Raw genomic sequence first — 56,047 nt, forward strand, 5'->3', positions numbered from 1 at the left:
TGCCACCGAAAATCTGGTGATTTTTGCGCCAGCTGTGCTGGCGGTGCAGGCTAGCGGCCGAGCCGATTCGGTGACGGCCGCCGCCTGCGCCGTCTACTTTTTTGCGCGGCTCATTCACTACGTGGTTTACACGCTCGGTGTTCCCGGCGCACGCACGCTTGCCTGGGCAGCGGGCTGGGCGGCCACGCTGGTGCTGATCGGGCGCCTGCTGGGGGTGCTGTGAGCCGGCCCTTCGCACTCATCGCGGGTAGCGGTGGTGTGCTCGGCGAATGGCTTGCGCGGCAGTTCAACGAGGCGGGGTACGAAGTGGCGGGCCTGCGGCGTGCAGATTGCGATCTGGTCGACGGTGAGGCAGTGACGCAGGCCATCGCGGCCCTGATCGAGCGCCACGGCCCCGTCGACACGCTGCTGTACAACGCGGGTCATCTGGCAATTGCTCCTTTTCTTGAACTGGAGGCGAGTGCGCTGCGCAAGTGCCTTGAAGCCGGCCCTGTCGGGGCAGCGCACTGCGCCCGGGCCGTGCTGCCGGGCATGCTGGCCGTGGGGCGCGGCAACCTGCTTTTCACCGGCGCCACGGCTTCGCTGCGCGGGTCGGCCCGTTTCGCGGCCATGGCCGCGGGCAAATTTGCCCTTCGCGGGCTTGTGCAGTCACTGGCAAGAGAGTTCCAGCCGCAGGGCATCCACGTGGCCCACGTCGTGCTGGACGGCTTGCTTCGCGGCTCCGCTGCCGCATCTCGCCACGCGGCAGCAGAAGCCTCGGTGATGGCGCCCGACGGCGTGGCTGCCAATTTCCTGTGGCTTGCGCAACAGGCGCGCACCGCATGGACACAGGAGCTGGACCTGCGGACCGCGTCGGAGAAGTTCTGATGGAGCTGATGCACGTGAACGTCGACCGCACGGCGCCGGTCCTGGTACGGGCCGGGTCGCTGCCGTGGCTGCCGTCGCCGCAGCCCGGGGTTGAGCGGCGCATGCTCGAGCGTACCGGTGCAGAGGTGGCCGTGGCAACGTCGCTCGTGCGTTATGCAGCTGGCAGCCGGTTTGACGCGCATTCGCATGCGCTGGGCGAAGAATTCCTTGTGCTCTGCGGCGTGTTTGCCGACGAGCACGGCTCGTACGGCCCCGGTACCTATGTGCGCAATCCGCCGGGCTCCAGCCACAGGCCCTTCAGCGACGAGGGCTGCACCCTCTTCGTCAAACTGCGGCAGATGGACCTGCTCGAACAGCGCCGCGTTGTCATCAGTGCTGCAGACAGGCCCTGGGTGGATGCCGGAATCGCCCGGCATAGGCGCGCATTGCTGTACGAGGGCCCCAGGGAAACCGTATTCCTCGTACGGCTGGAACCGGGGTGTACCATGGCCGCGCAGTACGTGCGTGGCGGCCAGGAAATGCTGGTCGTCGAGGGTTCGGTCCGTGTCGAAGCCGGCGACGACGCGAGCGCGCGCGCTGCGGGTGCGCAAGACCTCGGCCCTCTGTGCTGGCTGCGAAATCCACACACCAGGCAGCCCGCCCTGGCCAGTTCTGAAGGTGCCTTGTTGTGGATCAAGCGTGGCCACGTGGCACCGCTGGTTTGACGGTGCGGCAGGTCGCCGCGAATGGAGCAATATGCAGGTCTTACGTGAACTTGCCCTTTTCGAGCCTTTCAGCCGCCTGAGTGCGGACGGCCGTAACCTGTTGACCCAGGGTGCTGTTCCGATGAGTGCGCTGGCAGGAACCGGCATCATTCACAAGGGCCAGCCTGCCTCTGGCGCCTATGTCGTGCTGTCGGGCCGGCTGCGCGTCTACACCATCACGCCTGCGGGCACCGAGGCCACGCTGTATCTGGTGGAGCCCGGGGAGACCTGCGTACTCTCGCTCAACTGCCTGTTCAACGATCTTCTTTATCCTGCCTGGGTTCAGGCCGACAAGGCGACGCGTGTCGCTGTCATCCCCGGTCCGTTGTACCGGCAGCTCTTCAAGCAGGAAACGTGCATCCAGGACCTGACGCTGCACGCGCTCTCGACACTTGTTTTCAGGTTGATGGCAGAACTCGATGCCGTTCATTCCTTCAACCACCGGCAGCGCCTTGTGCATTTTGTGTTGCTGCACGCCTCGTCCGATGGAGTATTGAAAACGACGCAGCAGCAGCTGGCCGGGCATCTGGGCACGTCGCGTGAAGTGGTGGCGCGGCTGATGCAGGGGCTGGTCGCCGAAGGTTTCCTGAAAAGCCAGCGCGGCCAGATCATCATCAAGGACCTGTTCGGGTTGCGCCGCCTGCAAAGCCTGCCGCAGTCCGGCGCCTGACAGGCCTTTCACTTTTTGCCGGTGATGGCTTTCCAGTGCTGCGGCTCGACGGGCGTGATGGAAAGGCGGTTGCCCTTGCGCAGCACCTGCAGGTCTGCCAGTTCTGGCCGTGCACGCAAGGCGGGCAGGGTGACGTTGGGTATTTTGCGCAACACCTGCACATCCACCAGCATCCATCGCGGTTCTTCAGGTTTTGACTTGGGGTCGTAGTAGGGCGACTTCGGATCAAACTGCGTGGGATCAGGGTAGGCCGTAGACGCCACCCGGCCGATGCCGACAATGCCCGGCTCGGCACAGCTCGAGTGGTAGAACAGCACGCCATCGCCGACTTGCATCCCGTCACGCATGAAGTTGCGCGCCTGGTAGTTGCGTACGCCGACCCAGGGGACTGTCGAATTTTCGGCTGCTAGCGCGTCGTCGACCGAGCATTCTTCGGGTTCGGATTTCATGAGCCAGTAGCTTGTCATGGGAGAGGCCTTGATGCCTGAGGTTGGGACGGAGCAAAGCTTAGCGGATCGACGGGGCAAAGAAAAGCGCCGACCTCAAACCAGAAGCCCAGAAGCCGCTTGACAGTACGGAATATCTTGAATAAAGTTATTAACAAATAAGTTAATACATCAATGCCTGCATCCCTTGACAAAATATTTGAAGCGCTCGCCTCGGGGCCCAGGCGCCAAATTCTGGCCTACCTCACCGAGAAAGAACTCAGCACCACCGAGCTGGCCGAGCGCTTTGCCATGAGCACGCCGGCCATTTCTCGCCACCTGTCGGTGCTTGAAAACGCCGGCCTGGTGACCAGCGAGCGCAGCGGCCAGTTTGTGCTCTACAAGCTCAACGGTGACAGCCTCGTCAACAGCCTCACGGGTTATGCATTCGAACTATGCCCGGTGGCGCGTCCCCTGAAGCGGGAACGTGCCCCGGCCAGAACACAAAAAGCAAGGTAGAAAGAAGGAGGGACTCATGCTGAATCTCACACAAGTGATTGAAACGTTTCCATCGGTTCGTATTCCATCCGAATCGGGCGGCCTAGCCGTCGAGGTTTCCTTGATTGCCCAGATCGGCCATGGCGCCGGCAATCATCTGTTTGCCAGCGTGGCATCCAGGCAGCGGCAGCACGGCGCGTTTGTCGATGAGCTGGACGAGCCATCAGCCAAACTGGGCGGGACCAATTTTGCCAAAGGTGACGCTACCTCGCTGTATTCATTTGTCGTGGGGCCGAAGGGCCATCCGTTTCACCGCCATGCAGGGCACCGCATCTTCACGGCGGTGTCGGGCAGCGGTGGAGCCCAGTTGCGCTTTTCCAGCGCGTCGGAACAACAAATCCAGGAAGACCCGCAGAACTTCATCCGCGCCCTGCGTTTTGTGAACATACCGCCTGACTGCATGTTCACTGTGCGTTTTGGCGGTGAAACCTGGCACCAGTTTTCTCCGCTCTCGCGCAATTCTTTGCACCCTGTATTTTTTGCGTTGTCTTGCCATACCAATGAACTGGGCGGCAATTTGTCGGAGTCCTTGAAACAGGAGGTGCTGACCAATAAGGCGAGCATCCCATCATTGACGGAGTTGCTGCCGGACGAGGTGAAGGCGTTGCTTCAGGCCAAGGACTTCAAGGCTGATACCGTGCCGACCACGACTTTGTCGCTGGATGCTCCGCCCGGAACATTCCACCGGGTGGTATGCAACACTGTGCGTAGCGGCGCAGGTGTGATGCGAGGTTTGTGGGGTTCGTGGAAAGGGGCGTCGGGCTTTCTGTCACATGGCGGATCCGCCCGAAGCGTGAAGGAGCTCAGCAGCCCGCCACTGGATTCGCTGCTGCTTCAGCAACTGACCGAACTGCGCGTCCATCATGAAGACACTTTTCGCTTGCGCGTGACCGGTACCAACTTTGGGCACACCAGCGCCACAAATCTGCTCGCCACGGTCCTGGAGGGCTTTTTGCTTAACGCGCCCAGCGGTGTGTCCAATCTGATGGCGCTGCGCAATGTTCTGGTTAAACCCCTGGGCCTGCGTACATCGCCATTGGGCTGCCCGGTGTCTTCGCTGTTGTCGCCGGACACCAGCAACCTGTTTGCCAACCGTTACCCGGTGCTTGACCAAAGCATTAATGCAACCGATACCAAGGCACAGGTCATTCTGGGCGCCAATGACAAACATCTGCTGTTCAGGTCCTGTGTCAGCGTGGAAATCGTCGACAAGCATCATGTGGATGTGATGCTGGGTACGCGGGTTCATTGCAAGAATGCCTTTGGCCGCTTTTACATGGCGGCCATTGACTATGTGCATCGCCACTACGTCACACCCACGATGCTGCGGCTGGCTGTGGAATATGCGGTGGTTCAGGAAAAAGAGTCGGTTGTACCCGCCAAACTGGTAACGGCCTGAGAGATCAAGTCAGGAACGTTGTTTTGGCCGTCGCAACTTTGTCACCACCTCGCAGCAACTCACGCCAGCATAAGCAACAGCAGGCATATCAGCATCACCCCCATCTCGAGCCATTCCTGACTCGTCATGCTGAGCATGCGGCGGACCGTCAGCGTCACCACGGGAACCAGCAAGACGAGGCCTATCCAGCGGTCTAGCGGCATGAGGCAGACGCGCGCCAGCGCCCAAAGCCAGGCAGCATGCGCCAGGAAACCCCAGAACTCAGCCCGGCTTGTTTTTGCGGTGACATTCAGCGTAAGGCGCCAGCCGGTGGCCACGGCCTGCCACCATTCCATCTCCTCGTCGTCCAGCACCTTGTGCAGGGCATGCAGGGCCACCACGCCCAGCACCACCGGCCCGACGAAGCCCGCCCCCAAGGCAAGGCCGAGATACAGGGGATGGTCGTAACCCGTGCCGCCACCGCCCAGTTTCACAGTGGCCAGCACCCACGCGCCGCCTACCAGCAGCACCGAGACAACGGCAACCACGCCCTCCGGCACGCCCGCGCTACGCGCCGCGCGGCCGCCGGCAAACAGGCCGAGCGCCAACACGGTGGCGCCGAGGAAGGTCGCCAGCAATGTGGCGGTCGCCTTCCATCCGTGATGCGGCGCAGCCGTCAAACTGCCCGACTCGGGTGGCTCCAGTGCGGTTTTGGCAGGAGACCACTGGCGGTACTTCTCATGCCGGGCCTTCATCAGGCGCTGGCTCCAGCTGACAGCTTGCGGCGCCGCATGCGAGAACGCCAATTCCATGTGGTACAGCCGCTGGTTGCTGTCCAGCTCGTGCGGAACGACCACGGTTTGCAGACCCGCCTTGCCGTTGGCGGCTAGCAGCGCGGGCACCTGCTCGCGCCAATACCCGGGCACTGGAGGTGCTTCGCACGCCAGGGGATCTGATTCGGCGCCGGGTTGCAGCAAGGTGACTTCATTGGCCTGCATTTCGCTCTGCCTTATCCGTGTCCTGTCCCAGTTACAGGTAAAGCGCAGCGTGCCTTGCAGGACGATGTCGGGGCGGTACAGGGGCAGTGTCACCGAACTGGTGTTGGCCAGACGCAGCGACAGCATCAGGCGCACCTGACCCTCGGCAGAGGGTGCAGCCCAGATGCCGGGCGCGATAGGCTGCATGTCGCGCAGCTCCAGCGTGAAAACCGGCGCGCCTGAGGTGCCGGGTCCCCAACGCGGTGTCATCGCCTGGTTGATCGCCGTCTGCCAGGTGGCGCGGAACGCGGGGCTCATCACGTCGCCGTGCTGCCGGCCGCGCGCGATGACTGCGGCCACATTGTCTGTTGGCGGTTTCGCCCGGCCCGGCAACCGCCGCATGAGTGACTCCCAAAGGCCTGGCGCGGGTTTGGGCGCGGCGGTCGGTGGCGCTGCGCTGGTCATTTGGGCTACATAGCCATGCAGCAGTTCGGCGCGGAAGGCTTCAAGGTCCGCCTTGGGAGCTTCAGCCCGGCGCAATACGTTCACCAGGAAGTAGGCCTGCGCGGGATTGCTGCCCACACTCGTTTCGTAAAGCGCGGTGGTGTAGGCGGTCGGGACGGACGAAGGATTGGCTGCGAAGGCCCAGCTCTGGAAGAGCAGCACGCCGCAGAGAATTTGGCGCAGGGTTCGTGCCATGGTTTTATGCTGCCGCGCGGTACGAGTGAACATGGTTCTCGTCGGCAGCAAGGCCAGGGCACAAAAAACCAGAACCCGCCCGTCTGGTTTTTAAGGCCACGCTCTCTTTTGCGTGGGTATTTGCTGTTTTCACGTATCGGTCTCCCTCCGATGAAAGGCGGCTTGCGCAGCAAGCTTGTTTTTTGGTGATCACGCCGATCTTATATTCAAGCCAACTATCGGCAGAAATAGGTGGCAATGCAGGATTTATACCCGCGAAATCCTGACGCACTCGGCCTCGATAACAACAAACATCTGTTGCTCAGGTCTTGCGTGGGTGTTGAGATCGTGAAGGAGCTGCCTGCCCTGCGGCGGTTTGCGGTTAGGTGCGCGACTGTTCAGGAAGGCAGGGGTGAAGGCGCTTGCCAGGCTGGCAAGTGCATAGCGCGTCAGCATGAGCCGGCACGTCATCGGCCGGGTTGCTCACGGCCTGGCGTCGCGCCAGACAAGATAAGGATTCAGCGGGGCGCCGCGCCACCACTGGCGCTCCGGCCCCAGCTTGAAGATCGCGAAGTGCAGGTGCGGTGCGTCGGGTGATGCATTGCCGGTGCTGCCGACATAGCCGATGACCTGGCCTTTGCGCAGGCTGGCGCCTTCGGTGAGGCCTTCGGCATAGCGGTCCAGGTGGGCGTAGTAGTACGCGTACTGGCTGGCCGGGTCGAACTGGTAAATCGTGATGCCACCGGGTTTGCTCAGGAACAGCTTGGCCACTTTGCCGTCCTCGACGGCGAGCACTGGCGTGCCGCGTGCGCTCATGATGTCTATGGCTTCATGCGGGGCGCCTGCTGCGCGCGCCTGGGTGTAGGTGTCGCTGAGCTGGGCGGGCATGACGCCTTGCACCGGAAGTGTCAGGACGCGTAGTCGTAACTGCGAAATTTCCGGGTCATCGGCGACAGATGCGGGTGGGGGCGGCTGGGCCGGTGAGGGCGCGGCTGCCTCTATGGTCTGAACCACAAGGGGTGGCTTGTCGGCCTCTCTTGCCGGGACGGCGGGCGCCAGCGCCTGGCTGGCTGGCGGCGTGGCGGGCTGTATGACTTGTGTAACTGCCTCTTCCTTGCGCGTGCCCAGTATCACGCCTGCCGCCACGGCCAGCAGCGCACAGATGGCAAACGCCGTTCTCTTGAGGCGGGCGGGTGTGGATGCCATCAAGCCTTGACGCTCACTTTGAAGCCGGCTTTCGCCAGGGTCGAGAGGCGCTCTGCGTCCCAGTTGGTCATGTGAATGCAGCCATTGGTTTCGGAATGGCCCACATTGGAAGGGTTGGGTGTGCCGTGAATGCCCCAGTGCGGTTTGGTCAGGCCCAGCCAGATGGTGCCGACGGGGTTGTTGGGACCGGCTGCGATGTCGACCTTTTGCGCATCCTTGGGTGCGTTTTTCAGCAACGCAGGGTTGTAGGTGAAGCCAGGATTTTTGACCTCGTTCTTGATGGCCATCATGCCCAGCGGCAGCGGGTCGTTCTTTTCATTGCCTATGCTGATGGGAAAACCCGCCACCAGGCGCTTGGCGGTGTCCAGCACGTAGAGCACACGCTCGGACTTGTCGATTTCGATGGAAGCCGCGTTGACCGGCGTGGCGCTGACCGCGATATATGGCACGGTGATCTGCTTGCCGGCCTCGATGTTGATGCCGCCGTTGAGCTGCTTGAGGTAGCCGGTGCTGGTGTGGAATTTTTCCGCCAGCGCTTCTTCCACCGATTCATACACCAGCGCTTTCATCTTCGCGCGCTCGTCCATCGCCACAGGCGTCTTTTCAAAAGGGCCGGCGGCGTCCTTCTCTGTCACGGTATAGCTTGTCAGAAGCGGAGCGCCGTCCTTGCGCAGCGAAACCCAGGTTTCCGCAGTGACGGTACCCGTGGGTTTGAGGTCGTTCGCGGTCTGGTAGGCCTTGACCATGCGCTGCATGTTGGTGGCAAAGCGCCCGTCGATCTCGCCGCAGGAGAACCAGGCCCGGTCCAGCATGATCTGTGCGCGGGCTACCGCTGCGCCTTTGCTGCCACTGCGCAGCAAGGGACTGTCGGTGGCGTTGTTGAAGGCTTCTGTGTCAAAGGGCTGGTTGCTTGCCGCCGTCTTTTTGGGCTTGGCCGCCCATGCACCGTTGCTGGCCAGGCCCAGCCCCGTCAGGCACAAGGCAGCGACGAGGGTGCGACGGGAGAGCCGGGAAAGCTGTGGGGTTACAAGGCGAAGAGAGGAAGGGGTATCGAGCGGCATGACGGGCTTTCGTAGTCAGGCCAGTCTGGGGGCCGTTGGGCGCATCACCTGTCAGCAGCCATGCCTAGCGGTGGTCAGGTTTAAGCGGGTATTTGTCCTGGCTCACACGCCATACAGAGTGCCAAGCGGCTCTCCTGGTACATCAGGGAACTGACGATCACGCTGCACGCTGGTGCTTCGTCATCCACGCGGCCATGGTGTCCAGCAATTCCTCGCGCACCTGCGCATCGGTGCGGCCTGAACGCACCAGCACGTGAAAGGCGTGGTCGGCGCCATCCACGATGTGCAGGCTTGCCTTTTTACCGAGGCCCGCCGTGGTCTGGGTGATCAAGTCCAGATCAGCGAGGCCGTCGCGCGTGCCTTGCAGAAAAAGCATCGGCAGCTTGACGCCGCCTAGGTGCGCGGCGCGTTCGGTTGAGGGCTTGCCGGCTGGGTGCAGTGGAAAGCCCACCAGCACAAGGCCCTTCAGTCCGGGCAATGGCTCAGCCGCCTGCGCCTGCGTGGTCATGCGCCCACCGTAGGACTTGCCACCGGCAAACAACGGCACATCAGGCATTTGCCACGCCGCTTCAGCAACTGCCGCCCGGATTGCCGCATGCGCAACGGCTGGGGAGTCTGGTCGTTTCGAGCCTTGTTGCATGAACGGAAAATTGAAGCGCAAGCTGGCAATGTCGCGTTCCGCGAGACCTTGGGCAATCGCCTCCATGAAGGTGTGGTTCATGCCCGCGCCCGCGCCGTGGGCGAACACATAACACGCCTTGGCGCTGGCAGGTTTTTGCAGCAGGCCGGAGATGGTACCGCCCGAAGGGAGCGGAACGGTCAGTGAAACGGGGCGTGTGGGCATCAATAGAAGGGCGAGCTGAAATGGCGAACTGGCTTGGGATGCCCATTACAGCATCGCCGGTGCTCAGGCCGAACGCTTCGGCGCAGGATCGGCGATCCCGGGCGGCAGGCGATTCAACAGCCAGCGGATCGCCAGCGGAACCAGTACCAAATCGTCAGCGATGCCAATGACCGGCAGGATGTCGGGGATCAAGTCAATGGGCGAGCACAGGTAGAGCGCAATCGCCGCGGTGCCCCATTTCAGCCAGGCGGGCGCTTCCGGGTGGCGCAGTGCTGTCCACAGCCGCCGCGCGTCGCCGCGTACCAGAACCCAGAGCAAAGTCAGGCGTTTGAACATGAAAACTCCTTGGGTGAAGGTGCAGGCCCGGCGGGCCGCTGGCATCCATATGGAGCTGCTTGCGTACGCTGCAAGGACCATGACCAAGCGTTACATTCGCGCCGGTCAGTGCGCCAGATCGGCAACCAGCTTGTCTGCCGCCTGAACAGCCTCAGCGCGCGTGAGCCAGGTCCTGTCGCTGTCGTGCAAGGGCGGCAGCGATTCAACATGCACCACATCGATGTACCAGGGACCGTCAGGCAGATGGCACAGCCTGGCCATGTAGTTGCGGCCGTTTGCGACGCCGGGGACGTATTCCTCGATCGGCTCCGGTTCGTCGTCGGGTGCTTCGTCCAGTGCGTCTTCTGGTGCGTCTGTTTGCATCGGGTTTCTCTCCAAATCCCGATTATCCGCAACCAACCCTTGTCCTTCGCGGGGAGGGCACCGGATATTGCTCAGACCTTGAGTTGCACCCCTAGCGCCGCGAGCTTTTTTGCGTACGCATCCCKGCGTTTTGCYGCCTTGTCTGCTGTCTCGACGGCCATCTGGATCGCCTTGGGGCCTTTGGCTGCAGCCGCCTTGATTAATCCGGACTTGTGCGCAGCCTCTGCCTCCGCCCTCCTGTAAGTGGCGATGAGCCCGGCATGGTCAACAGATGAATTCACAGGGTCCCCTTGATCGGAAGTGTCATTTTCCGGATGGCTCTTCAAGTCATAAAACGGGTAGTGGGCAGGCGTTTCGGCAACTGCAATGTCGCCGCGACCTCTGGGGTTTCAGCTAGCAGTACACCCTTCTTCCACACCTTCAACCGGTTCGCCCGCAATCGGATCGCCTCGACCGGGTCCCGGGCCTGCAACAACACAAAGCTTGCATCACACCCCACCTCCAGCCCATAACCTTTGAGGTGCATCACCTTCGCAGCATTGAGGGTCACCGCATCAAAGCACTGGCGTATGCCTTTCTGGCTGGTCATCTGCGCCACGTGCAGGCCCATGTGAGCGACTTCCAGCATGTCGCCGCTGCCCATGCCGTACCAGGGGTCCATCACGCAGTCGTGGCCGAAGGCGACAGTCACACCAGCGGCCATCAGTTCGGGCACGCGGGTCATGCCGCGGCGCTTGGGGTAGGTGTCGTGGCGGCCTTGCAGGGTGATATTGATCAGCGGGTTGGCGATGACGCTGACGCCACTCTCGGCGATCAGGGGCAGCAGCTTGCTGACATAGTAGTTGTCCATGCTGTGCATGGAAGTGCAATGGCTGCCGTTGACGCGGCCCTGCAGGCCCAGGCGCTGGGCCTCGTAAGCCAGGGTTTCGATGTGGCGTGAAAGCGGGTCGTCGGACTCGTCGCAATGCATGTCGACCAGCAGGCCGCGTTCGGCCGCAATTTCGCAGAGCCGCTTCACGCTGGCGGTGCCGTCGGCCATGGTGCGTTCAAAGTGCGGGATGCCGCCGACCACGTCTACGCCCTTGTCGAGTGCGCGCTCAAGGTTGTTGATGCCACCTTTTGTTCGCAACACGCCGTCTTGCGGGAAGGCGACCAGCTGCAGGTCGATGTAGGGGGCGACCTGCTTTTTGACTTCAAGCAACGCGTCTACCGCCAGCAGGCTGGGGTCGCTGGTGTCTACATGGCTGCGAATAGCGAGCAGGCCTTTGGCCACGGCCCAGTCGCAGTAGGTGAGGGCGCGTTCGATAAGCGCTTCGGCTGTGAGCAGCGGCTTCAGCTCGCCCCACAGTGCGATGCCTTCGAGCAGTGTGCCGCTTTCATTGACGCGCGGCAGGCCGTAGCTCAGCGTGGCGTCCATGTGGAAGTGGGGGTCGACGAAGGGCGGGCTGAGCAGGTAGCCCTCGGCGTCTACCGTCTCGCGGGCTTGCGCGCCAGTGATGGGGCCTTCGCTGACCTCGGTGATCTTCCCGTTTTGCACGGCAATGGAGATGTTGTTGCGGCCATCGGGCAGGCTGGCGTGGGTGATGAGGAGGTCGAGCATGGCAGTGAAGATGTATTGGGTTTCAGTGTGCGCGTTGCGCGCGGTAGCGGTACTGGCCATTGGCCGGACCGACCTCGATAGTGACGCGGCGCAACTTGTCGTCATGGCCTGAGGCGGCGCGCGCCGTGAGCGTGATGCCGCGCGGCGTTATGCGGCATGTTAGGCCGCTGAGCATGATCTCCGAGTGGTCGTTGTTCAGTTCGGCGATCCCCACGGTGTGCCCGGCATGCAGGCTGCCGTTGGCGTCGCGTGTCATCCACTGGATGTAGAGGAATGATTGTGCGTACTGGTCGGCGTGCACGACGCGGTAGGTGCCCTGGTGGTCCTTGCCCCATGTGCCGCACATCTGCACCCAGCTTACAGCGTCGGGTGTCTTGAAGCTGTCGTAGCTGTAGTCACTGCCCAGCGCCTGCGCGTTGGCGCAGCCCAGTACCAGCAAGGCGGCCAGCAGCGTGCCGCGTGGGGCAAGGGGTGTCGTCGTCATCAGCGCTCGCCTTTTCGATAAGGTTTCATCAACGCCTGAGGATACGCCGCCTTGCGCGCCACCAGCACCAGCGCCAGGATGGAGAGGGCGTAGGGCAGCATCAAGTACACCTGATAGGGCACATTCACGATGCCCGAGGTTTGCAGGCGCAGCTGCAGTGCGTCGAAGAAGGCGAACAGCAGCGCGCCCAGCAGTGCCTTGCCGGGCCGCCACGAGGCAAACACCACCAGTGCCACGCACACCCAGCCGCGGCCATTGACCATGTTGAAGAAAAAGGCGTTAAACGCCGACAGCGTGAGGAAGGAGCCTGCCACGCCCATGAGTGCCGAGCCGGCCACGATGGCGGCGGTGCGGGTAGCGGCGACGGAGACACCCTGGCCTTCGGCGGCCTGGGGGTTCTCGCCGACCATGCGGATGGCCAGGCCGGCCGGTGTGCGGTAGACCAGCCAGGCGATCAACGGCACCAGCAGCAGCGCCAGCAGCGTGAGCGAGGTTTGCGCGGCCAGCACGTTCAGCCCGCCGCCGGGAAAGCCGTCTAGCCAATGCATGGGAGCAAAGGGTGTGATGGTGGGTGGCGTGTCGACTTTGGGAAAGCTGACGCGGTAGCCGTAGTAACTGAGCGAGGTGGCCAGCAGGGTGATGCCAAGCCCGGACACGTGCTGCGACAGCGCCAGGCCGACGGTGAGAAAGGCGTGCAGCAAGCCGAACATCGCACCGGTAAGCGCCGCCACACCCACGCCAACCCACAGCGGCGCGCCGCCGTACACGGCCAGCCAGCCGCTGAAGGCGCCGGCAACCATGATGCCCTCGATGCCCAGGTTGAGCACGCCGGCACGCTCACACAGCAGTACACCCAGGGTGCCCAGGATGAGCGGCGTGGCGATGCGCAGGACGGCGATCCAGAAGGGCGCGGCGGCGAGGATATCGAGCATTTCAGCCATGCAGGAAGCCTTTTCCCTGTGGTGTGCAGGCAGCTGTCGCTATGAATTTAATAGCTGGTTGCGCCCGTCTGTATTGGCTTGTGGCTATTATTTTCTTAAGAACTGTGCGTGCAGGTTCAGCCCGGGCGTCAGTGGCCTGATGGGTTGGCAGGGCGCGTGAGCCGAAGAATTTCATGCGGCCCGGCCTTTTTCTTTGACTACCAGCCGGTATTGCGTCATCAACGTGGCCACCAGCACCGAGATCAGCGACGCCGCCACGATGACGTCGGCGATATAGGTCGGCACACCCACGGCCCGGCTCATGGTGTCGGCGCCGACCAGCACGCCCGCCACAAACACGGCTGCCGCCAGAACGCCCATGGGGTTGAGCGCGGCCAGCATGGCGATCACGATGCCGGTGTAGCCATAGCCGGGTGACATGTCGAGCGTGACGTAGCTGGTGCGGCCGGCCACCTCGATGGCGCCGGCCAGTCCGGCCAGCGCGCCCGAGAGCAGGGCAACCAGCACCACCGTGCGGGTGACGGGCACGCCGGCGAACGCCGCGGCTTTGGCGTTGGCGCCCACAGCGCGTATGTCAAAGCCCAGCACGGTGTACTTCAGCAAGGCCCACAGCGCCACAGCCAGCGCAGCGGCCCACAGCAGGCCGGCGTGGATGCGTGTCTGCGCGACGAGCCTGGAAAGCTCCAGATCGCCCTGCAGCGCCACGCTTTGCGGCCAGCCCATGGCGGTGGGGTCTTTCATGGGGCCGTCGAGCATGGCCGACACAAACAGCAGCATGATGAAGTTGAGCAGCAGGGTGGTGACGACTTCATCGACGCCCAGCCGGGCCTTCAGCAGGGCCGGGCCCAGCAACAGCAGCGCACCGGCAACGGCGGCGGCCAGCATCATCAGCCCGAACAGCAGCCAGGTGGGGAGCTCAAAACCGGTACCCCCATGCATGCCGCCCACAGCCACGGCGGCCAGCGCGCCGGCATAAAGCTGGCCTTCGGCGCCAATGTTGAAAAGCCGCGCCTTGAAGGCCACCGTGGCGGCCAGGCCGGTCAGGATGAGGGGCACTGCACGGGTGAAGGTTTCGCTGAGGGCAAAGACGGAACCAAAGCCGCCCTTGAACAGCAGCACATAGGTTTGGCCCAACGGTGCACCGGCCCACAGCACCAGCAGTGCGCTGATCAGCAAGGTGAAGACGATGGCGCCTATGGGCGCGAGCACCAGGGCCAGCTTTGAGGTTTGTGTTCTTTTCTCCAGCCTCATAACTGGTTGGCCCCCACGCTTTTCACTTCGTGTAATGCGCTGCCCCCCGAGGGGGCCCTCGCTCCTTGGGGCGGCCCGGCGGCGCTCGAGTCACCCCCATTGGCTCCAGCCATGGCCAGCCCAATGGCCTCGCGTGTCCAGGCTTCGGCGGGCAGAGCCTCCGTCAGCTGGCCCGCGTGCATCACCGCCACGCGGTCGCCGAGCGCCACCACTTCGTCCAGGTCATCAGAAATGACCAGCACGGCCGCGCCGGCGTCTCGTGCTGCGATCAGTTGCTGCTGCACATAGGCAACGGCGCCGATGTCCAGGCCCCAGGTGGGCTGGTGGGCGATGATCAGTTTGGCCGGCTGGGGTGCGGTTTCGGAAGAGGGGAAACATTTTTCCGACGGGCCGCCCCTAGGAAAAATAGCCCCCTCGGGGGGCAGCGCAGTACGCGAAGCGACAAGCGTGGGGGCCACGAGCGCCCGCCCGAGGATGAGCTTTTGCATATTGCCGCCCGACAGCGAGCGCGCCGCGGTGTCCGGTCCGCCGCCGCGCACGTCAAACTCGCGCATGATGCGGGCTGCATGGGCCTGCGCGGCCTTGCGCTTGACCCACAGCACTTTGGAAAACACCGGGCTGCGCAAGCGCTCTGACACGGCGTTTTCCCAGACGCTGAGGTCGCCAACCACGCCCACGCCATGCCGGTCTTCGGGGATGCGCGCCACGCCCTGGGTGACCAGCCAGGCTGGCGAGGCCTTCATGGGTTGGCCCAGAAATGTCACGGAGCCCTGGCTGGCGGCGCGGGTGCCACACAGCAGGTCGGCCAGGGCGAGCTGGCCGTTGCCTGAGACACCCGCAATGGCGACGATTTCACCGGCCTTGAGCTGAAGCGAAACGCCATCCAGGCGGTCTTGCCCCGCATCGGCCGTGCTGACGCCTTCCAGCGTGCAGACCGGCAGGCCGGTTGACGGCGCGGGGCGGCGTTGTGTGGTGGTGACGGCGTGGCCGACCATCCATTGCGCCAACTGCGCCTGGCTGGTACCGGCGGCAGGTGCTTCGGCCACCAGCTTGCCACCGCGCAGCACAGCCACCCGGTTCGACACGCGCAGCACCTCGCCGAGCTTGTGGCTGATGAAAATGATGGACAGGCCTTGCGCCACCATCTGGCCCAGCGTATCGAAAAGCGCCTCGCTTTCCTGCGGCGTCAGCACGGCGGTGGGTTCGTCCAGGATCAGGATGCGTGCACCGCGGTACAGCGCTTTCAGGATCTCGACACGCTGGCGTTCACCGACCGAGAGGCTGCCCACCCTGGCATCGGGCGCCACGGGCAGGCCAAAGCGCCGGGCCACGTCCAGCAGCCTGGCACGGGCTGCTCTGCGACGTGAAAACAGTTGCCACAGCGGCTCGCTGCCCAGCATCACGTTGTCGAGCACACTGAGGTTGTCGGCCAGCGTGAAATGCTGGTGCACCATGCCGACACCCGCCGCCAGCGCGGCCTTGGGGTTACCCGGTGGCAGCGACTGGCCAAAGATTTCGATGTGGCCTTCGTCGGCGGTGTAGTGGCCAAAGAGGATGGACACCAGCGTGGACTTGCCGGCGCCGTTTTCACCCAACAGCGCGAGGATTTCACCGCTGTGCAGTTGAAGCGAAATCGCGTCGTTGGCAACCAGCGGGCCGAAGCGTTTGGTGATGCCGTTCAGCCGCAGCGCCGGCGGTTGTGCGTTCTCAGCCGAGGGATGCCCAGTGGTCATGCCGGTCGCGCCGCTCCTGGCGGTAGTTGGTGATCTCCAGACGAAGGCCGTCGGGGTCGGTGAAAAAAGTGGCCCAGTAGTCGGGTGCGTATTCGCCGTGGTTGTGCGGCTCGCTGGCGTTGATGCCGGAGGCCTGCAGCAGCCGTGCGCATTCGGCCACGTCTTCGATGGTGTCTACGCGCAGGCAGAAGTGATGAAGGCCGGGCGAGTATGAGTCGTGCGCGGCTTGCGAGCGGGCTGGCCGCAGCACATAACCAAAGTGGCGGTTGTAGTACTGGATGTGCGGGTCGCCGCCGATGGTGAAGGTGTTTTTGCGGCAGCTGAGTGCCTTGAGCATGAGCTTGTCGTAGAACGCTTCCGACTCGGCCATGTTGCTCACGGCAATGTAGATGTGGTCGATGCCGGTGAGCTCGGGCATGTTATTTCCAGGCCGCGAGAAACGCCAATAGAACCTTGGCCGAGTTGTCGGCAGCGATGTTCATGAAAGTGACCATTTCATTGGCGGCTTCACCGCCGCCGGCCAGGTCGCTGAGCGACCGGAAGGCGATGTAAGGCACGCTGTTGCTGTAGGCCACCATGCCCACGGCGGCGGTTTCCATGTCGAGTACGTTGGCCTGGAAGGTCTTGAAGGCGTATTCGCGGAAGGCAGCATTGTCGACAAAGGCCTGGCCCGACACGCCGTTGCCGCCCACCATCAGCTGCGGTTTGTGCGTGAGGCATACCCCCGCGTTGCAGGCGCCGAGTTCGATGTTGCCCATGCCCCTGGCAACCGCGAGCATCCGGGGGTCGACTTCAAACCAAAACTTGCGTACGGGCGCCGGGTTGGCGGCGGTGCGCGTTTCAACCGGGCGCGGGTGCAGCATGCCGAAGGGCGCCAGGGTCTGCGCCTCCATGCGCGGCGGGATAGTGAAGCGGCCCGGCGAAGTTTCGCGTGCCATCAGCACTTCAAGGTATTGGCTCCATTGGGTGGGTACGCTGACGTCGCCGATGTGCAGGGCCGGGTTGACGCCACCGGCGATGCCGCTAAAGACGATGTGGGTGATGTTGAAACGGTCCAGCACCAGCTGCGTGTTCATGGACGCATTGACCATGCTGATGCCGGAAAGGAACAGCACAACCGGCTTGCCCTGCAGGGTGCCGGTGGTGAAATCGACGCCGTTGATGCGGTGCCTGGCGGGGCCTTGCAAGCGGTTGAGCAACAGGGTCAGTTCGGGCTGAAAAGCCGACATCACCGCGATGCGGGGCGTGGCGTCAAGCCGGACAGGAATGCCCGCAGCTGCGCCTGATGGATTGGATGGGACAGACGCCGGACCCGCACATCCCAACAGGCCAAATGACAGAAAGGCCAGGAAGGCCAGCGGCGCCGCGGCCCGCCAGGCAACAGGCTGACTGAAAAGAAAACGCCGCAAGCAAAACAGGGAATGCATACGGCGCTTTCAGGTGGGGCGGTGAAACGCCGGCTTATTTGGCGGTGGACTTGGGCTGGCCGTCGTCGACCTTGACGGTGAACTTGCCGGCCAGGATGTCGGCTTCTTTGGCCTTGACCTTGGCAACGATGTCGGCGGGCACCTTTTTCTCGAAGGTGCCCAGCGGGGCGAGTTCGGAGCCCTTGTACTTCATCATGGAATACGGGCCGTAGTCTTCGGCCTTGAATTTGCCTTCCTTGACGGCCTTGATCGCGCGGTCGATGCTGGGCTCCATGTTCCACAGGGCCGACGCCACCACGGTGTCGGGGTATTTGTCTTGCGTGTTGATGACGTTGCCGATGGCCAGCTTGCCCTTTTCCTTGGCGGCGTCGCTCACACCGAAGCGCTCGGCGTACATCACGTCGGCGCCCTTGTCGATCATGGCGAAGGCGGCTTCCTTGGCTTTGGGCGGGTCAAACCAGCTGTTGATGAAACTCACGCTGAACTCGACCTTGGGGTTGGTTTCTTTGGCGCCTGCCATGAAGGCGTTCATCAGGCGGTTGACTTCGGGAATCGGAAAACCGCCGACCATGCCGATCTTGTTGCTCTTGGTCACGCCGCCGGCGATCATGCCGCTTAGGTAGGCCGGCTCCTGAATGTAGTTGTCGAACACCGAGAAGTTGGGCTCCTGCACCTTGCCGGACGAGCCCATGAGGAAGGACACTTTCGGGAAGTCCTTGGCGACCTTGCGGGCCGCGGCCTCCACCGCAAAAGCTTCGCCGACGATGAGCGCGTTGCCGGCCGTGGCGTATTCGCGCATGACACGTTCGTAGTCGGCATTGGAGACGTTTTCAGTGGCCTTGTATTCGATCTCCCCGCGCGCTTCGGCGGCTTTGAGCGCCTTGTGCAGGCGGCTGACCCATTGCTGCTCAAACGGCACGGTGTAGATGGCCGCAACCTTGGTTTTGGCTGCCTGGGCAAGGGCCAGGCCGGGCAGGGCGGTTGCGAGGGCGGTTGCCAATAGAACGAGCTGGCGGCGCTTGAAAATCTGAGGCATGGGACTCTCCGGTTGGGTTTTCAGGTGGGTTGGCGGTGTCTGGAAACTGCTATCAATTCAGGAGCTGCTTGCGCACGTCCATAAAGGGCGGAGGCCTTATTTGGTTCCGAAGATCCGGTCGCCCGCGTCGCCCAGGCCCGGCAGGATGTAGCCATGGCTGTTGAGTTCGCGGTCAATGGCGGCGGTGTAGATGGGCACGTCCGGGTGGGCGGTCTGCAGGGCCTTGATGCCTTCGGGGCAGGTCAGCAGGCAGACGAACTTGATGGACTTGGGGTTGAGCTCCTTGAGCCGCTCGACCGCCGCGATGGCCGAGTTGCCGGTGGCGAGCATTGGGTCGACCACGACAATGTCGCGCTCTTCCATGTCGTGCGGCATCTTGAAGTAGTACTCGACCGCCGTCAGGGTTTTCGGGTCGCGGTACAGGCCGACGTGGCCGACGCGGGCGCCGGGCACCACGCTGAGCATGCCTTCAAGAATGCCGTTGCCGGCGCGCAGGATAGAGACAAACACCAGCTTCTTGCCGTCGATGACTTTGGAGGTGGTGATTTCGAGCGGGGTCTCGATCTCGATGTCCTGCATCGGCATGTCACGCGTGACCTCGTAGGCCATCAGCATGCTGAGCTCGTTGAGCAGGGTGCGGAAGGTGTTGGTGGAGGCGTCCTTACGGCGCATCAGGGTGAGCTTGTGCTGTACCAGCGGGTGGTCGATCAGGTGGACTTTGTTGCTCTGGATGGTCATTTTCTTGTGTGCCTCTGTGTTCTGTCTTTGTTTTGTTCGGTTGTTATTTTTATTCTGCTTTTACCTGTGCCTGTGCCCGTCGGGTCCGCGCATCTTTCGGGATCGATGTTCAGAATACGGTGCCGTCGCTTTCGATGTTCAGGGGCGGCAAACCTTGATGCAATTGCTGTGCCAGTGCACGCCCTGCGGCCCAGGTGCCGCCTTCGAGCACGCAGGCCAGCGGCATCTGCTCGGCGGTCAATCCCAGCTGCTCACGCACCAGTGGCGCGAGCTCGTCGAGAAGGGCCACGGTAAGCGCGCGCCACTCCACGATGAGTTCGTCGCCGGCGGCATGCAGGCGCCCAGCCTGGGCCGGGTCTTTCAGCACCAGCACACCGGCGTCGAGGAACAGGCCGCCGTTGCGGTATTCGGGCAGGCCGGTCAGCGCGTCTAGCCCTTTGACCTGCACACCGGCCCACTCGAAAGGCTCCAGCAGTGAATAGGTGAGCCACTGCGACAGCTTGTGGAAAGGCATCCAGCCATGGCTGGGCCCAGCTTTTTCGGATTCATCGTCGCCTGCCGCGCTGTGCTGCCAGCAGTCGCCCAGGGGAATGTTGCCCATGACATTTTGGGCTGGCCAAATAGACGAGAGGCTGGTGAGCAGCACCGACAGCAGCTCGTGCGCCTCGATAGCACTTTGCCCGGGTTGCGCCAGCGCTTCAAACAAATGGCCGGGACGGCCGCGCTGGCCAAAGAGCGCAGGCTGGTCCTGAAGTGCCTGGCCGAGGCGCCGCAGCAGCGCGGCGCGGCCTTCGAGGCCGATCAGCGGGTTTTCGGGCGTGACCTGAAAAGCCAGGGCAAGCTGGTCTGCGGTAATGGTTTTGAGCTTGAGGGCATCGGCCTGCAGCGGTTGCTGTGGATCGCTGGAAAAGAGCCCAGCCATGAAGGCGTGAAAACTTGCCACCCCCAGGCCTTCGGAACGGCTGTATTCGCTGCAGGGATGCTCTCCCTGGGCGGCTTCGAGGTAGTGCCACTGGGCGCCGGCACCGGCGTCCAGCAGCACGCTGATGAGCGCGAGGTCAATCTGCGCGCGGGCGCGCCCGGCAGGCGTGGCGGATGCCAGTGCTGCATTGAGTAAACCCAGGCGGTCAATGCCGCCAGCTTCAAAATGTCGCCAGCGGCTGTGGTACGGAATGTCCAGGTCCGGGTAGCGGGCGCGGGTGATTTCAGCAACCAGCGCAGCGGCGGTGGTCATGGCGCCGTCGTTGACGGTAAACCAGGCGGATTCGCCGCGGCGTGCGCGCTCAAGCAGGGCAGAGGCGCGGGCGCGTATGGTTCTGGTGGAACGCAATTCTGCGGCGGCGCTGATCCCGCGCAGGTTTCCGGCGATGGTATAGGTGGCGTTGGCGGGGTTGCTGGGACTGTCAGGAGCGGGTGTGGTTTCAGACATCCAGCCCCCGGCCCTTGGCTTTTTTCAGTTCTTCGGCGTCGGGCACCGCGCCGGGGGTGAAATAGCCTGCGGCCATCTTGGCGTCCATTTCGACCTGGGCGTCGGCCGGGATCATGTGCTCGGGAATATTGATGCGCTGAACTACCTCGATGCCCGAGCGGGTGATGGCGTCGTACTTCATGTTGCTCATGGAAACGAGCCGGTGGATCTTGCGGATGCCCAGCCAGTTGAGCACGTCTGGCATGAGTTCCTGGAAGCGCATGTCCTGTACGCCGGCCACGCATTCCGTGCGGTTGAAGTACTGGTCGGCGGTGTCGCCGCCCACCTGGCGCTTGCGGGCGTTGTAGACCAGGAATTTGGTGACTTCGCCGAGCGCCCGGCCCTCCTTGCGGAAATAGGACACAAGGCCCACGCCGCCGCGCTGGGCACCCTGGATGCACTCTTCAATGGCGTGTGTGAGGTAGGGGCGGCAGGTGCAGATGTCTGAGCCGAAGACGTCGGAGCCGTTGCATTCGTCATGCACGCGGGCTGTGAGCTCGATGTCGGGGTTGGCGAGGTCGCGCGGGCGGCCAAAGATGTAGGCCGTGAGGCCGCCGATGGGCGGCAGGAAGACTTCCAGGTCGCTGCGGGTGACGAGCTCGGGGTACATGCCGCCGGTTTCTTCAAACAGCACGCGGCGCAAATCGGTTTCGCTGCAGCCAAAGCGCCGGGCAATTTCGGGCAGGTACCAGACCGGTTCAACGGCGACCTTGGTCACCATGGCCGCGCCGCCGGCTGTCAAAAACTTGCCGTCGGCCTTGAGCCTGCCGGACTGCAGGGCTTCGATCACCTCGGGCAGGATCACGTGGGCCTGGGTTACGGCGATGGTTGGCCGGATGTCGTAACCCGCTGCCAGCTCACTGGAAAAAACGTCGGCCACCATCGCGCCCCATGGGTCCATGGCGACGATACGGCCAGGCTCGCTCCATTGCGGGTAGGGGCCGATCACGTCGGTCGGCGAGGTGTTGGTGAGGTCGGCCTTGTGGCTGGCCTTGAGCGCGCCGGAAGCAACGGCGAGCGCGCGGTAGACGCTGTACGAGCCGCTATGCGTGCCGATGACGTTGCGGTGGCTGCGTTTGGTGGTGGTGCCCACCACCGGGCCGCGTTCGGTGGCAGTGGCGGCGGCCCAGCGGATGGGCAAGGCGCCATAACCTCCTGCGTGAGAGGTCAATCGGATGTGGGAGACCGCAGGGCTGGCTGGAGCTGTGGAGGAGGCAGGCGCAGAAACAGGCGAGGGGGAGGCCGGCCTTGGATCGGGTGATTTGGCGGCAACTTCAGCAGGCATTGCGGATCCTTAAAAAATCCAATGTAGCGATGCGTGCCGGGATTGACAAGCCCGGCAGTTTTGCCGGGTCGTTAATTTGCGACAGGCCCGGCCGAACGCACCGGGTCTGTGCGCAGGCTCAGCGTTTTTTGCCGCCGAAGATGCTGCCGAGGACGCCGCGGATGATTTCCCGGCCCACGGCCGAGCCCATGGTACGCACGGCGGACTTGGCCATGCTTTGCGCCAGGCCGTCGTGTTTGCCGCCGCGCGGGCCCGTGGTGCCGAACAGGACGTCGTTGAGCCCGCCCATGATGCCGCCCGAATCGGTTTGGCCGGCCGCGCCGCCCTGGGGAGCTTTGGCCGCTTCCGTGGCCGCGACTTCCGCGCGGCCTTTGATGGCTTCGTAGGCCGATTCGCGGTCTACGGTCTTTTCGTAGGCACCGGCCACCAGTGAGTTTTGCAGCAGCAGCTGGCGTTGTGGCGGTGTGATGGGACCGATCTGGCTGCCGGGCGGCAGCACGTAAACGCGTTCCGTCACGCTGGGACGGCCCTTGCTGTCGAGAAAGCTCACCAGGGCCTCGCCAACGGCCAGTTCGGTGATCGCGGTTTCGATGTCGAGGCCGGGCTTTTGCCGCATGGTCTGGGCGGTGGCCTTGACGGCTTTCTGGTCGCGCGGAGTGAAGGCGCGCAGGGCGTGCTGCACCCGGTTGCCAAGCTGGGCCAGCACCGAATCGGGAATGTCCAATGGGTTTTGCGTCACAAAATACACGCCGACGCCCTTGGAGCGCACCAGGCGCACCACCAGCTCGATGCGCTCGACCAGCACCTTGGGCGCTTCGTTGAAGAGCAGGTGGGCCTCGTCAAAGAAGAAGACGAGCTTGGGCTGGTCCGGGTCGCCAATTTCAGGCAGTTGTTCGAACAGCTCGGACAGCATCCACAGCAGGAAGGTGGCGTAGAGGCGCGGCGAGTTCATGAGCTTGTCGGCGGCCAGTATGTTGATCACCCCTTTGCCATCAACGGTTTGCATGAAGTCGCTGATGTTGAGCATGGGCTCGCCGAAGAATTTTTCACCGCCCTGGCTTTCGACCTGCAGCAGCCCGCGCTGGATGGCGCCCACACTGGCGGCGCTGACGTTGCCGTACTTGGTGGTGAACTCGCTGGCGTTGTCGCCAACGTACTGCAGCATGGCGCGCAGGTCTTTCAGGTCCAGCAGCAGCATGCCGTTGTCGTCGGCAATCTTGAACACCAGGTTGAGCACGCCGGCCTGGGTTTCGTTGAGGTTGAGCATGCGGCCCAGCAGCAGCGGGCCCATGTCGGAAATGGTAGCGCGCACAGGGTGACCCTGTTCGCCGAAGACGTCCCATAGCGTGGCGGGGCAGGCCAGCGATTCGGGAAGGTCGATGCCGCGTTCCTTGAGGATGCCGGCCATTTTGTCGCCGATGGTGCCGGCCTGGCTGATGCCGGTCAGGTCCCCTTTGACGTCGGCCATGAAGACCGGGACGCCGATTTTCGAGAAGTTTTCGGCCAGTGTTTGCAGCGTCACGGTCTTGCCGGTACCCGTGGCGCCGGTGATCAGCCCATGGCGGTTGGCCAGGGCGGGAAGGATCTCGCAGTGGATGGAATCGTGCTTGGCAATCAGTAACGGCTCGGCCATGGGGTGTCCTGGAGTGAAAAAGTAAAATGCGGGTTGTAGATTAAATCAATTAATCAGTCTGAAAAGGGATTCTTCGTGGCCGGTCACAGTAAATGGGCGAATATTCAACACCGCAAGGGGCGCCAGGATGAAAAGCGCCAGCGCATCTGGACCCGTGTGATGCGTGAAATCATGGTGGCGGCCCGCATGGGCGGCGGCGACCTGGGCACGAATCCGCGTCTGCGTCTGGCAGTGGACAAGGCCAAGGCGGCCAACATGCCCAATGAGAACGTCAAATACGGCATTGCCAAGGCCACGGGCAGCCTGGAAGGCGTGCATTACGAGGAAGTCCGCTACGAAGGCTACGGCATCGGCGGCGCGGCCATCATCGTGGACTGCATGACCGATAACAAGGTGCGTACCGTGGCTGAAGTGCGGCACGCTTTTTCCAAACATGGCGGCAACATGGGCACCGAAGGCTCGGTGGCTTTCCAGTTCAAGCACTGCGGCCAGCTGATTTTTGCGCCCGGCACCAGCGAAGACAAGATCATGGAAGTCGCGCTGGAGTCCGGCGCCGACGACGTCATCACGCATGAAGACGGTGCCATTGAGGTGTTGACGCCTTACACGGGCTTTGAAGCCGTGAGGAACGCGCTGGAAGCCGCCGGCCTCAAGCCCGAGATTGCCGAAGTCACCATGCGCGCCGACAACACCATAGAACTTGCCGGCGAGGATGCCCGCAAGATGCAAAAACTGCTGGACGTGCTGGAAGACCTGGACGATACCCAGGATGTGTTCCATAACGCCGAGTTGTCTGAATAAGCAAACCAAACACGCAGCCACAATGAAGCAACAACACCACAACAGCAAAAGCAAAGCCAGGCACACAATGAAAGCAGCAGCATGAAAGTTTTAGTGGTGGGCGGCGGTGGCCGTGAGCACGCCCTGGCCTGGAAACTGGCGCAGTCTCCCAAGGTTCAGGCGGTGTATGTCGCCCCAGGCAATGGCGGCACTGCGCTGGATGCGCGCCTTGAAAATATTGACATCACCGACGTGAAGGCGCTGCGCGAATGGGCGCTGACCGAAAAGATCGCGCTGACAGTGGTGGGCCCCGAGCAGCCGCTTGCGGCCGGTATCGTTGACGAGTTCCGTGCGCACGGCTTGCGGGTCTTCGGCCCGACCAAGGCGGCGGCGCAGCTGGAAAGCTCCAAGGCGTTCTCCAAGGCCTTTATGAAGCGCCACGGTATTCCGACGGCTGAATATGAAACCTTCACCGACGCTGCGGCGGCCCACGCCTACGTGGACGAAAAAGGCGCCCCGATAGTCGTCAAGGCCGACGGCCTGGCGGCCGGCAAGGGCGTGGTGGTGGCCATGACGCTGCACGAGGCGCACGAGGCCATCGAATTCATGCTGGCGCCAAATCCCGACTTCAACCCGCTTGGCGTGGCACACAACGAGGGTGGCGCTCGGGTGGTGATTGAAGAATTTTTGCAGGGTGAAGAAGCCAGTTTCATCGTGATGTGCGACGGCAAGAATGTGGCCGCCATGGCGACCAGCCAGGACCACAAGCGCCTGCTGGACGGCGATGAAGGCCCGAATACCGGCGGAATGGGAGCCTATTCACCGGCCCCGGTCGTTACCCCCGAAGTGCACGGCCGCGCCATGCGCGAGATCATCCTGCCGACCATCAAGGGCATGGAAAAAGACGGCATTCCGTTCACCGGCTTTTTGTATGCCGGCCTGATGATTGATGCGGAAGGCAAACCGAAAACACTGGAATTCAACTGCCGCATGGGCGACCCGGAGACGCAGCCGATCATGATGCGCCTCAAAACCGACCTGTATGAGGTGATGATGGCCGCCACCTCGGGTGCGCTGGACCAGATCGAGCTGGACTGGGACCGCCGGCCAGCCCTGGGGGTGGTGATGGCTGCGCACGGTTATCCACTGAGCCCGCGCAAGGGCGACGTGATTCATGGGCTGCAAAAAGGCGCCGATGCGGCCGAAGACGCGATGGTGTTTCATGCCGGAACACGAAAACAGGGCGATTCGACGGTAACGGCTGGCGGCCGGGTCCTGTGCGTGACGGCACTCGGCAGCACGGTGAAGGCCGCGCAGCAACGTGCCTACGAAGTTGCCCAGGACATTGGATTTGATGGTGCGCAGTACCGCAAAGACATCGGCTGGCGCGCGGTCAAGTCTTGATCGCCAAATGAGCGCTGGTTTTTCCCTCCGCCCTTCGGGTAACACTGTAGCATGACCGATATTTCAAGCGTTCGAGACTTTCTGCTGGCGCTGCAGCAGCGCATCACCGGCGCGGTTTCCGGGATCGACGGCCAGTCCTTCACGGCGGACCATTGGCAGAAAGCGCCCGGCGAGACGCTGCAGGGCAATGGCATCACCATGATCCTGGAGCAGGGCCAGGTGTTTGAGCGTGCCGGCTGCGGGTTCTCGCATGTGCGGGGCCCCAAGCTGCCGCCTTCGGCGACGCAGCACCGTCCGGAATTGACAGGCGCACCGTTTGAGGCCCTGGGGGTTTCGCTGGTGTTTCACCCGCGTAATCCCTACGTGCCGACAGTCCATATGAATGTGCGCATGCTGGCCGCGACCCCGGTGGCAGGCTCGGGCGAGGCCGTCTGCTGGTTTGGTGGAGGCATGGACCTGACGCCTTATTACGGGTTTGAAGAGGACGCGGTGCATTTCCACCAGACCTGCAAGGACGCGCTGGCACCGTTTGGCGACGACAAGTACCCCCGGTTCAAACAATGGTGTGATGAGTACTTTCACCTGAAGCACCGGCAGGAGCAGCGTGGAATTGGCGGCGTTTTCTTTGACGACTTCCAGGAGCTGGGGCCGGACCGGAGTTTTGCCCTGATGCAAAGTGTGGCTGACTCTTTCTTGCAGGCCTATTTGCCAATTGTTGAGCGGCGCAAGGACACGCCATATGGTGAGCGGGAGCGCGAATTCCAGCTTTACCGGCGCGGCCGATATGTGGAGTTCAACCTTGTGTGGGACCGCGGCACGCACTTTGGTTTGCAATCCGGGGGGCGCACGGAGTCGATCCTGATGTCCATGCCGCCGCTGGCGAGCTGGTCTTATCAGCGGGGCGTAGAGACTGGCAGCCCTGAAGAGCGCCTGTATACGGAGTTTTTGCCGAGACGGGACTGGGTTTGATGGCAACGCCGTCACCTGCGCAAAAGCGCATCGGCATGTTTGGTGGTGCGTTTGATCCGCCGCACAGCGCACACGTTGCACTGGTTCAAGAGGCGATCAGGCAGTTTGGCCTTGATACCTTGTATGTCGTTCCGACCGGCCACGCCTGGCACAAATCCCGCGCCTTGAGCGCGCCGGCTCACCGGCTGGCCATGGCCAGGCTGGCTTTTGGCGATATTTCCGGCGTTCGGGTGGATGAGCGCGAGGTGCAACGCACCGGGCCGACTTTCACCATTGACACGCTTTTGGCGCTCCAGGAGGAGAATCCGGGCGCCCAGCTTTACCTGTTCATTGGCGCAGACCAGTTTGCCGTCTTCAGGCAATGGCACCGGTGGCAGGACATTCTTGACCTCGCTATAATTTGTATAGCTGATCGCGCACAATCCACGCTGGCTGGAGCTCAATTTGAGTCCTACGAAAGCCGCAGCAACCGTTTTGTCCTGCTCAATCTTCCCCTGATGCCTGTCAGCGCCACCCAGATTCGCCAGTTAATGGCCTCCGGAGCCGCGGTGACAGGGGGAATTACCCAGTTGGTCCCTGAAGCCGTTGCGCGTTATATTTCACTTCACCAGCTGTACGGTTCCCATTAATTTCCCACTTTATCGAAGCAAAACACTGCATGACATCCACCACCGTCAAAACCTCCGCCGCCGCCGACAAAAAGGACGTGCAGAAACTGCAGCGTGCCATCATTGACGGTCTGGAAGACGTCAAGGCGCAGGACATCCAGGTGTTTGACACGGAGCACATCACGTCATTGTTCGAGCGCGTGATCATCGCCTCCGGCAGCTCCAACCGCCAGACCAAGGCATTGGCCGCCAGCGTGCGGGATGCCGTGCGGGACGCAGGTTTTGCCAAGCCTCGCATCGAAGGCGAAGACAACGGGGAATGGATCATTGTTGATTGCGGCGCCGCCGTGGCGCACATCATGCAGCCGACCATTCGCCAGTACTACCACCTGGAAGAGCTCTGGGGCGACAAGCCCATCAAACTCAAGCTGGGCGCGCCCGCGCCGCTGGTGAAGGCGTCCAAAGCCGAGGCCGAACCGGAGGCCAAGCCCAAGACTTCCCGCGCTGGCGCGAAAACTTCCGCGAAACCAGGCGCAAAGACCACCGCAAAGTCGGCGGCCAAAGCACCTGCAAAGGCGCCGACCGCCCCCGATTCAAGCTATGTGGGCCGGGTCGGCAAGACCAACGACTGGACCGCCAAGCGCAATGCCGCCACGCCTGCGACCGAACCAGCCGCCAAGCCGGCCCGGGCAGGCGCCAAAGCGGCTCCTGCCAGGTCATCGGCAAAACCTGCGGTTAAGACACCGATTGTCAAAGTGCCCGTAGCCAAAAAGGTGGCGGCGAAGAAAACCGCGGCCAAAACCGCCGCTAAAACAGCAGCCCGCAAACCCGCCGCCAGGAAAACTCCGTCCCGGAGCAAATGAGGCTCACGATCGTAGCGGTCGGCCAGAAAGTGCCCGACTGGGCGCAAACGGCCTATGACGACTACGCCAAGCGCTTCCCGCCAGAGCTGAAAGTCGAGCTCAAAGCCGTCAAAACCGAGCCTCGCGCCTCCAAGACCCTGGAAAACCTGCTGTCGGCCGAGCGCGGGCGCATAGAGGCGAGCATCGCCCGCGGCACCCGTGTCGTGGCGCTCGATGAACGTGGTACGGCCGTTACTACCGTGGCGCTGGCTGAACGGCTCAAAGCCTGGCAGCTGTCCGGTGATGATGTCGCCATCGTGATCGGCGGACCCGACGGGCTGGATGCCGGCTTCAAGCAGGCCGCGCACGAGCGCCTGCGCCTCTCGGACCTGACCTTGCCGCATGCCATGGTGCGTGTGCTGCTGATTGAGCAGCTTTACCGCGCCTGGAGCATCACGATCAACCATCCTTACCACAGAGAGTGATGAAGCCCCCACGGTCGCTCCCTTCGTGTAGCTTCCTGCCCCCGAGGGGCCGCTGCGCCTGCGGCCCGGCAAAGCCAGTTCCGCGGTTCCTGCTGGTTTGAATATCCAAATACCTGAATAACCTGCTGTATGCCTGAATTTATCTACCTGGCCTCGCAAAGCCCACGGCGGCGACAACTGCTGGAGCAACTCGGCGTGCGTCACGAACTGCTGCTGCCGGACGCCGATGAGGACGCCGAATCGCTGGAGGCGGTGTTCAAGAATGAAGCGCCTGCCACCTACGTCCAGCGCGTCACTGGCCTGAAGCTGGATGCCGCGGTCACCCGCATGAAGCGGCGCAAACTGCCGCCGGCGCCCATCCTTTGTTCGGACACTACGGTGGCCATGGGGCGGGTGATTTACGGCAAGCCGGAGGACGCGAAAGACGCGGCCCGCATGCTGCGCGAGCTTTCGGACGGTACGCACAGGGTGCTGACCGCCGTGGCGGTGCAGTCCGGGCGCCGTCGTTTCGAGGCGCTGAGCATTTCGCGTGTCAGTTTTGACGCGCTGACGACGGCGCAGATCCGCAGCTATGTGGCCAGTGGCGAGCCTATGGGCAAGGCCGGCGCATATGCCGTGCAGGGCAGGGTGGCGATGCACATCAGCCGCATCGATGGCTCCTACAGTGGCATCATGGGGCTCCCGCTGAGGGAAACCGCCCAGCTGCTGCAGGCCGCGGGTATCCGCCTCTAGCGCCCCCAAGCCAACTCAATCTCCCAAAAGACATGCAACAAGACATCCTGATCAACTGGTCTCCCCAGGAAACCCGGGTGGCGGTGGTCGAACACGGCGCAGTGCAGGAGCTTCACGTTGAACGCACGCTGGAACGCGGCCTGGTCGGCAATGTGTACCTGGGCAAGGTCGCCCGCGTGCTGCCCGGCATGCAGTCGGCCTTTATCGACATCGGACTGGACCGAGCAGCCTTTCTGCACGTGGCCGATCTCATGAGCAGCATCAACAGCCGCCATGCCGACACGGATGCCCAGGCGGCTGGCGGCTTGACGTCACCGGCCATGGCGTCGTTACAGCCGATTGAAAAGCAGCTGTTCGAAGGGCAGGCCGTCATGGTGCAGGTCCTCAAAGACCCGATAGGCACCAAGGGCGCGCGGCTGACCGCGCAAATCAGCATTGCCGGCCGGTTGCTGGTGTTTTTGCCGCAGGACAACCATATCGGTGTGTCGCAAAAAATACCACCCAGGCAACGCGAAGAGCTTCGTCAACGGGTTCAGGCCCTGACTGCGGACATGGGTGGCGGATTCATACTGAGAACCAACGGCGAGGATGCGACAGACGCTGAACTGGCAGAGGACATCACCTACCTGCGCAAGACCTGGGGACGGATCAAGGATGCGTCTGTGCGTTTACCCCCCGCTTCCGTGCTGCACCAGGACCTTAATCTGCTGCAACGCGTGCTGCGCGACCTGGTGGTAGAGGAAACGCAGACCATCCGCATTGATTCACGTGAGCAGTTTGAAAAGCTGAAGGCATTTGCTGTGGAGTTCATGCCGGCAACCGAGCCGAAGCTGCAGCACTACGGTGGCGAACGTCCTATTTTTGACTTGTTCAACATTGACGAGGAAATTGCCAAAGCACTGGGCCGACGGGTCGATCTCAAATCAGGCGGTTACCTGATCATCGACCAAACGGAAGCGCTGACAACCGTCGATGTCAATACCGGTGGATTTGTCGGTGCCCGCAACTTCGACGACACGATTTTCAAAACGAACCTGGAGGCATCGCAGGCGATTGCCCGGCAGCTGCGCCTGCGCAACCTTGGCGGCATTGTGATTGTCGATTTCATTGACATGGTCAAGGAAAACCACCGCGATGCGGTGCTGAGCGAATTTCAGAAGCAGCTCTCACGAGACCGCATCAAGACCAGTGTCAACGGGTTTTCCGCACTGGGCCTGCTGGAGATGACACGCAAGCGCACCCGCGAATCCCTGGCCCACCAGCTTTGCGAGCCCTGCGCAGCCTGCATGGGCAAAGGCGTGGTTAAAACGGCGCGGAGCGTGACCTACGACATCCTGCGCGAAATTCTGCGCGAAGCGCGGCAGTTCAACCCGCGCGAATTCAGGGTGGTGGCTTCACCCAAGGTGATCGAACTTTTCCTCGATGAAGAGAGCCAGCACCTGGCCAGCCTGAGCGACTTCATCGGTAAACCCATTTCCCTGCAGGCGGAAGCGGCGATGGCTCAGGAACAATACGACATCGTGCTGCTGTGACCTTCATGCCCCTTTCAATGTTCAGCCAGAACCGCCAGCCCATTCCCATCCTGGTCTATCACCAGATCGCCGAGGCGCCGCCAAAGGGCAGCCCTTTTCGCGGCCTGTACGTGGCACCTGCGGCCTTTGCGCGGCAAATGGCCTGGCTCAAACTACTCGGTTACACCGGCCTGTCCATGAGCGCCTTGCAACCTTACCTGCAGGGCGAGCGCAGCGGCAGGGTGATTGGCATCACTTTTGACGACGGCTACCGGAACAACCTCACGCATGCTCTGCCGGCGTTGGTGAAGCATGGCTTTTCGTCTACCTGCTACGCGGTCAGCGGGTTGTTGGGCAAAACCAATATCTGGGACGAGAACATCGGCATTCCGCAGACACCGCTGATGGACGAGGCCGAGATCCGCCAATGGGTGGCGGGCGGGCAGGAGATTGGCTCGCATACGCACCGGCACGTCAATCTGCTGGAAACCGACGAGTCTGGTTGTCGCCAGGAGATGGTGCTCGGAAAAACCGGGCTGGAGGCCGTCATAGCCCGGCCGGTCGAGCATTTCTGCTATCCCTACGGCCATTACGAGGCCAGGCACGTCGAGTTGGTCCGGGAACTGGGTTTTGCTACCGCCACCACCACACAGCGCAGTCGCTGCCATAGCGGCGCTGATCTGCTGCAGTTGCCGCGGGTGCCCGTACTGCGCTCAACCACCTTGCCGGTGTTCTGGCTCAAGATCGCCACGGCCTACGAGGACCGCCGGAAAAAATGAGCCCGCCCGATTCCCCATCCCAGAAACTGCGCGTTGCCGTCTTCAACCGCACTTTTTCGCCGACCGGCGGCGGCGCTGAGCGCTATTCCATCGCCCTGGTTGAACAACTCTCGGCCCGGCACGAAGTGCATGTGTTCGCGCAGGAAATTGATCACCAGTGGCCCGGCGTGACTTATCACAAGGTATCGGCCCCGATACGCAAGCCGCGCTGGATCAACCAGCTGTGGTTTGCCACAGCAACCTGGTGGGCGACGCGCCGCGGCTTCGACGTGGTGCACTCGCATGAAAACACCTGGCACGGCGAGGTGCAGACGGTGCACGTGATGCCGGTCAAACACAGCCTGTTCCAGGGTCGCGGTGGGCTGCGCCGCTTCCTGCGCTGGATCAAGGTTGTCACCAGCCCGCGTCTGCTGGCTTACCTGGCACTGGAGCGCGCGCGCTATACGCCGCACCCAGGCCGGCAGGTGGTGGTGACCTCCGAAAGTCTGCGGCCCATCATGGAGGCCGCCTATCCGGCGTGCCGCGCGGCCGTTTCGGTCGTGACCCCGGGCATCACGCTGCCCAACTTGCCGGTGACGGCGGATCAAAAACGCGAGGCGAGGGCTCGGCTGGGCTTGCCGGCAGAGGGCCGTTGCCTGCTGTTTGTGGGCAACGATTACCGCAAGAAGGGCCTGGAGGCTTTGCTGCAGGCTCTGATGCAACTGCCGGCCGAGGTTGTGCTGGCGGTGGTGGGCAACCCGGCCCATATTGCAGAATTCCGCGCGCTGGCCGAGACGCTCAAACTCGGTGCGCGGGTGTTCTTCCTGGGTGCGCTCAAAGACGTCAGCCCAGCCTACGAAGCCGCCGATATCCTGGTGCACCCCACCTTCGAGGACACCTTTGCGATGGTGGTGCTGGAGGCCATGGCCCACGGCCTGCCGGTGGTGGTCAGCGGGCCGAAGTATTGCGGCATCGCCGGGCTGCTGGTGCAGGGTGCCAATGCGATGCTGCTGGGCGATCCCCGGGATGCGGGCGAACTGGCGCGGGTGCTGGGGGATTTGCTGGGCCAGGCCGCGCTGCGGGAAACGCTGTCAGAGGGCGCGGCGGCCTTTGCCGCGCATTACCAGTGGCGGGAAATCGCACTGCAGCAGGAGGCGCTGTACTTTTCGGCGATGGCTGTGAAGGGCGCGGGTTCCTGAAAACGCCTCAGGCCACCAGCTTGAAATGCTTGCGGCTGAAGTCCAGACCGGTCAGTGTCTCCACCTGCCGCATGAAATGGTATTTGTTTTCCTTGGGCGTGGGTTTGTAGGCCGGGTCGAGGTTCAGGACCGGTTCAGCCTCGGTGGCCAGCCATTGCCGCACGGCCTCGGGGTGCGTGCCGGTAAATGGGGCGAGGGCGCGGCGGTCGAACTGGCTGTAGGTGATCTGCGCCGCCAGGGCTTCGCCCCAGTACTTGCTGACCTGGTCCAGCTTCTTCTGCATTTCCTCGTTGCGGCGTATCCAGCCGTAGTGGTAGATATGCGCGTTGGCCAGTGCGGCCTGCGGGTTGCGCCCGCGCTTGTGTCGGGTGGTCACCAGCCAGTACTGGCCATCGGGTGCATAGCTGCGTATGGTGTTGCGGATCAAACGGCATTCGCGGCGGTACCAGCCGGGGCTGATGGAGATCCAGTCGGGCGAGCCGTAAAAATGCAGGTAATCGAAGACCAGCGCCTCGACGGCCGGGTTGTTGTGGTGGCGCTCGACGCTGGCGCGTATGGCGGCCAGTTCGCCCTCATGCACGACTTCATCGCCTTCAAGGTAGAAAGCCCAGTCGCCGGTGCACGAATACTGCGCGATCATTTTCTGCTGGGCATACACAAAGCCGCGGTCGGCCATGCGCTCGTTCCACAGGGTTTCGATGATGCGGATTTTCGGGTCGCCTATGGCCTTGACGCGCTCCAGCGTGTCGTCCTCGCCCTTGCCCACTGCCACGACGAATTCATCGACCAGGGGCAACAGGGAGCGGATGGAGGCCTCAAAGGGAAAGCCCAGGCCCACGCCGTTGCGAATAAAGGTAAAGCCGCTGATGGAGACTGGCATCGGAAAATGACTTTCTAGGCTGCGCCCTGGAAGCCCAGGCGGTAAAGGTGGGCATAAGCGCCGTTGTTCTGGAGCAGCTGAGCATGGCTGCCCTGCTCGACGATGCGGCCGGCGTTCATCATGATGATGCGGTCGGCATGCTGGATGGTGGACAGCCGGTGGGCGATGATCAGCGAGGTGCGGCCCGCGGCCAGCCGCTGTATGGCTTCCTGCACGGCTTTTTCCGACTCCGTGTCCAGTGCCGAGGTGGCTTCGTCGAGGATGAGCACGGGCGCATCCTTGTACAGCGCCCGGGCAATCGCCAGCCGCTGGCGCTGGCCGCCGGACAACTGCATGGCGTTGTGGCCGAGCACGGTGTCTATGCCCTGCGGCAGTTCATCGAGCAGCTGGCCCAGGTTGGCGGCGGTCAGGCAGCGCATGACCTTGTCCCTGTCGAAAGACTGACCCAGCGCGACGTTGAAGGCCATGCTGTTGTTGAACATGACGACGTGCTGGCTTACGAAGGCGAACTGCGAGCGCAGCGAAGCCAGGTCCCAGTCCCGTAGTTCCGTGCCGTCCAGCAGTATGCTGCCGGCGCTGTAGTCGACAAAGCGCGGAAGCAGGCTGGCCAGCGTGGTCTTGCCAGAACCGGACGAGCCGACCAGCGCCACGGTCTCGCCGGCGCGTATCGCCAGGCTGATGCCGTCCAACGCCGACGGCGTATCCGGCTTGTAGACAACGCTGACGCCTGAAAATTCAATGTCGCCGGCGACCCTGGCCGTGCTGAAGCTGCCGCTGCTTTCGTCCTCGATGAGGTCGACCAGGTCCAGCCCGCGCTCGATCGCTGCCAGCCCTCGCGTGATGGGCGTGGCGCCGTCGGACAAGCTTTTTATGGGGGCGATCAGCAGCAGCATGGCCGTCACGAAGGCCACGAAGCCGCCCACAGTGGTGGTGTTTTCCGAGCCCTGGAGCAGGGCGATGGAGATGACGGCCGATAGCGCCATTGCGGCCAGCACCTGGGTGATGGCGCTCATGCCTGCGTAGGCGACGGTGGATTTGATGGACAGCCGCCGCAGCGTGTTGCTCAGCGCCTCGAAGCGCGAAGCCTGACCGGCCTGCGCGCCATGCAGCCGCACGTCGCGGTGAGCCAGCACGTTTTCTTCGACGACATAGGCCAGGTTGTCCGTGGCCACCTGGCTTTCACGGGTCAACCGGTAAAGGCGGCGCGTCAGTAGCTGAATCACCAGCGCGACGGCCGGGAACAGCAAGGAGACGATCAGCATCAGCTTCCAGTTCAGGAAGAGCAAGTAAGCCACCAAGGCCACCAGCGTGAGAACGTCGCGCGCCAGCTTCATGACCGCATTGATCATCATCGACGAGCCGTTGAACACCTCGTAGACAACGGTGTTGGCGATGGCGCTGGAGGACTGGTCCGCGAACAGCGACAGGCGCGAGCTCAGCAGTTTACCGAACATCGCCCGGCGCAGCGACTGGAGGCCCTCGTTGGTGACCTTGGCCAGGGCGTACTGCGCCAGAAACCCGGAGAGTCCTCGCAGGGTGAAAAGCAGCATCAACGTCAGTGGAACCAGCCAGAGATTGAATGAGTCCCGCTGAAATCCCCGGTCCAGGAGTGGCTTGAGTAATGCCGGTACAAACGGCTCGGTTGCCGAAGCCACGATAGTGGCGCCAATGGCCAATGCCCATCCACCGCGTGAGCTGCTGAAATAAGGCCAGACTCTCGCAATCCTGTGCTGCAGGGACGGCTTTGATGGTGAATCCAAGGAGCCTGTTTCAGTGCTGCTGCTCATGCTATTGCTTCGTTTTTAGATCGACCAGCAGATTCTTGCGTCGGGCCGCGAAGCCCTAAAACCAGCAACAAACCGAGCAATACACAGAAAAAATCCCCGATCAGCGCGTCATAAATGGATGCATTGAAAAAGCACGAAGCAGCCAGTGCCAGCAAAGTGGACTGCACCGCCCGGGCACATGCTTTGTTCATCCCGGCGGTATCTTTGAAGATCGAAAACATCAACCCGCAAAGTAGAGCAATTCCGGGAATGCCCAGCTGAACTCCCCACAGCAGGTATTCCTGATGCGGATTTCCGTTTTGTACAGGCTTGTAATCCTGCTTTTCCCGTTGCTCAAGCCGGTTGTATTCGCTTGCCCAGCTCCCGGCCCCGGCGCCCAGAACCGGGTTGTCGCCAATCGACTGCACCGCCCTGTGCCAAAAATGGAGCCGAATGCCTGAAGAGCTTGATACTGCGCCGTAACCGGTTGCGATATCGGCACCTTTTTTAAAGGAAAAAGACTTTATTTCAGCCTGAGCTTCCACAATTCGCTGGTGCATTTTGGATGAACCAAATGAGAGAGCTACAAGAAAGATAAAAGGCAGAAGTACAGTGACTATTCGATAGCGCTTGGGTAGTTCCCACATGATGGCGCTCGACAGCAAAAGGATTGCCACCACGTGCCCGGTACGGCCACTCAGCACAAAAAAAACATTGCACAGCGCCAGGATCGCTGCCAATACAGCGAAATGTGGGCCAAAGCGCCCGGGGAAGAGGGCGCGTAAATGCCAGCAGACCGCCGCGAACACTCCGCTCATGATGCTCTGGTCCAGGTAGCTGGAGAATACGGCGTAGTTTGTCAGCGCCATATTGGAAGTGGCCCAGGGTACCGGTAGATGGAAAAAAAGCATCCAGGAACCGGCCAGCAAAAATACCTGTGCAGCAACAAATGTGGCAAACGCACACATCGCCTCGCGCGCATCGCGAACAAGAAATACGATCAGGATGATCTCAAGCAGCTTGCCATATTTTCCAACCGAGCTCAATGCATCGGTCAGTGGCGCAACGGTCCATATCAGGCTAAGCGTGAACGCGAACAGTATGACCAGCACGGCGATTGGTACGCGCAACCCTGCAAGCGGATTCTTGTATTGCCCGGTTTGTCGCATGGCCAGCAGGGTAGCGAGCCCGCAAAGCACCAGCAAAAGCTTGGCAATACTGATTATTGCCATAGACAATCCAATAGAGGCCGTGGCTATGCAAATAATGGCGAGCCGAAAATTGAGCGTCTTTTTTAACAAAATGGTCGCAGTGAGTACCTGATGAGCAGCCCGCATTATCGGTGATTCCACACTTGGCGACGAGGGGAAAGCGTACGGGTCCTCTGCTATGCTGTCAGGGGATGAAGCAACGCGACTTCACTGGTAATTCCCCCTTGTGATCTTCTGAGTAGGCATTCATTGGCAAGCTTGTCCGTCACCATCATCACCAAGAATGAGGCCCATAACATGGAGGCCTGTTTACGCTCGGTAGCTTTCGCTGATGAGGTCGTGGTCCTCGATTCAGGCAGCAGTGATGGAACTGTGGCCATTGCCCGGTCCATGGGAGCTCGCGTCAGCATCGATCATGACTGGCCCGGGTTTGGTGCCCAGAAAAATCGCGCATTGGCCCTGGCGAGTTCCCAATGGGTTCTTTCTCTGGACGCGGACGAAAGAGTTACCCCCGAGCTTCAGCGTGAAATCATCAAAGCGCTTCAGGCGCCGGCGTTTGACGTCTATTCTTTCCCTCGTCTTTCCAGCTATTGCGGGCAATATATGCGGCATTCCGGCTGGTATCCCGATCGTGTGACGCGACTGTTTCGGCGCGAGAGTGCCCGTTTTTCGGATGATCTTGTCCATGAAAAAATTCTTACGTCGAGCCCGGTGGGGCAGTTGAACTCCTCCCTGCTCCACGAAAGTTTCACAAACTTTGAGTCGGTTCTCGACAAGGCCAACCGCTATTCCAGTGCCGGTGCCCAAGTGCTGCGCAGCAAGGGTAAAAAATCGTCGATCAGCAAAGCGCTCGGCCATGGTTTTTGGGCATTCTTTCGAACCTATTTTTTGCGCTTGGGTTTCATGGACGGGCGCATGGGGCTCGTGCTTGCCATTTCAAATGCCGAAGGTACCTATTACCGCTACCTGAAGCTTTGGTTGCTGCAACGGAATTCCGGCAAGTGAACGAGCACACCGTGAAGGTCAGCTTTATTGTGCTGACCTACAACCGGACCAATGCATTGCTGGTTGTTTTGAAGTCACTCGCAAATCAATGCGGGTCGGCGCATGAGGTCATCATTGCCGATGATGGATCTCGCGTGGATGAAGTGGAGATGCTCCATAAGCAATGTCCGGACTTCAAATGCTCCGTCCGCCACGTTTGGCACCCTGACGTGGGCTTTACCGCTGCGCAGGCTCGCAACCTCGGAGCCAGTCTGGCTACGGCCGACTATCTGGTTTTTCTCGACGGAGACTGCGTTCCCGGGCCGCGCTTTGTGGCGGAGCACGCCCGCCTCGCCGAACCAGGATGTTTTGTCAATGGAAGCAGGGTGCTCATCAGCCCGCGTCTTACAGAACGTGTAGTCAATGGCGCTATTGATTTACCCAGCCGTCCTGTATCGTTCTGGATTCGCGCCCGGCTGCAGGGTGATAGCAACAAATTATTGCACCTCCTGTCCTGGCCATGGCGTTTATTCAGGGTACAACAAGGTTTTCAGTGGCAAGGCATTCGCAGCTGCAATCTGGGTGTCTGGCGGCGGGATTTTTTTAACGTCAACGGATTTGACGAAACTTTTCAGGGGTGGGGTCATGAAGATGCCGACCTGGTGTTGAGGCTCAGCCATATGGGAATTCGGCGCAAAAATGGTTTTATGGGTACGGAAGTATTTCATCTTTGGCACCGAGAGAACACGCGCGACCAGGAATCCATCAATAAAAACAGGGTGCTCCAGCGCATGAAAACTGCTGTCACGCAGGCGGAGAAAGGGCTGGGCCAGATTGCCCCCCAAACACCCATCAAAATAACGCATTTGCATTGACCTCAAAAAAACCATGAGCATCACACCCCTTATTCGCCGTCGCACCATTGCTGGAATGCTGGTTGCTGCCACGCTCCCGGCAGTGCCGGCTCTGGCGCAATTTCGCGTTGAGGTTTCCGGAGTTGGCCTGACCCAACTGCCCATTGCCATCGCCACGTTTCGGGGAGAAGCGCAGGCGCCGCAAAAGATCGGTGCCATCGTCCGGGCAGACCTTGAACGTAGTGGCATGTTTCGACCGATCGATACCGCAGGGATCGTCGCAGATGAGAATACCCGCCCGGATCTGGCCGCCTGGAAGCAAAAAGGCGCCGATTCGATGGTGACCGGCAGCATTTCTCCGTTGGCAGACGGTCGTTTCGACGTTCGTCTTCGCCTCTGGGATATCGTGCGCGGACAGGATTTGGGAGGCCAGAGTTACACGGTAGGACCTGCTGACTTGCGGCTGTCTGCACACCGCATTTCCGATTTTGTCTATGAAAAACTCACTGGCGAAAAAGGCATTTTCTCGACGCGTATCGCTTACGTGACCAAGGCGGCCCAGAAATATAACCTCTGGGTGGCCGACTCCGATGGTGAGGGCGCGCAGTCGGCCTTGACCAGCCCCGAACCCATTATTTCGCCCGCATGGTCACCCAACGGCTCGCAACTGGCCTATGTGTCGTTTGAGTCGCGCAAGCCGGTGATCTACGCGCACGATGTGGCTTCCGGCAAGCGACGCCTGCTGGCCAACTTTCGAGGCTCCAACAGCGCGCCGGCGTGGTCACCGGACGGCAAACAGTTGGTGGCGACACTGAGCCGCGACGGCGGTTCACAGCTCTATGCGATCGGCCTCAATGGGGGCGAGCCCAAACGGCTGACCCAGTCTTCCAGCATAGACACCGAGCCTGCCTTCTCGCCCGACGGACGCTACATCTATTTCGTGAGCGACCGCGGCGGCGCGCCGCAAATCTACCGCATGAGCCCCGGCGGAGGAAATGCCGAGAGAGTTACCTTTACGGGAAGCTACAACATATCCCCAGCAGTCAGCCCTGATGGCCGGTGGCTGGCGTATGTTTCGCGGGTGGGCGGCGCCTTCAAGCTGCATGTGATGGAACTTGCCAGCGGTACGGTCACTCCAATCACCGAAACCACGGCCGATGAAAGTCCGAGCTTTGCACCCAATAGCCGATTGATTGTGTATGCCACCCAGCAGCAGGGCAGGGAAGCCCTGATGACTACAACGCTGGACGGCAAGATCAAGGCAAGACTGTCCGGGGCAAGCGGTGACATCCGGGAGCCCGATTGGGGCCCTTTCCAGCGGTGACCGGCAACACCCGGCATTATTTTTGTTTTCCATACGGCCTATTTTTTTGTAGAGGTACCTCATGAAACGCACCGTTTTTTCAATCATCTCCTCCCTTGTCCTGGCGGCCACGCTGACAGCTTGCGGCTCTGGCGTCAAGCTGAACGACGTGCCGGTCGAGGATCGCACCGGCACGACCCAGCAAGGCGGTACACCAGGCGCGACCGGCCGTGCTGTTGCGCCGGTACAGGTTGAAGGTGCCGATGCCTCGCTGGCAGGGCCGGCCAATACCACCAAGGTCATCTACTTTGACTTCGACAGCTATGTGGTCAAGCCCGAGTTCCAGGGAGCCATCGAGGCCCATGCCAAATATCTGACGGCCAACAAGGGCCGCAAGATGGCTATTGAAGGCCATACTGACGAGCGCGGCGGCCGCGAGTACAACCTGGCTCTGGGCCAAAGGCGCGCCGAGGCAGTTCGCCGCGCGCTGGGCTTGCTGGGCGTGGCAGATGCGCAAGTCGAGGCCGTTAGCTTCGGCAAGGAAAAGCCGGCAGCTACGGGCTCTGATGAGGAATCCATGGCGAAGAATCGCCGCGCTGAACTCAACTACCGTTAAACGGAGCCCGAACCGTGAACATGTTTCGGTATGCCGCTGTGGCCGCGGCCTGCGTGCTGGCGTTCAATGCAAACGCCGGCCTGTTTGAAGACGATGAGGCCCGCCGGGCGATCCTCGATTTGCGGCAAAAGGTCGATGCGTCGCAGCTGCGCATGGCCGATGACGTGCGGAAAAACACGGAAGACAATGCCCAGTTGCGCCGCAGCGTACTCGACCTGTCCAACCAGATTGAGGCACTGCGCAGCGAAGTCGCCAACCTGCGTGGGCAGAACGAAAACCTGACGCGCAGCGTGGCCGAGATGCAGCGCACCCAGAAAGACCTGACGACAGGCGTGGACGAGCGTCTGCGCAAGTTCGAACCCGGCAAAGTCAATGTGGACGGCAAGGAATTTGTGGCCGAGCCCGCTGAAAAACAGGAGTTTGAAACCGCACTGGCTACGCTTCGCAAGGGCGACTTCGCAGCAGCGCAGACGAGCTTCCTGGGCTTCCTGAAGCGTTATCCGCAAACCGGCTACCGGACATCGTCCCTGTTCTGGCTGGGCAATGCGCAGTACGCCCTGCGCAACTACCGCGATGCGGTGACCAATTTCCGCTCGCTCGTGACGGCTGAACCCGATCATATGCGTGCGCCGGAGGCCATGCTTTCGCTGGCCAACTGCCAGGTGGAACTCAAGGACACCAAGTCGGCCCGCAAGACGCTGGAGGACCTGGTCAAGACCTATCCCCAGGCCGAGGCGGCTTCCGTCGCCAAGGAACGGCTGGCCAAGCTGAAGTAAGCCGCACCTCGGGCAGGCTATCCGGCCGGCCCGGGGGCAAAGATCATTCGCCCCTAAAATCGGGCGATGGACATCTCCGCACTCAACAGTCTCACGGCCCAGGTTCTCTGGGCCGGTTTCATTCTCGCCATGGTTTTTGGCGCGATTGCCCAGCGAACGCACTTCTGCACCATGGGCGCCGTCAGCGACATCGTGAACATGGGTGACTGGACCCGTATGCGCATGTGGGGAATGGCGATCGGCGTCGCCATGATCGGTTTTTTCACCCTGGCCGCTGCCGGTGTGATTGACCCCGCCAAGACCTTGTACGCCTCCAACCGGTTTATCTGGCTCTCTGCGCTGGTGGGCGGCACGATGTTCGGTTTTGGCATGGTGCTGGCCTCGGGCTGCGGGAGCAAGACGCTGGTGCGTATCGGAGGAGGCAGCCTCAAATCCGTCGTGGTGTTCGCCGTGATGGGCATCGCGGCTTTCGCCACACTCAAGGGCATCACCGCCGTGGTTCGGGTGGCCACGGTCGACAAGGTGGCCGTTGAGTTCGCGGTCAATGCGACCCTGCCGAACTGGGTGGCGGGCGCCATCGGCATAACGCCCGCTGCCGCCGGCATAGGCCTGGCCATCCTCATCGGACTGGGCCTCATCGTCTGGGCCTTGTTCGGCAAAGAGTTCCGGCGCTTCGACAACCTGCTCGCGGGCTTGGGCATAGGCGGCGTCATTGCGGCCATGTGGTGGGTCAGCGGGCATCTCGGTTATGTGGCCGAGCATCCGGAGACGCTGCAGGAGGCCTTCCTGGCCACCAACTCGGGCCGGGCCGAGGCACTGAGCTTTGTCTCGCCGGTGGCCTATACCGTAGACTGGTTGATGTTCTTCAGCGACAAGAGCAAGGTGCTCACCCTGGGCATCGTGTCTGTGTTCGGGGTGGTGGCCGGCTCGGCCGTCTATGCCCTGCTGTCGCGCAGTTTCCGCTGGGAAGGCTTTCGCGACGCGGAAGACACCGCCAACCACCTGGTGGGCGCAACGTTGATGGGCGTGGGCGGCGTCTGCGCCATGGGCTGCACTGTAGGGCAGGGCCTGTCGGGCATCTCGACCCTGAGCGCCACCAGCTTTGTGGCGCTGGCGGCCATTCTCGCGGGCTGCGTGGCGGGATTGAAGTACCAGATCTGGCGGCTGGAACGTTCTGCCTGAGCACGTCCCGGCAACGATCCGCATTTCCAATGACATCCCTCATCGAAGAACTTCCCGCCGACTTGGAGCGCCGGTTCGGCGGCCTGGCGCGCCTTTACGGCGCGGCGGGGGCGCAGCGCATACGCCAGGCGCACGTTGTGGTTGTGGGTCTGGGCGGCGTGGGTTCCTGGGCGGCCGAGGCCGCGGCCCGCAGCGGCGTGGCCCGCCTGACCTTGATCGACCTCGACCACATCGCCGAATCGAACATCAACCGCCAGGTCCATGCGCTGGACAGCACGCTGGGGCAGGCCAAGGTGCAGGCCATGCGCGAACGCATCGCGCAGATTCACCCGGGCTGCCGCGTGGACGGCATCGAGGAATTTGTCGACACCGCCAACTGGCCGGGCATCCTGGGCCTCGAAGAGGGCTTTGACCGCAAGCAGCTGGCCGTCATCGACGCCTGCGACCAGGTGAAAGCCAAAACCGCCATGGCAGCTTGGGCGATTGCCAACAAGGTGAATCTGGTCAGTGTAGGCGCCGCGGGCGGCAAGCGGCTGGCGCACCGCGTGGACATCGACGACCTGTCGCTGGTCACGCACGACCCTTTGCTGGCGCAGCTGCGTTACCGCCTGCGCAAGGAGCACGGCGCGGCGCGCAAAGGCAAGATAGGCGTGGCCTGCGTGTTCAGCCGCGAAGCCGTGCTGCAGCCCGATGCGGCCGCTCAGAGCGACGGTAGCCTGAACTGCCACGGTTATGGATCGGTCGTGAGCGTGACCTCGACCTTCGGGTTGTGCGCGGCCGGCTGGGCACTCGACAAAATTGCGGCCTGAGTTTTTGCGGAGGCTTAAAAAATCACGCTATAATTCAAGGCTTTGCTGCCCTCGAAGCAGCAAATACCGGGATGTCTCGCAAGATACGTTCTTGGGACCATAGCTCAGTTGGTAGAGCAGCGGACTTTTAATCCGTTTGTCGTGGGTTCGACCCCCGCTGGTCCCACCAGAATTTCCGGGTTCTTAGCTCAGTTGGTAGAGCAGCGGACTCTTAATCCGTAGGTCGACAGTTCGAATCTGTCAGAACCCACCAAGTACATCAAGGACCTGGCCGCAAGGCCAGGTCCTTTTTTGTTGTTCTGCTGACAAACTCCCGAAGGCGGGCTTTGCGGGCTCAAGCCGAGTAGCCCAGCAAGGGCAGCTCCATCTCCGCCTGCTTCGCCACCCGGATACAGTCTTTCATGTGCTCTTCGCCCAGGTAGCGTATCGCCGCATAGCCGACTGCGGCCGACACGATCTGGCCAGCCAGTGGCACATACTTGGCAACCTGTTTGGTGGTCAGGCGAACGCCGATCTTGGTGGCAGCCTTGATGACAAGGTCACGGCTGATAAATTTTCCGATGAGCACCGAACCTACCAGCGTGACGGCTTTTTGCACCTGGTCGCGCTTTCTGGGCTCCAGCCTGTCAAGCTGTTGGGGCGTGAGACCGAACTCCCTGTTGATTTCCGGGATGAGCCGGGACAGCATCGCAGCGTCCACCGCCCAGTCCAGCCCGGGCACCGGCACGGCGCTGGCTGCGGCCGCCACCATGGCACGCTTGTTCAGCAGCTTGCGGCTGCGTTTGACGGCGGCTTCAAGTGCCGCGTCGTCCGCGGCCATATGCAAGGCTGAAGGCATCAATCGGGCCCTTTCAAAATGGGGTGACCTCGGCGGCGTGGTGCCGTCAAGGATCCTTTCGCCACTTTACACCGCAGCCGTCTCGATCTGTTCGGTCAGCTCAAGCCACCGTTCTTCCAGCATGTCTATTTCGCCCTCGATGGCCTTGAGGCGCTTGCCGGTCTGGGCGATCTCTGCGGGCGCAGTGGTGGTGGTCAGCAAGCCCTGCAGGCTGTCGCGTTCTGCGGCCAGCGCTTTCATGCGAAGGTCGATTTTCTCGATTTCCTTGCGAAGCGGTTTGGTGGCTTCGGCCTGTTGCTGACGGCGCTGCGCATCAAGCTTGCGCTGTTCGGGCGTCTCGCGGGGCACGGGTTTCTTTTCTTCGGCCGCCGCAGGGGGTGTAACCGACTTGGCAGTGGCAACCGGGGCCGCGCTGCCGGCTTTCTTGGCTTCCTCGCGCTGACGTTTGGCATGGTCGAGCAAGTATTTCTGGTAGTCGTCCAGGTCGCCGTCAAAGGGGGCGACGCCGCCTTGGGACACCATCCAGAATTCATCGCAGACGGCGCGCAGCAGTGCGCGGTCGTGGCTCACCAGCATGACGGTGCCTTCAAACTCATTGAGTGCCATCGACAAGGCTTCACGCGTGGCCAAGTCCAGGTGGTTGGTCGGCTCATCAAGCAGCAGCAGGTTGGGGCGCTGCCAGACGATCATGCACAGCACCAAGCGTGCTTTTTCACCGCCACTCATGCTGCCCACGGCCTGTTTGACCATGTCGCCGCCAAAATTGAAATTACCCAGGAAGCTGCGCAAATCCTGCTCACGCGTAGGCTGGTTGCCCATCTTGCCGGCGGCGGTGACTTCCTTGACAAGGCGGATCATGTGCTCCAGCGGGTTGTCGGCCGGGCGCAGCACGTCCAGCTCCTGCTGGGCGAAGTAGCCGATGTTCAGTCCCTTGCCCTCAATCATCTCGCCGCTGATGGGCACGAGTGCCCGGGCCACGGTCTTCACGAGCGTGGACTTGCCCTGGCCGTTGGCGCCCAGGATGCCAATGCGCTGGCCGGCCAGCACTGACTTGCTGACGTTCTGCACGATGACTGTGGGCGGCGTACCTTCCGGGGAATCTTCAAGCGGTGGGTAACCGAAGTAGGCGTTCTGCATCGACAGCATGGGGTTGGGCAGGTTGGCCGGCTCCTTGAACTCGAAGGTGAAGTCGGCCTCGGCCAACAGCGGCGCGATTTTCTCCATGCGGTCCAGTGCCTTGACGCGGCTTTGCGCCTGCTTGGCCTTGCTGGCTTTGGCTTTGAAGCGGGCGATGAACTTCTGCAGGTGGGCGATCTTGTCCTGCTGCTTGGAAAACGCAGTCTGTTGCAGCGCCATTTGCTCGGAACGCAAATCTTCGAACTTGCTGTAATTGCCGCCGTAACGAGTGAGTTTTGCGCTTTCGATATGCACCGTCACGTCGGTCACGGCGTCGAGAAATTCGCGGTCATGGCTGATGACCAGCATGGTGCCCTGGTAGCGCTTGAGCCAGGCTTCCAGCCAGACCAGCGCGTCCAGGTCCAAATGGTTGGTGGGCTCGTCCAGCAGCAACAGGTCAGACGGGCACATCAGCGCGCGCGCCAGCTGCAGTCGCATGCGCCAGCCGCCGGAAAAGCTGTTGACCGGGTTGTCCAGTTCGCTGACCTTGAAGCCCAGGCCCAGGATCAGCGCTTGGGCGCGCGCCTGCGAGTCGTGCGCGCCGGAGTCGTACAGCTCCATGTAGGCGTGCGCCATGCGGTCGCCGTCACCGCTTTCTTCGGCGGCCGCCACCTCGGCTTGTGCGGCCATCAGCACCACGTCGCCTTCGATCACGTAGTCGGTGGCGCTTTGCTCGGTTTCGGGCATGTCCTGCGCAACCTGCGCCATGCGCCACTGCGTAGGAATCGAAAATTCGCCGCCGTCTTCATGCAGCGTTCCGTTGAGCATCGCGAACAAAGAGGATTTGCCCGCGCCGTTACGCCCCACCAGGCCAACGTTTTCGCCGGGGTTGAGGGTGACGGACGCGCCATCCAGAATCACTTTGGCGCCGCGGCGCAGCACGACGTTTTTAAGGGTAATCATTTAATTAAAGCTTCAGGAAAAGTATTCGGGGTGGCGGGGCGTCGCACACGCTTGCCAAGCAAGCGCTGCGCCAGTCATTCAGGCCGGGGCTGAGCGCCAGCCTGGCCTTCAGGCCAGTTGTTCGCGCGTCAGCAGCAAGACCTGGTCGGCGCCCGAGCTGGTTTCGAACCACAGCGGTTCAAGCGTCGGGAAAGCGCGCTCAAAATTCTCGCGCTCATTGCCGATTTCCAGCACCAGCACAGCATTTTCGCTCATATGGCGTGCGGCGCTTTGAAAAAGGTCTCGAATGAAGTCCATGCCATCGGTGCCGCCGTGCCGGTTACCGTCCAGTGCCAGGCCGGGTTCAGCCCGGAACTCGGCCGGAAGGGCTGCCATGCTGGCAGCGTTCACATAGGGCGGGTTGCACAAAACCAGGTCATACAGGCCCGCGCAGGCAGCCATGCCGTCAGATTCGATCAGCGTGATGCGGCCGTCCAGGTGATGACGGTCCACATTGATACGGGCCACCTCCAGGGCGTCCAGGCTGATGTCGGCGGCGTCCACCAACACATCAGGATAGGTCATGGCCGCCAGCACCGCGAGGCTGCCGTTACCGGTGCAGAGGTCAAGCACGCGGTGGGTGTGCTCGCCCAGCCAGGGGTCTATGCTGGCGTCGGCCAGCAGCTCGGCAATGAGGGAGCGTGGAATGATCACACGCTCATCGACATAAAAGGGCACGCCCATCAGCCAGGCTTCGTTCGTCAGGTAAGCCGCCGGCTTGCGGGTGCTGATGCGTGCTTCCAAAAGCATAGCTGCTTGCGCATGTTCCTCTTGTGTTACCGGCCGATTCTCTACAGAATCCAGGTCGTCCAGTGGCAACCCAAGCTTCCACAGCACCAGCCACGCGGCCTCGTCGAAGGCGTTGGTCGTGCCTTGCCCGAATCCGTCTGAAAAGTGCAGGCCTGCCGCTTCCAGCCTGGCGGCCATTTGCTCGACCAGCGCCAGCACCGTCAGCGGTGCAGCAGGAGTTGCCGGGCTCGTCATGCTGCCGCCAGCCGTTCCAGAACACCTTTGTAGATGTTTTTGAGCGGATCGAGTGAGCTCACCAGAACATGCTCGTTGATCTTGTGGATCGAAGCGTTGAGGGGACCGAATTCAATGACCTGCGGGCAGATTTTGGCGATAAAGCGGCCGTCACTCGTACCTCCCGTGGTGGATAGTTCGGTTTTCAGGCCGGTTTCAGCCTGGATCGCTCCACGCACCGCATCCACCAGTGTGCCTGGAGTGGTCAGAAAGGGGAGACCGCCCAGGGTCCATTTCAGGTCATATTCCAGCTGGTGCCGGCTGAGCACGGCCTGCAGGCGTTGCTGCAGGCTCTCCGGCGTGGATTCGGTGCAGAAGCGGAAATTGAAGTCCACCACCAGTTCGCCCGGAATGACGTTGGACGCGCCGGTGCCACCGTGGATGTTGGAGACTTGCCAGCTCGTGGCCGGGAAGAAGGCATTGCCTTTGTCCCACTCGGTGGCCACCAGTTCGGCCAGCGCAGGTGCAAACAGGTGGATCGGGTTTTTGGCCAGGTGCGGGTAGGCAATATGGCCCTGCACGCCCTTGACAGTGAGCTTGCCGCTCATGGTGCCACGGCGGCCGTTCTTGATCATGTCGCCCAGGCGCTCGACCGAGGTGGGTTCGCCCACGATGCAATAGTCCAGCGTTTCGCCGCGCGCTTTCAGCTGCTCGCAGACCATGACCGTGCCGTCCACGGCGGGGCCTTCCTCGTCGCTGGTGATCAGGAAGGCGATCGACAAGGCCGGATCCGGGTGGGCGGCCAGGAATTCCTCGACCGCAACCACCATGGCCGCAATCGACGTTTTCATGTCGGCGGCGCCACGGCCATACATTTGTCCATCACGGTGGCTGGGCGTGAACGGGTGGCTGTGCCACTGGTCGAGCGGGCCGGTGGGCACCACGTCGGTATGGCCGGCGAATACCAGTGTTTTGGCAGGCGTGGTTTCTGCGCCATTTGCTATCAATTCAGGAGCTGCTTGCGCTTGTCCTGACTGGTCTGCAGGCCTAAAGTCCTTCAATTTCCCTTCGCGTTTGGCCCACAGGTTGGTGACGCGGAAGTCGGTGGGGCCGCTGACGATGGTTTCACATTGAAAACCCAGCGGCGCCAGCCGGGCGATCAGCATGGCCTGGCAGTCGGCGTCGTCAGGCGTGACGGAGGGGCGGGAAATCAGCTGTTCGGCCAGATGCAGGGTTCGGGACATGTCGTTTAGGGCCTGTTAACACCGGCCCGAAAACGAGCGCGGCCGTGTTTTTAGTGTTTCACGTCCAGCGTGATTTCCGTAAAGGACGGTTCGTCATCCGGGTCCTCTTCAGGCTCCAGTGTCTTGGCCTTGATGGCAAAGTCATTTTCCAGCCGCCACATCAGGTTGGTTGGCGAGTCGGCGTAGAGAACGCCTTCCTTGCGTGTGACGGTGCCGGCCACGATCAGCTTGGCGATGTCCTGCTCGAAGGTCTGTGAGCCTTCGGCCATGGATTTTTCCATCGCTTCCTTGACGCCTGAAAAATCGCCTTTTTCGATCAACTCGGAGATCAGCTTGGTGTTGAGCATGACTTCCACCGCCGGCGTTCGGCCGCCGTCCTGGGTGCGCAGCAGGCGCTGCGACACGATGGCCTTGAGCGCGGCACCCAGATCGCCCAGCATGGTGCTGCGCACTTCCACCGGGTAAAAGCTCAGGATCCGGTTCAGCGCCTGGTAGCTGTTGTTGGCGTGCATGGTCGCCAGGCACAAATGGCCCGACTGCGCATAGGCAATGGCCGCCGACATGGTTTCGCGGTCGCGGATTTCACCGATCAGGATGACGTCAGGCGCCTGGCGCAACGCATTTTTCAGCGCTACTTGCAGCGATTGTGTATCGCTGCCGACCTCCCGCTGATTCACGACAGACTTCTTGTTGGTGAACAAAAATTCGACCGGGTCTTCGATGGTGAGGATGTGACCCAGCGTTGTCTCGTTGCGCAGATCGATCATGGAGGCCAGCGTGGTGCTTTTGCCGGCGCCGGTGGAGCCCACCATCAGCAGCAGGCCGCGCTTTTCCATGATCAGGTCGGCCAGGATGGGCGGCACGTTCAGGCTTTCCAGTGGCGGGATTTCGCTGGGGATGTAGCGGATCACGGCTGCGTAGGTGCTGCGCTGCTTGAATCCGCTGATACGGAAGTTGCCCAGGCCGGCAATCGGCAACGCCATGTTGAGCTCACCCATTTCCTCCATCTCTTCGATGCGCTCGGGCGGCAATACCTCGGCCAGCAGGTTGCGCGGTGCCTCCGGCGGCAGGATCTGCGCATTGATCGGGATGGCCTGGCCATTGATCTTGATCAGGGCGGGCGAATGGGCCGACAGGTAGACGTCAGACGCCTTCTTGTCCACCATCAAACGCAGGATTCTTTCCATCGTGCTCATAGTCCACCCTCTTGATTGAAATGAAATACAACGTTGGCCACCCGACTTACGGTTCCTCGCCAGCAGGGGCCGCGGAACCGGCTTTGCCGGGCCGCAGGCGCAGCGGCCCCCTCGGGGGGCAGCGCACTACGCGAAGCGAGAAGCGTGGGGGCCATGTCTAGTCGCGGAGTAAATCGTTCAGGCTGGTGGTGGAACGGGTTTTTGCGTCCACGCGCTTGACGATCACCGCGCAGTACATGCTGTACTTGCCGCCGGCCTTTGGCAGGTTACCCGACACCACGACGGAGCCTGCAGGAATACGGCCGTAGGTGACGGTGTCGGCTTCGCGGTCGTAAATCGGCGTGCTCTGGCCGATGTAGACACCCATAGAAATCACCGAATTTTCTTCGACGATCACGCCTTCGACCACTTCAGAGCGTGCGCCGATAAAGCAGTTGTCTTCAATGATGGTGGGGTTGGCCTGCAAAGGCTCCAGCACGCCGCCCAGACCGACGCCGCCGGAAAGGTGCACGTTGTTGCCGACCTGTGCGCAGCTGCCCACGGTGGCCCAGGTGTCGACCATGGTGCCTTCGCCAACCCATGCGCCGATGTTGACGTAGCTGGGCATCAGGATCGCGCCCTTGGCGATGAAGCTGCCGCGGCGGGCCACGGCGGGGGGCACCACGCGCACACCGGTTTCGCGCATTTCGGCTTCGCTCAGGTGCGCAAATTTGGTTTTGACCTTGTCGAAAAAGCCGAGGTCACCGGCGCGCATCAGTTCGTTGTCTTTCAGGCGAAAGCTCAGCAGCACGGCTTTCTTGATCCACTGGTGCGTCGTCCATACGCCCACGCTTTCGCGGGTGGCCACGCGCAGCGAGCCATTGTTCAGCTGGGAAATCGTTTGCTCCACTGCCTCCAGGATGTCCTTGGGCGCCGACTTGGGCGACAGGTTGGCGCGGTCTTCCCAGGCGGCGTCAATGGTTTGCTGGAGCGCTTGCAGGTTGGCTTGAGTCATGAGAATGGTTTTTCAGTGAACTTTGGATTGGATGAACTGGACGATGCGCTCTGCGGCCTCCACGCATTCGGCCGTTTCTGCCACCAGCGCCATGCGGATTCTGCCGGCGCCGGGGTTGTAGCCCTGCGCATCGCGTGCCAGGTAACTGCCCGGCAACACCACGACATTGTAAAGAGCGAGCAGCTCGCGCGAAAACGCGGTGTCCGAACCCCTGAATGCCTCGGGGATTCCGGCCCACAGGTAAAAGCCTGCATCGGGCAGGGCGACGTCCATCACCGCCGACAGCAGGGGCGTGACTTTGGTGAATTTTTCGCGGTACATGGCGCGGTTGTCCACCACGTGCTGCTCGTCGTTCCATGCGGCGATGCTGGCCGCCTGCACGATGGGACTCATGGCGCTGCCGTGGTAGGTACGGTAGAGCAAAAACGGCTTGATCAGCGCCGCATCGCCCGCCACAAAGCCGCTGCGCAGGCCCGGCACGTTGCTGCGTTTGGAGAGGCTGGTAAGGGAAATCAGGTTTTTGAAGTCATGCCGGCCCAGCTGGGAAGCCGCCTGCAGGCCGCCCAGCGGCGCTCCTCCATCGTCACCCTCGCGGAAATAGATCTCGCTGTAGCACTCGTCGGAGGCGATGACAAAGCCGTAGCGATCACTGAGCCCAAACAGCAGCTTCCATTCAGGCAGCGACATCACCGAACCGGTGGGGTTGCCGGGCGAACAGACGAACACCAACTGGGTTTTGGCCCATACCTCAGTCGGCACGGCCGCCCAGTCGATGCCGAAGTTGCGCGCCGGGTCGCTGGGCGCAAACCAGGTCTGGGCGCCCGCCAGCAGGGCTGCGCCTTCATAAATTTGATAGAACGGATTCGGGCAGACCACGGTGGCACCCGGTTTGCTGGCGTCCAGCACGGTTTGCGCCAGTGAAAACAGCGCCTCGCGCGAGCCGTTGACCGGCAGGACTTGTGTGGCCGGGTCCAGTTTCAGGCCATAGCGGCGGGCCAGCCAGTCGGTCATGGCCTGGCGCAGCTTCGGCTCCCCCAGCGTACCGGGGTAACTGGCCAGGCCGCCCAGGCTGGCTGTCAGCGCATCCTTGATGAGCTGGGGCGTGGCATGGCGCGGTTCGCCTATGCCAAGGCTGATGGGTTTATAGGCCGGATTGGGGGTGACATCGGCGTGCAACTGGCGCAGCCGTTCAAACGGATAGGGCTGGAGGCGTGAAAGCAGGGGATTCATGCCCTGATTATCCAGCCTTGCCTTGCTGACCCGCCGCCGGTTTGGGTTGCGGCCTGTCACGTCCTGGTCTGATTGCTATCAAACTAATAGCTGATCGCGCTGGTCCTTATTGGGCTTCAGGCCAATTTGATCTAAATTTCTCCGTTAGCCAGCCATTTTCAGGCAGCGAAGGGCCTGGCATCACCCTGACAGACCGCCGCCGTGCGAAGCAAAGTGTTTCACGCCGGGCCCGTCAAGGGCCTTTTTCCCGGCAAAATCTGCGTCCCGCTCGGGTAACATGGCGGACCGTGCGCTACTGAAAGTGGTACACGGCGTGTGTCAGCGTTTTTCCGTAAAACGCCATAAAAATCAACGAGTTAGGGCTGTAATTCCCTACCTCAGGCTCAAAAAAACAGGGACAGCCGTGCGTCTCAATTCGATCAAGCTATCTGGTTTCAAATCATTCGCAGAGCCCACCAATTTCGTACTGCCGGGCCAACTGGTCGGCGTGGTGGGCCCTAACGGTTGCGGCAAGTCCAACATCATGGACGCAGTGCGCTGGGTGCTGGGCGAAAGCAAGGCCTCCGAGCTGCGCGGCGAGTCCATGCAGGACGTCATCTTCAACGGCACCACCACACGCAAGCCCGCCAGCCGCTCCAGTGTGGAACTGGTGTTTGACAACGCCGACCACCGCGCCGGCGGCCAGTGGGGCCAGTTTGTCGAGATCGCCGTCAAGCGCGTGCTGACGCGCGACGGCACCTCCAGCTACTACATCAACAACCAGCCGGTGCGCCGCCGCGACGTGCAGGACGTGTTTCTGGGCACCGGCCTGGGCCCGCGCGCCTACGCCATCATCGGCCAGGGCACCATCAGCCGAATCATCGAGTCCAAACCCGAAGAGCTGCGTCTTTTCCTCGAAGAAGCCGCCGGTGTCTCCAAGTACAAAGAGCGCCGCCGCGAGACCGCAAACCGCCTGTCGGACACCCGCGAAAACCTGACCCGCGTCGAAGACATCCTGCGCGAGCTGAACGCCAATCTGGACCGGCTTGAAAAGCAGGCCGAGGTGGCCATGCGTTACAACGCGCTGAATGCCGATGCGAGCCTGAAGCAGCACCAGCTGTGGTTCCTCAAACGCGCCGAAAGCGAAGCCGACCAGTCCAAGGTCAAGGCCGACGCCGAAAAGGCCGTGAACGACCTGGAAAGCCGTGTGGCCGACCTGCGCCACATCGAGGCCGACCTCGAAACCATTCGCCAGGCGCATTACTCCGCCGGCGACCAGGTCAACCAGGCCCAGGGCAAGCTGTATGAGGCCAGTGCCGAAGTTGGCCGCCTGGAGGCCGAAATCCGCTTCGTGGTCGATGGCCGCCAGCGCGTCGAGCAGCGCCTGGCTCAGCTCAAGGAACAAACCGCCCAGTGGGCGACACGCAAGGAAGACGCCGCCGTCGAGACGGAAAACCTCGCCGCACAAGCCATTGAGGCCGAAGAAAAAGCCGAGCTGCTGGCCGCGCAGACCGAAGAGCACCAGACGCAGTTGCCCGCCCTGGAAGACGCCCTGCGTCAGGCACAAGCCAAGGCCAATGAGCAGCGCGCCAGCGTCGGCCAGGTGCAGCAGCAAATCCAGGTGTTGGCCGCCGACCAGCGCAACATCGAAGAGCAGTCGCGCAGCCTGGGGTTGCGGCTGGAAAAGCTCACGGCAGACCGCAACGCGCTGAACGCACCCGACGAAGCGCGCCTGGCCAACCTGAACACACAGTTCACCGCCGCGCAAGAAGCCCAAGCTGAAGCCGAGGCCCGCCTGCACGAGCTGACCGATAGCGTGCCGCAGCTCGACGAAGAACGCCGCACGCTGCAGCACACCGTCAACACCGAATCCGCCAAGCGGGCCGACCTGTCGGCACGCATGGAAGCGCTCAAGGCCTTGCAAGAAAAGGTCAAGACTGACGGCAAGCTCAAGCCCTGGCTGGCCAAGCACGGCCTCGATGGCCTGCAAGGCCTGTGGAGCCGCATCCACATCGAACAAGGCTGGGAAAACGCGCTTGAAGCTGCACTGCGTGAGCGCCTGGGCGCACTCGAAGTCAGCCGGCTCGACATGGTGCGCGGTTTTGCCGGCACCGATGGCCGCGACACGCCGCCGGCCAAGCTCTCGTTTTATTCGCCGCCCAGCGCCGCCGCGCCCGCACGCACCAACGCTGCGATCAACCTCAAACCACTGACCGAACTGCTGCGCCTCAATGATGCCGGCCAGTCGGCATTGCTGGGTGACTGGCTGCAGGGCTGCTATACGGCCCAAGGCCTGGACGACGCCCTGGCCGCGCGCGACAAGCTGCAGGCCGGCGAAGTGATTTATGTGCAAAGCGGCCATGCCGTCACGCACCACAGCGTGAGTTTTTACGCCCAGGATTCCGAACAGGCCGGCTTGTTGGCCCGTGCCCAGGAGATCGAAAACCTCGACAAGCAACTCAAGGCGCAGGCGCTGATCAGCGAAGAAGCCCGCTCCGCGCTGATACGGGCCGAAGCCGCCTACGCCGACGCCGCCCAGCGCCTGGCCACGGCACGCCGCGAAACCGCCGAAGGCCAGAGCCGTACCCATGAGCTGCAGGTCGAAGTGCTGCGCCTGACGCAACTAGCCGAGCAAACCCGCGCCCGCAGCGAACAGATCCAGGCCGACATGGCCGAAATCGAAGCGCAGCTCGGCGAACTGCAGGAGCGCAAGGTTACCGCCGAAGGCCGCTTTGAAGAGCTGGACATGCAACTGGCCGACAGCCAGGAACGCCATGCGCAGCTGGACGACCGCGTGATCGAAACCGAGCGCAAGCTGGGCGAATCACGTGAGCAGCAGCGCACGCTGGAACGCCAGGCGCAGGAAGCCACGTTTGCATTGCGCAGCCTGGCGTCCCGCCGCGAAGAACTGACCCGCTCCATTGACATTGCCGCTCAGCAGGCCAGCTCCATCGCGAGCGAGGAAGCGCAAGCCCGCGAAGAGCTCACGCGCCTGACAGACGCCGCCGCGCAGGCCGGCCTGCAAAGCGCACTGAGCGTGAAGCTTGAGCGTGAAGCCGACCTGGGCGCCAAGCGCAGCCAGTACGACGACCTGACCAGCAAGCTGCGCGCCAGCGATGAGCGGCGCCTGCAGCTCGAGCGCGAGCTTGACCCGCTGCGCCAGCGCATCACCGAGTTCCAGCTGAAAGAGCAGGCCGCGCGCCTGGGCTTTGAGCAATACGCGCAGTTGCTGGCCGACGCGCAGGCCGACCTGGCTGCGGTGGAGCAATCCATCCAGTCCGGCAATGTGCGACTGACCGGCCTGCAAGGCGAAATTGACCGCATCAATCGCGAAATCCAGTCGCTGGGCGCCGTCAACCTGGCCGCGCTGGACGAGCTGAGCACCGCGCGCGAACGCAAACAATTCCTGGATGCGCAGTCCGCCGACCTGAATGAAGCCATGACCACGCTGGAAGATGCGATCAAGAAGATCGACATCGAAACGCGCGACCTGCTCTCGAGCACCTTCGAGACGGTGAACGGCCATTTTGGCCGCATGTTCCCCGAACTCTTTGGCGGCGGCAACGCCAAGCTCATGATGACAGGCGAGGAAATCCTCGATGCCGGGGTACAGGTGATCGCCCAGCCGCCCGGCAAAAAGAACCAGACCATTCACCTGCTGTCAGGCGGAGAAAAGGCGCTCACAGCCATCGCCCTGGTGTTTGCGATCTTCCAGCTCAACCCCGCGCCTTTCTGTTTGCTCGATGAGGTCGACGCGCCGCTGGACGACGCCAACACCGAGCGCTACGCCAAGCTGGTGCGCTCCATGAGCAAGGAAACGCAATTCCTCTTCATCAGCCACAACAAGATCGCCATGGAAATGGCCGAGCAGTTGATTGGCGTGACCATGCAGGAGCAGGGCGTTTCACGCATCGTGGCGGTGGACATGGAAGCTGCCATCGGTTTCGCTGAGGCAGCATGAACACCGGGGTTTTATGCCAGCAGGGGCCGCGGAACCGGCTTTGCCGGGCCGCAGGCGCAGCGGCCCCCCCGGGGGGCAGCGCAGTACACGCAGTGACAAGCGTGGGGGCTCAATGAGCACTTTGCAGATCAGTCTGGCGGTGGTGGGCGGGCT

55 protein-coding genes and 2 tRNA genes (2 of these 57 only partly in view) are annotated in these 56,047 nt (G+C 62.1%); 27 read left to right on the forward strand and 30 right to left on the reverse strand.

Going from position 1 to position 56,047, the window contains the following annotated elements:
* The 4 genes in view from ACXJKE_RS11970 to ACXJKE_RS11985 are tightly spaced (each overlapping or abutting the next) and all read left to right on the forward strand, a layout consistent with a single transcriptional unit that may run on beyond the window.
* Nucleotides 1-223, forward strand: partial view of an MAPEG family protein gene (locus tag ACXJKE_RS11970; RefSeq protein WP_457280787.1) — the 3' portion only. 176 nt of this gene lie to the left of the window's left edge; only the last 223 of its 399 coding nucleotides appear in the window; the start codon falls outside the window, past its left edge; the stop codon is at nt 221-223.
* Complete coding sequence (locus ACXJKE_RS11975; protein WP_457280788.1) at nt 220-867, forward strand: SDR family NAD(P)-dependent oxidoreductase; 648 nt, start codon at nt 220-222, stop codon at nt 865-867. Before ACXJKE_RS11970 ends, ACXJKE_RS11975 begins: the two co-directional genes overlap by 4 nt.
* Entirely contained in the window at nt 867-1,571 is a 705-nt protein-coding gene (locus tag ACXJKE_RS11980; RefSeq protein WP_457280789.1) for a cupin domain-containing protein, read from the forward strand. The genes ACXJKE_RS11975 and ACXJKE_RS11980 overlap by 1 nt, the downstream gene beginning before the upstream one ends.
* Nucleotides 1,546-2,280 (forward strand): Crp/Fnr family transcriptional regulator, encoded by a 735-nt coding sequence (locus tag ACXJKE_RS11985; RefSeq protein ID WP_457280790.1) that lies wholly within the window; start codon nt 1,546-1,548, stop codon nt 2,278-2,280. Before ACXJKE_RS11980 ends, ACXJKE_RS11985 begins: the two co-directional genes overlap by 26 nt.
* Nucleotides 2,281-2,288: 8 nt before the next feature.
* Here the strand turns inward: ACXJKE_RS11985 and ACXJKE_RS11990 are convergent, their stop codons facing one another.
* Nucleotides 2,289-2,747, reverse strand: coding sequence for an EVE domain-containing protein (locus ACXJKE_RS11990; RefSeq protein ID WP_457280791.1), 459 nt, complete (start codon nt 2,745-2,747; stop codon nt 2,289-2,291).
* Between the two features lie 153 nt (nt 2,748-2,900).
* Here ACXJKE_RS11990 and ACXJKE_RS11995 point away from each other — a divergent pair, with 153 nt between their 5' ends.
* Together ACXJKE_RS11995 and ACXJKE_RS12000 are read left to right on the forward strand one after the other, a co-directional pair.
* A complete protein-coding gene (locus ACXJKE_RS11995; RefSeq protein ID WP_457280792.1) occupies nt 2,901-3,224 on the forward strand; it encodes a metalloregulator ArsR/SmtB family transcription factor in 324 nt (107 codons plus the stop codon).
* A gap of 16 nt (nt 3,225-3,240) precedes the next feature.
* Complete coding sequence (locus ACXJKE_RS12000) at nt 3,241-4,662, forward strand: DUF2867 domain-containing protein (protein WP_457280793.1); 1,422 nt, start codon at nt 3,241-3,243, stop codon at nt 4,660-4,662.
* A 59-nt stretch (nt 4,663-4,721) separates the two neighbouring features.
* Here ACXJKE_RS12000 and ACXJKE_RS12005 read toward each other — a convergent pair whose 3' ends face one another.
* The 19 genes from ACXJKE_RS12005 to ACXJKE_RS12095 form a co-directional block, all read right to left on the reverse strand.
* Complete coding sequence (locus ACXJKE_RS12005) at nt 4,722-6,350, reverse strand: hypothetical protein (protein ID WP_457280794.1); 1,629 nt, start codon at nt 6,348-6,350, stop codon at nt 4,722-4,724.
* 429 nt (nt 6,351-6,779) lie between these two features.
* Complete coding sequence (locus tag ACXJKE_RS12010; protein WP_457280795.1) at nt 6,780-7,502, reverse strand: M23 family metallopeptidase; 723 nt, start codon at nt 7,500-7,502, stop codon at nt 6,780-6,782.
* Nucleotides 7,502-8,563, reverse strand: coding sequence for a L,D-transpeptidase family protein (locus tag ACXJKE_RS12015; protein ID WP_457280796.1), 1,062 nt, complete (start codon nt 8,561-8,563; stop codon nt 7,502-7,504). Before ACXJKE_RS12015 ends, ACXJKE_RS12010 begins: the two co-directional genes overlap by 1 nt.
* A gap of 157 nt (nt 8,564-8,720) precedes the next feature.
* Nucleotides 8,721-9,407, reverse strand: a complete 687-nt coding sequence (locus tag ACXJKE_RS12020) for an alpha/beta hydrolase family protein (protein WP_457280797.1) — start codon at nt 9,405-9,407, stop codon at nt 8,721-8,723.
* A 63-nt stretch (nt 9,408-9,470) separates the two neighbouring features.
* Nucleotides 9,471-9,743 carry a YkvA family protein gene (locus ACXJKE_RS12025; RefSeq protein WP_457280798.1) on the reverse strand — a complete coding sequence of 91 codons (273 nt, stop codon included), beginning with the start codon at nt 9,741-9,743 and terminating at the stop codon, nt 9,471-9,473.
* A 105-nt stretch (nt 9,744-9,848) separates the two neighbouring features.
* Nucleotides 9,849-10,106, reverse strand: coding sequence for a hypothetical protein (locus tag ACXJKE_RS12030; RefSeq protein ID WP_457280799.1), 258 nt, complete (start codon nt 10,104-10,106; stop codon nt 9,849-9,851).
* Between the two features lie 71 nt (nt 10,107-10,177).
* A complete protein-coding gene (locus tag ACXJKE_RS12035; protein WP_457280800.1) occupies nt 10,178-10,387 on the reverse strand; it encodes a hypothetical protein in 210 nt (69 codons plus the stop codon).
* 41 nt (nt 10,388-10,428) lie between these two features.
* Nucleotides 10,429-11,706 carry an amidohydrolase family protein gene (locus ACXJKE_RS12040; RefSeq protein ID WP_457280801.1) on the reverse strand — a complete coding sequence of 426 codons (1,278 nt, stop codon included), beginning with the start codon at nt 11,704-11,706 and terminating at the stop codon, nt 10,429-10,431.
* A gap of 22 nt (nt 11,707-11,728) precedes the next feature.
* Nucleotides 11,729-12,190, reverse strand: a complete 462-nt coding sequence (locus tag ACXJKE_RS12045; RefSeq protein ID WP_457280802.1) for a hypothetical protein — start codon at nt 12,188-12,190, stop codon at nt 11,729-11,731.
* A complete protein-coding gene (locus tag ACXJKE_RS12050; protein WP_457280803.1) occupies nt 12,190-13,131 on the reverse strand; it encodes an ABC transporter permease in 942 nt (313 codons plus the stop codon). The genes ACXJKE_RS12045 and ACXJKE_RS12050 overlap by 1 nt, the downstream gene beginning before the upstream one ends.
* Before the next feature lie 171 nt (nt 13,132-13,302).
* Nucleotides 13,303-14,382 carry an ABC transporter permease gene (locus ACXJKE_RS12055; protein WP_457280804.1) on the reverse strand — a complete coding sequence of 360 codons (1,080 nt, stop codon included), beginning with the start codon at nt 14,380-14,382 and terminating at the stop codon, nt 13,303-13,305.
* Complete coding sequence (locus ACXJKE_RS12060; RefSeq protein ID WP_457280805.1) at nt 14,379-16,115, reverse strand: ABC transporter ATP-binding protein; 1,737 nt, start codon at nt 16,113-16,115, stop codon at nt 14,379-14,381. The genes ACXJKE_RS12055 and ACXJKE_RS12060 overlap by 4 nt, the downstream gene beginning before the upstream one ends.
* Nucleotides 16,090-16,533 carry a VOC family protein gene (locus ACXJKE_RS12065; RefSeq protein ID WP_457280806.1) on the reverse strand — a complete coding sequence of 148 codons (444 nt, stop codon included), beginning with the start codon at nt 16,531-16,533 and terminating at the stop codon, nt 16,090-16,092. The genes ACXJKE_RS12060 and ACXJKE_RS12065 overlap by 26 nt, the downstream gene beginning before the upstream one ends.
* A gap of 1 nt (nt 16,534) precedes the next feature.
* A complete protein-coding gene (locus tag ACXJKE_RS12070) occupies nt 16,535-17,542 on the reverse strand; it encodes a 5'-methylthioadenosine/S-adenosylhomocysteine nucleosidase (RefSeq protein ID WP_457280807.1) in 1,008 nt (335 codons plus the stop codon).
* Between the two features lie 34 nt (nt 17,543-17,576).
* Entirely contained in the window at nt 17,577-18,578 is a 1,002-nt protein-coding gene (locus ACXJKE_RS12075) for a BMP family protein (RefSeq protein ID WP_457280808.1), read from the reverse strand.
* Between the two features lie 96 nt (nt 18,579-18,674).
* Complete coding sequence (upp, locus tag ACXJKE_RS12080) at nt 18,675-19,316, reverse strand: uracil phosphoribosyltransferase (protein WP_457280809.1); 642 nt, start codon at nt 19,314-19,316, stop codon at nt 18,675-18,677.
* 109 nt (nt 19,317-19,425) lie between these two features.
* Nucleotides 19,426-20,745 carry a URC4/urg3 family protein gene (locus ACXJKE_RS12085; protein ID WP_457280810.1) on the reverse strand — a complete coding sequence of 440 codons (1,320 nt, stop codon included), beginning with the start codon at nt 20,743-20,745 and terminating at the stop codon, nt 19,426-19,428.
* The gene (locus ACXJKE_RS12090; RefSeq protein ID WP_457280811.1) at nt 20,738-22,069 is read right to left on the reverse strand and encodes a GTP cyclohydrolase II; all 1,332 of its coding nucleotides are present in this window, start codon (nt 22,067-22,069) and stop codon (nt 20,738-20,740) included. Before ACXJKE_RS12090 ends, ACXJKE_RS12085 begins: the two co-directional genes overlap by 8 nt.
* A 118-nt stretch (nt 22,070-22,187) precedes the next feature.
* Nucleotides 22,188-23,702, reverse strand: coding sequence for a helicase HerA-like C-terminal domain-containing protein (locus ACXJKE_RS12095; protein ID WP_457280812.1), 1,515 nt, complete (start codon nt 23,700-23,702; stop codon nt 22,188-22,190).
* A 75-nt stretch (nt 23,703-23,777) separates the two neighbouring features.
* On the opposite strand from ACXJKE_RS12095, the gene ACXJKE_RS12100 reads away from it, so the two are divergent.
* The 10 genes from ACXJKE_RS12100 to ACXJKE_RS12145 all read left to right on the forward strand — a co-directional run bounded on the left by ACXJKE_RS12100 (nt 23,778) and on the right by ACXJKE_RS12145 (nt 32,990).
* The gene (locus ACXJKE_RS12100) at nt 23,778-24,503 is read left to right on the forward strand and encodes a YebC/PmpR family DNA-binding transcriptional regulator (RefSeq protein ID WP_457280813.1); all 726 of its coding nucleotides are present in this window, start codon (nt 23,778-23,780) and stop codon (nt 24,501-24,503) included.
* A gap of 81 nt (nt 24,504-24,584) precedes the next feature.
* Nucleotides 24,585-25,886, forward strand: a complete 1,302-nt coding sequence (gene purD, locus ACXJKE_RS12105) for a phosphoribosylamine--glycine ligase (RefSeq protein WP_457280814.1) — start codon at nt 24,585-24,587, stop codon at nt 25,884-25,886.
* Between the two features lie 51 nt (nt 25,887-25,937).
* Nucleotides 25,938-26,855, forward strand: coding sequence for an oxygen-dependent coproporphyrinogen oxidase (gene hemF / locus ACXJKE_RS12110; RefSeq protein ID WP_457280815.1), 918 nt, complete (start codon nt 25,938-25,940; stop codon nt 26,853-26,855).
* Nucleotides 26,855-27,484 (forward strand): nicotinate (nicotinamide) nucleotide adenylyltransferase, encoded by a 630-nt coding sequence (gene nadD / locus ACXJKE_RS12115; RefSeq protein WP_457280816.1) that lies wholly within the window; start codon nt 26,855-26,857, stop codon nt 27,482-27,484. The genes hemF and nadD overlap by 1 nt, the downstream gene beginning before the upstream one ends.
* Before the next feature lie 29 nt (nt 27,485-27,513).
* A complete protein-coding gene (rsfS, locus tag ACXJKE_RS12120; RefSeq protein WP_457280817.1) occupies nt 27,514-28,326 on the forward strand; it encodes a ribosome silencing factor in 813 nt (270 codons plus the stop codon).
* Nucleotides 28,323-28,790, forward strand: a complete 468-nt coding sequence (gene rlmH / locus ACXJKE_RS12125; RefSeq protein ID WP_436154540.1) for a 23S rRNA (pseudouridine(1915)-N(3))-methyltransferase RlmH — start codon at nt 28,323-28,325, stop codon at nt 28,788-28,790. Before rsfS ends, rlmH begins: the two co-directional genes overlap by 4 nt.
* Nucleotides 28,791-28,919: 129 nt before the next feature.
* Nucleotides 28,920-29,522: a Maf family protein gene (locus tag ACXJKE_RS12130; protein WP_457280818.1), complete on the forward strand. Its 603-nt coding sequence runs from the start codon at nt 28,920-28,922 to the stop codon at nt 29,520-29,522.
* Nucleotides 29,523-29,554: 32 nt separating this feature from the next.
* A complete protein-coding gene (rng, locus tag ACXJKE_RS12135; protein ID WP_457280819.1) occupies nt 29,555-31,054 on the forward strand; it encodes a ribonuclease G in 1,500 nt (499 codons plus the stop codon).
* A 17-nt stretch (nt 31,055-31,071) separates the two neighbouring features.
* Nucleotides 31,072-31,812 (forward strand): polysaccharide deacetylase family protein, encoded by a 741-nt coding sequence (locus ACXJKE_RS12140; RefSeq protein WP_457280820.1) that lies wholly within the window; start codon nt 31,072-31,074, stop codon nt 31,810-31,812.
* Nucleotides 31,809-32,990 carry a glycosyltransferase family 4 protein gene (locus ACXJKE_RS12145; protein ID WP_457280821.1) on the forward strand — a complete coding sequence of 394 codons (1,182 nt, stop codon included), beginning with the start codon at nt 31,809-31,811 and terminating at the stop codon, nt 32,988-32,990. Before ACXJKE_RS12140 ends, ACXJKE_RS12145 begins: the two co-directional genes overlap by 4 nt.
* A gap of 7 nt (nt 32,991-32,997) precedes the next feature.
* Here ACXJKE_RS12145 and ACXJKE_RS12150 read toward each other — a convergent pair whose 3' ends face one another.
* Genes ACXJKE_RS12150 through ACXJKE_RS12160 form a run of 3 tightly spaced genes read right to left on the reverse strand, consistent with a single transcriptional unit; the run spans nt 32,998 to nt 36,868 of the window.
* Nucleotides 32,998-33,870, reverse strand: coding sequence for a glycosyltransferase (locus ACXJKE_RS12150; protein ID WP_457280822.1), 873 nt, complete (start codon nt 33,868-33,870; stop codon nt 32,998-33,000).
* A gap of 14 nt (nt 33,871-33,884) precedes the next feature.
* Nucleotides 33,885-35,657 (reverse strand): lipid A export permease/ATP-binding protein MsbA, encoded by a 1,773-nt coding sequence (msbA, locus tag ACXJKE_RS12155; protein ID WP_457280823.1) that lies wholly within the window; start codon nt 35,655-35,657, stop codon nt 33,885-33,887.
* Complete coding sequence (locus ACXJKE_RS12160; protein WP_457280824.1) at nt 35,654-36,868, reverse strand: O-antigen ligase family protein; 1,215 nt, start codon at nt 36,866-36,868, stop codon at nt 35,654-35,656. The genes msbA and ACXJKE_RS12160 overlap by 4 nt, the downstream gene beginning before the upstream one ends.
* A 228-nt stretch (nt 36,869-37,096) precedes the next feature.
* On the opposite strand from ACXJKE_RS12160, the gene ACXJKE_RS12165 reads away from it, so the two are divergent.
* From ACXJKE_RS12165 to ACXJKE_RS12205, 9 genes are all read left to right on the forward strand, one after another.
* The gene (locus ACXJKE_RS12165) at nt 37,097-37,852 is read left to right on the forward strand and encodes a glycosyltransferase family 2 protein (RefSeq protein ID WP_457280825.1); all 756 of its coding nucleotides are present in this window, start codon (nt 37,097-37,099) and stop codon (nt 37,850-37,852) included.
* Complete coding sequence (locus ACXJKE_RS12170) at nt 37,849-38,706, forward strand: glycosyltransferase family 2 protein (protein ID WP_457280826.1); 858 nt, start codon at nt 37,849-37,851, stop codon at nt 38,704-38,706. The genes ACXJKE_RS12165 and ACXJKE_RS12170 overlap by 4 nt, the downstream gene beginning before the upstream one ends.
* Before the next feature lie 13 nt (nt 38,707-38,719).
* Nucleotides 38,720-40,009: a Tol-Pal system beta propeller repeat protein TolB gene (gene tolB, locus ACXJKE_RS12175; RefSeq protein ID WP_457280827.1), complete on the forward strand. Its 1,290-nt coding sequence runs from the start codon at nt 38,720-38,722 to the stop codon at nt 40,007-40,009.
* A 61-nt stretch (nt 40,010-40,070) separates the two neighbouring features.
* Nucleotides 40,071-40,604 (forward strand): peptidoglycan-associated lipoprotein Pal, encoded by a 534-nt coding sequence (gene pal / locus ACXJKE_RS12180; RefSeq protein WP_457280828.1) that lies wholly within the window; start codon nt 40,071-40,073, stop codon nt 40,602-40,604.
* A 20-nt stretch (nt 40,605-40,624) separates the two neighbouring features.
* Nucleotides 40,625-41,380 carry a tol-pal system protein YbgF gene (gene ybgF, locus ACXJKE_RS12185; RefSeq protein ID WP_457280991.1) on the forward strand — a complete coding sequence of 252 codons (756 nt, stop codon included), beginning with the start codon at nt 40,625-40,627 and terminating at the stop codon, nt 41,378-41,380.
* 66 nt (nt 41,381-41,446) lie between these two features.
* Nucleotides 41,447-42,562: a YeeE/YedE family protein gene (locus ACXJKE_RS12190; RefSeq protein WP_457280829.1), complete on the forward strand. Its 1,116-nt coding sequence runs from the start codon at nt 41,447-41,449 to the stop codon at nt 42,560-42,562.
* A gap of 29 nt (nt 42,563-42,591) precedes the next feature.
* Nucleotides 42,592-43,371: a tRNA threonylcarbamoyladenosine dehydratase gene (locus ACXJKE_RS12195; protein ID WP_457280830.1), complete on the forward strand. Its 780-nt coding sequence runs from the start codon at nt 42,592-42,594 to the stop codon at nt 43,369-43,371.
* 93 nt (nt 43,372-43,464) lie between these two features.
* Nucleotides 43,465-43,540: transfer RNA gene (locus tag ACXJKE_RS12200), tRNA-Lys, on the forward strand.
* Nucleotides 43,541-43,548: 8 nt separating this feature from the next.
* Nucleotides 43,549-43,624: transfer RNA gene (locus tag ACXJKE_RS12205), tRNA-Lys, on the forward strand.
* An 81-nt stretch (nt 43,625-43,705) separates the two neighbouring features.
* Here ACXJKE_RS12205 and ACXJKE_RS12210 read toward each other — a convergent pair.
* The 7 genes from ACXJKE_RS12210 to dapC all read right to left on the reverse strand — a co-directional run bounded on the left by ACXJKE_RS12210 (nt 43,706) and on the right by dapC (nt 51,954).
* On the reverse strand, nt 43,706-44,209 hold the full coding sequence (locus ACXJKE_RS12210) for a hypothetical protein (RefSeq protein ID WP_457280831.1): 504 nt from the start codon (nt 44,207-44,209) through the stop codon (nt 43,706-43,708).
* Between the two features lie 66 nt (nt 44,210-44,275).
* Nucleotides 44,276-46,288: an ABC-F family ATP-binding cassette domain-containing protein gene (locus tag ACXJKE_RS12215; RefSeq protein WP_457280832.1), complete on the reverse strand. Its 2,013-nt coding sequence runs from the start codon at nt 46,286-46,288 to the stop codon at nt 44,276-44,278.
* Nucleotides 46,289-46,396: 108 nt separating this feature from the next.
* Complete coding sequence (prmB, locus tag ACXJKE_RS12220; protein WP_457280833.1) at nt 46,397-47,311, reverse strand: 50S ribosomal protein L3 N(5)-glutamine methyltransferase; 915 nt, start codon at nt 47,309-47,311, stop codon at nt 46,397-46,399.
* Nucleotides 47,308-48,534 (reverse strand): succinyl-diaminopimelate desuccinylase, encoded by a 1,227-nt coding sequence (gene dapE / locus ACXJKE_RS12225; RefSeq protein WP_457280834.1) that lies wholly within the window; start codon nt 48,532-48,534, stop codon nt 47,308-47,310. The genes prmB and dapE overlap by 4 nt, the downstream gene beginning before the upstream one ends.
* A 50-nt stretch (nt 48,535-48,584) precedes the next feature.
* Nucleotides 48,585-49,730 (reverse strand): PilT/PilU family type 4a pilus ATPase, encoded by a 1,146-nt coding sequence (locus ACXJKE_RS12230; protein WP_431096336.1) that lies wholly within the window; start codon nt 49,728-49,730, stop codon nt 48,585-48,587.
* Between the two features lie 157 nt (nt 49,731-49,887).
* On the reverse strand, nt 49,888-50,724 hold the full coding sequence (gene dapD, locus ACXJKE_RS12235) for a 2,3,4,5-tetrahydropyridine-2,6-dicarboxylate N-succinyltransferase (protein ID WP_457280835.1): 837 nt from the start codon (nt 50,722-50,724) through the stop codon (nt 49,888-49,890).
* Between the two features lie 12 nt (nt 50,725-50,736).
* On the reverse strand, nt 50,737-51,954 hold the full coding sequence (gene dapC, locus ACXJKE_RS12240; RefSeq protein WP_457280836.1) for a succinyldiaminopimelate transaminase: 1,218 nt from the start codon (nt 51,952-51,954) through the stop codon (nt 50,737-50,739).
* 403 nt (nt 51,955-52,357) lie between these two features.
* On the opposite strand from dapC, the gene smc reads away from it, so the two are divergent.
* A complete protein-coding gene (gene smc / locus ACXJKE_RS12245; protein WP_457280837.1) occupies nt 52,358-55,894 on the forward strand; it encodes a chromosome segregation protein SMC in 3,537 nt (1,178 codons plus the stop codon).
* Between the two features lie 112 nt (nt 55,895-56,006).
* Nucleotides 56,007-56,047: the 5' portion of a cell division protein ZipA C-terminal FtsZ-binding domain-containing protein gene (locus tag ACXJKE_RS12250; protein WP_457280838.1), read on the forward strand. 1,033 nt of this gene lie beyond the right edge of the window; 41 of the gene's 1,074 nt are visible here — the first part of the coding sequence; it begins with the start codon at nt 56,007-56,009; its stop codon lies beyond the right edge, outside the window.

Source organism: Polaromonas sp. P5_D5 (assembly GCF_054049435.1).

Coding starts and splice junctions, on each gene's coding strand:
- ACXJKE_RS11980 (WP_457280789.1), top strand. CDS start 867: ATGGAGCTGATGCACGTGAACGTCGACCGCACGGCGCCGGTCCTGGTA.
- ACXJKE_RS11990 (WP_457280791.1), bottom strand. CDS start 2,747: ATGACAAGCTACTGGCTCATGAAATCCGAACCCGAAGAATGCTCGGTC.
- ACXJKE_RS11995 (WP_457280792.1), top strand. CDS start 2,901: ATGCCTGCATCCCTTGACAAAATATTTGAAGCGCTCGCCTCGGGGCCC.
- ACXJKE_RS12000 (WP_457280793.1), top strand. CDS start 3,241: ATGCTGAATCTCACACAAGTGATTGAAACGTTTCCATCGGTTCGTATT.
- ACXJKE_RS12005 (WP_457280794.1), bottom strand. CDS start 6,350: ATGTTCACTCGTACCGCGCGGCAGCATAAAACCATGGCACGAACCCTG.
- ACXJKE_RS12010 (WP_457280795.1), bottom strand. CDS start 7,502: ATGGCATCCACACCCGCCCGCCTCAAGAGAACGGCGTTTGCCATCTGT.
- ACXJKE_RS12015 (WP_457280796.1), bottom strand. CDS start 8,563: ATGCCGCTCGATACCCCTTCCTCTCTTCGCCTTGTAACCCCACAGCTT.
- ACXJKE_RS12020 (WP_457280797.1), bottom strand. CDS start 9,407: ATGCCCACACGCCCCGTTTCACTGACCGTTCCGCTCCCTTCGGGCGGT.
- ACXJKE_RS12025 (WP_457280798.1), bottom strand. CDS start 9,743: ATGTTCAAACGCCTGACTTTGCTCTGGGTTCTGGTACGCGGCGACGCG.
- ACXJKE_RS12030 (WP_457280799.1), bottom strand. CDS start 10,106: ATGCAAACAGACGCACCAGAAGACGCACTGGACGAAGCACCCGACGAC.
- ACXJKE_RS12040 (WP_457280801.1), bottom strand. CDS start 11,706: ATGCTCGACCTCCTCATCACCCACGCCAGCCTGCCCGATGGCCGCAAC.
- ACXJKE_RS12045 (WP_457280802.1), bottom strand. CDS start 12,190: ATGACGACGACACCCCTTGCCCCACGCGGCACGCTGCTGGCCGCCTTG.
- ACXJKE_RS12050 (WP_457280803.1), bottom strand. CDS start 13,131: ATGGCTGAAATGCTCGATATCCTCGCCGCCGCGCCCTTCTGGATCGCC.
- ACXJKE_RS12055 (WP_457280804.1), bottom strand. CDS start 14,382: ATGAGGCTGGAGAAAAGAACACAAACCTCAAAGCTGGCCCTGGTGCTC.
- ACXJKE_RS12060 (WP_457280805.1), bottom strand. CDS start 16,115: ATGACCACTGGGCATCCCTCGGCTGAGAACGCACAACCGCCGGCGCTG.
- ACXJKE_RS12065 (WP_457280806.1), bottom strand. CDS start 16,533: ATGCCCGAGCTCACCGGCATCGACCACATCTACATTGCCGTGAGCAAC.
- ACXJKE_RS12070 (WP_457280807.1), bottom strand. CDS start 17,542: ATGCATTCCCTGTTTTGCTTGCGGCGTTTTCTTTTCAGTCAGCCTGTT.
- ACXJKE_RS12075 (WP_457280808.1), bottom strand. CDS start 18,578: ATGCCTCAGATTTTCAAGCGCCGCCAGCTCGTTCTATTGGCAACCGCC.
- upp (WP_457280809.1), bottom strand. CDS start 19,316: ATGACCATCCAGAGCAACAAAGTCCACCTGATCGACCACCCGCTGGTA.
- ACXJKE_RS12085 (WP_457280810.1), bottom strand. CDS start 20,745: ATGTCTGAAACCACACCCGCTCCTGACAGTCCCAGCAACCCCGCCAAC.
- ACXJKE_RS12090 (WP_457280811.1), bottom strand. CDS start 22,069: ATGCCTGCTGAAGTTGCCGCCAAATCACCCGATCCAAGGCCGGCCTCC.
- ACXJKE_RS12095 (WP_457280812.1), bottom strand. CDS start 23,702: ATGGCCGAGCCGTTACTGATTGCCAAGCACGATTCCATCCACTGCGAG.
- purD (WP_457280814.1), top strand. CDS start 24,585: ATGAAAGTTTTAGTGGTGGGCGGCGGTGGCCGTGAGCACGCCCTGGCC.
- hemF (WP_457280815.1), top strand. CDS start 25,938: ATGACCGATATTTCAAGCGTTCGAGACTTTCTGCTGGCGCTGCAGCAG.
- nadD (WP_457280816.1), top strand. CDS start 26,855: ATGGCAACGCCGTCACCTGCGCAAAAGCGCATCGGCATGTTTGGTGGT.
- rsfS (WP_457280817.1), top strand. CDS start 27,514: ATGACATCCACCACCGTCAAAACCTCCGCCGCCGCCGACAAAAAGGAC.
- rlmH (WP_436154540.1), top strand. CDS start 28,323: ATGAGGCTCACGATCGTAGCGGTCGGCCAGAAAGTGCCCGACTGGGCG.
- ACXJKE_RS12130 (WP_457280818.1), top strand. CDS start 28,920: ATGCCTGAATTTATCTACCTGGCCTCGCAAAGCCCACGGCGGCGACAA.
- rng (WP_457280819.1), top strand. CDS start 29,555: ATGCAACAAGACATCCTGATCAACTGGTCTCCCCAGGAAACCCGGGTG.
- ACXJKE_RS12140 (WP_457280820.1), top strand. CDS start 31,072: ATGTTCAGCCAGAACCGCCAGCCCATTCCCATCCTGGTCTATCACCAG.
- ACXJKE_RS12145 (WP_457280821.1), top strand. CDS start 31,809: ATGAGCCCGCCCGATTCCCCATCCCAGAAACTGCGCGTTGCCGTCTTC.
- ACXJKE_RS12150 (WP_457280822.1), bottom strand. CDS start 33,870: ATGCCAGTCTCCATCAGCGGCTTTACCTTTATTCGCAACGGCGTGGGC.
- msbA (WP_457280823.1), bottom strand. CDS start 35,657: ATGAGCAGCAGCACTGAAACAGGCTCCTTGGATTCACCATCAAAGCCG.
- ACXJKE_RS12160 (WP_457280824.1), bottom strand. CDS start 36,868: ATGGCAATAATCAGTATTGCCAAGCTTTTGCTGGTGCTTTGCGGGCTC.
- tolB (WP_457280827.1), top strand. CDS start 38,720: ATGAGCATCACACCCCTTATTCGCCGTCGCACCATTGCTGGAATGCTG.
- pal (WP_457280828.1), top strand. CDS start 40,071: ATGAAACGCACCGTTTTTTCAATCATCTCCTCCCTTGTCCTGGCGGCC.
- ybgF (WP_457280991.1), top strand. CDS start 40,625: ATGTTTCGGTATGCCGCTGTGGCCGCGGCCTGCGTGCTGGCGTTCAAT.
- ACXJKE_RS12190 (WP_457280829.1), top strand. CDS start 41,447: ATGGACATCTCCGCACTCAACAGTCTCACGGCCCAGGTTCTCTGGGCC.
- ACXJKE_RS12195 (WP_457280830.1), top strand. CDS start 42,592: ATGACATCCCTCATCGAAGAACTTCCCGCCGACTTGGAGCGCCGGTTC.
- ACXJKE_RS12210 (WP_457280831.1), bottom strand. CDS start 44,209: ATGCCTTCAGCCTTGCATATGGCCGCGGACGACGCGGCACTTGAAGCC.
- ACXJKE_RS12215 (WP_457280832.1), bottom strand. CDS start 46,288: ATGATTACCCTTAAAAACGTCGTGCTGCGCCGCGGCGCCAAAGTGATT.
- prmB (WP_457280833.1), bottom strand. CDS start 47,311: ATGACGAGCCCGGCAACTCCTGCTGCACCGCTGACGGTGCTGGCGCTG.
- dapE (WP_457280834.1), bottom strand. CDS start 48,534: ATGTCCCGAACCCTGCATCTGGCCGAACAGCTGATTTCCCGCCCCTCC.
- ACXJKE_RS12230 (WP_431096336.1), bottom strand. CDS start 49,730: ATGAGCACGATGGAAAGAATCCTGCGTTTGATGGTGGACAAGAAGGCG.
- dapD (WP_457280835.1), bottom strand. CDS start 50,724: ATGACTCAAGCCAACCTGCAAGCGCTCCAGCAAACCATTGACGCCGCC.
- dapC (WP_457280836.1), bottom strand. CDS start 51,954: ATGAATCCCCTGCTTTCACGCCTCCAGCCCTATCCGTTTGAACGGCTG.